This is a genomic window from Campylobacter concisus (assembly GCF_902460575.1).
Taxonomy (GTDB): Bacteria; Campylobacterota; Campylobacteria; order Campylobacterales; family Campylobacteraceae; genus Campylobacter_A; species Campylobacter_A concisus_AW.
In genome coordinates this window covers 437,512-495,182 of record NZ_CABPUY010000003.1, presented here as the reverse complement: position 1 = coordinate 495,182, position 57,671 = coordinate 437,512, and the positions used below count along the sequence as shown (strand labels likewise).

Here is a 57,671-nt window from a genome sequence, read left to right as displayed (position 1 = left end):
AACGTGATTTTAGACGTTTATGGATCGTTCGTATCAACGCAGCTTGCAGACTAAACGACATTAGCTATTCAAGATTTATCAACGGCTTAAACAAAGCTAACATAGAACTTGATAGAAAAATTTTAGCTGATCTAGCTATGAATGACGCGAAGGCATTTGCGGCACTTGCAAAACAAGCAAAAGATGCTTTAAAATAACACCTTTTCTCCGCTTCGGCGGAGATCTTCTTTTTTACACACTTTAAAATTTAATAACAAAAACTCTAAAACTCTTTGTTTTACACAAAATTTGATATGAAATTTAGCCCACTACTTTTACAAACTACTAGCCAAATTTAACTACCAGCAGCCAAAATAGCTAAATTTCAATACTCGTATCAAAGCAGTGTTTCACCGCTCCGCTAAATAAGATTTTGCCGTTTTCTAGCCTAAGACCAAGCTCTTCGCCGCTTTTTGGATAGACTTTTAGGCATTGCGCTGCGTTTAAATTTAAAGTAGCGCCGTAAAAGCAAGCCGCCATGCCAGTGCCACAAGCTAGCGTCTCGTCCTCCACGCCCCTTTCGTAGGTTCTCACCTTTAAAACTCCGCCATCAAATTTGGCTAAATTTACATTTGCATTGTATTTTTGACGAAGTGCCCTGCACTCTTTGATATCAAATTCATCTAAATTTTGTGTGAAATTTACAAGATGTGGCACGCCAGTATCGTAAAAATACCAAGTTTTGCCACCTTCATTTAGTGGCTCGCTTAAAATCTTTGGACTTGTTAGCACGACCTCGACGCACTCACCTTTCACGCTTGCCATCACCTCGCCGCTACCAGTTAGCAGGGCAAATTCGCTCGAACTTACAAGGCCGTTTAGATAGGCATATCTAGCAGCCGCGCGAGAGCCGTTGCCACACATCGCAGCGTAGCTTCCGTCGCTGTTGTAAAACTCCCATTTCACGCCCTTTTCATAAGGCAAAAGTACGATGAGCCCGTCAGCTCCCACGCCGTTTGTTCGGCTGCAAATCTGCCTTGCAAGCTCGCTTCTATCTTTGCTCAAAAATGTGTGAAATATGACAAAATCGTTGCCGCTAGCGTTATATTTTGAGACTTGCATGAGCTATCCTTTTATTTTTTGCTTGATTTTACTAAAATTTAGATAAGAGTTATTAATAAATTTAAAGGAGCCACTTTGAAGAGCTACATCTTAAATTTAGAAAAAGAGCTTTCTTTGATAGAAAATGGCTTTAAAGAGCAAGAAAGAAGGGCTTTGGCTGACTATAAAGCAAAGGGAGCTGAGTACTGCAAAGGGCTTGCATACCTAGCATACGGCTCGAAGCTCTATCAAGTGCGGATGTATGCTGTTTTTCTCTTTGGGCACCTATCAGATCGTGAAGAAATTTTGACGTTTATGAGGGATGAAGTCTCAAAAGATGAAAACTGGAGAGTTCAAGAGGTGCTGGCAAAGGCATTTGACGAGTTTTGTAAAAAAATTGGCTACGAGCAAGCACTTTTAACGATCGATGAGTGGCTAAAAAATGGCAATGCAAATGCAAGAAGAGCCGTAACAGAGGGGCTTAGGATATGGACAAATAGGCCTTATTTTAAAGATAACCCAGATGAGGCGATTAGGCGCCTAGCCAGCCTAAAAGAAGACGAAAGCGAATATCTTAGAAAGTCGGTTGGCAATGCTCTAAAGGATATAAGCAAGAAATTTCCAAATTTAGTAAAAGTCGAGCTTGATAGCTGGGATTTGGGTAGTAAAGAGGCCATGCAAACATATAAATTTGCTAGTAAATTTATCAAGAAATAGCGCAAATTTGCTTTAGAAATTTCTCTAGCTCAAGCTTTAAATTCTCCATGTCGCTGCTATTATCTATAACAAATTTTGCCATTTTTCGCTTTTTCTCGATGTCCATCTGAAGCTCTACTCTAGCTTTTGCATCCTCTAAATTTAAACCATTTCGGCTCATTAGACGGCTTAGTAAAAGCTCTTTTGGCGCATAAATCACGGCTACATTTTTAAACTCATCGTAACGCTCCTTTTTTTCAAAAAACAAAGGGATATCGACAAAATAAATCTCCCCCAAGCGCTCAAACTGCGAAGCTTTGAAAAAAATTTCAGCTTTTATCTTCGGATGTAAAATTTGCTCTAAATTTTTAAGCTTTTTTGGCTCGTTAAAGACGATGGCGCCCAGTTTTTTGCGCTCTATCTTGCCATTCTCATCTAAAATTTGCTCGCCAAAAGCTTCTATTATCTCTTGCTTGCAAATTTCAAGCTGCTCGTGCGCGATCATATCAGCGTCGATCACGCTAAAGCCTCGCTCTTTTAGTAAATTTACAACCGTGCTTTTGCCGCTGGCGATCGAGCCTGTGATGACGTAGGCGTTTGGAAATTTCTGCAAAGTCTCTCCATTTTTGAAAATTGATAACAATTTTAGCAACTTTTGGCTAAAGTTTTAAAAAATAACCAAAAGGGCGAAAATGATAAGTTATAAAGATGCCGGAGTTGATATAGATGCCGGAAATAGCTTTGTTGAGGCGATTAAGCCTTTTGTAAAATCGACACAAACACCAAACGTCATAGGCGGTATCGGATCATTTTCAGGTGCGGTCAGACTACCAAGCGGATATAAAAATCCAGCCATTTTAGGCGCGACAGACGGCGTTGGCACGAAGCTACGTCTTGCTATCGACGCTAAGAAATTTGACGGCGTGGGCGAGGATCTAGTCGCTATGTGCGTAAACGACCTCATCTGCAACTTCGCCACACCACTCTTTTTCCTCGACTACTACGCGACTGCAAAGCTTGAGATCGAAAGCGCAAAAGAGGTGGTAAAAAGCATAGCAAATGGCTGCAAAAAGGCTCAGTGCGCGCTGATAGGCGGTGAGACAGCCGAGATGCCGTCGATGTATGAAAAGGGCGACTTTGACCTTGCTGGATTTGCCGTGGGTATCGCTGAGGCTGACGAGATTGATAGGAGCAAATTTGTAAAATCTGGTGACGTTTTAGTCGCACTTCCTAGCAGTGGCCTGCACTCAAATGGCTTTTCGCTTGCAAGAAAAGTAGTAAGCGAGCTTGGGCTAAAATTTGATGAAAAAGTGGGTGAGCGCAAACTTATCGACGTTCTTCTTGAGCCAACTAGAATTTACGTGAGCGACTTTTTAAACTTAAAAGATAAGATCACCGCAATGGCGCATATAACTGGTGGCGGCATAGTTGAAAACCTGCCTCGCGTCTTTCCTGCTGGGCTTGGTGCGAAGGTGCAAAAAAGCACTATAAAAACGCCTGAAATTTTTAAAATCCTCGCACAAAAAGTAGAAGATAGCGAGATGATGAGGACATTTAACATGGGCGTTGGCATGATCCTTGTTGTGCCTAAAGAAAACGTTGATGCTGTGCTAGCAAATAGCGATGGCTACGTGATCGGCGAAGTGGTAAACGGCAAGGGTGTTGAGCTAGTTTGATACAAGAATTTAGCGAAAAACGTCTGCTAAGGACCGAAAATAAGAGCTTTTTTGATCTTAGCATTTATGAATATATAGGCTATTTTGGTGTACTAGAAAGCGATATCAAAAAACTTGATCTCTATAGTCACTGGTGCAAGGTCTCGCGCACCTCTACTATGCTTTGCGTCACGCATGATAACGGCGAGAAATTTAGCCAAATTTTTATAAATACAGGAAAGTAACTTGGCAAAGCAAAAGGCGAAAATCGCACCGATCTGGGCTAGAGTAAAGGCTTCTATCATCGATCTTTTCATCATCGGTATGCCAGTATTTTACATCAGCACATATCTCGTTCTTGGCGGTAAAGAGGCCTTTTTAAACAACCAGCTTGCTATCTTTGTGGTAAATAGCATCATCTCACTTATAATGTGCCTCTTTTTTAGCATAAAGGCACAAACTCCGGGCTACAAAGCACAAGAAATTTATCTCATAAATTTACAAACCGGTAAAAAGCTAAGCCTTCTTCACGCGATCTTGCGTCAAATTTGCTTTGCATTTGCCGGCTTTAGTATCATCGGACTTTGCCTTTGTTTCTTTAGAAAAGACAAGCTAAATTTACACGACATCATAACCCACTCAGCCGCCGTGCAAAAAACAGCTTAAATTTACTTCACTCCGTGCCAAAGTAGGCGGTTTTTGCATAGCTTTGTGTCGATACTCTCTTTTATAATGGAGCAGATATACTCTTTAAAAAACCCTATGGCTTACTTTAGGCTCTTGTCCTTTGCAGGGTAGCAAGAAAGTGCAACCAGTCCCACTCATCACAAGCGGACTAATCTATGCTCTTAATTTTTTATCTTGGCAACAGCTTTATCACAAAATAATGTGCATTTATCAATGTAAATTTAGCTGATGAATTGTTGTTTCAAATTTTTGGTCATAAATCGCCCAAACTAGCTAGATAAATAGAGAAAATCAAGGTCAAAATTGAATAAATTTAACTACAAGCTACGAAAAATTTTTGATTAAATTTGAATGAAATTTAAGCGCTTTGTGAGTAGAGTTTGACCTCGTTTATCAAAAACTCATAGACTCTTTGCTGCACTAAAATTTCCTCCTCGCAGCCACTCATCAAGCGGCGAAGGTGCGAAAAGTCTATCTTTTTAGCATATCTTTTGTGGTCTTTCATATCTTTATCTATGCTTAAAAGAAGTGTGTCAAGCGTGATCCTATCGTTTCTTTTGACCCTTGCCACGTACTCTCTAACGGTTTGGATTAAGAAGTCTTTTCTGGTCTGATCGTTTTCATAAATTTCATTTACGATGTCATTTAAAATGAAAAAATCATCCTCATCTGGGTCAAATTTAGCCGAGATAATAGCAGCAAAAATTTTGGCACGAAACTCTAAAGACTTGTGATGATAGACAAAAAAATCTCTAAAGGCCGATAAAAAACGAAGTTTGATCTTTCCTGACATTGCCCTACTTTTGGTGAAATTTATGTGAGATTATATACTCTTAAAGCTAAATTTTTAAAAATGTAACTATAAAACTAAATTTAAGTATAGTTTTTGTATGATTGCGAAGCTCCTTCTTAGACCTGTGCAATGCTTTTTATGAGCACCGCTTCAGGGTGGGAACACAGCAGAGCACTTGTATTAAGTGTGTGCCGCAGTCATCTGAGAGGGGGTCTTTCTAAACCAAAATGCTCGTTAAAATCATCGCAAATTTCTAAAAAATCCACTCCGTCGATCTTAGGTTTTTCGCTAAAAAATTTATACATATTATTAAAGCCATCAGTTAGCTCTTTTGACTTCACACCGTAGCTTATAGAAATTCCAGCTTCGATATAGGCTGAGAGTTTGTCACAGTATTTTAGCGCTTTGCCATCGATCGGGTTAAATTTATCCTCATTTACGTTCTCCATAGTCCCTTCGTGGCAGATGATCTTGCGCTCATAAGTCCTATTTTCAAACTCATCTTTTATAAATTTCTCGCCATCTTTTCTGATGCCAAGGATGTAGCTAAACTCATCTTTGATCTTTTCTGGCACAAATGGCAAAATCCTCTCATCAATAAGCCTCATCTCATACTCGCTGATGATCTCATTTAGCCCCTTTACGCCGTATTTTACAGGGCTTATGATATCCCTTGTGAGGCTCTCTGGCAGGTCGTGAAATAGTGCGCAAAAGAAGTTATTTTCTAAGCGTTTTTTACAAGCTTTTGCTTTTAGTGAGTAAAAGTAGCTAAGTATCGCAACAACTAGCATATGTCCTAAGACTGCAGTTTCAGGGATGCGAGGCGTTTGTGCCCAGCGCTTTTGAAATCTTAGCCTGCCACTTAGATCAACAAGACGGGCTAGTTTTTGATTCATAGCGATCTTTCTAACGCCAATTAACTCGTAATAATCCTCCATCTCCTCCTCAACCTTTGCCTTAAGTTCGTCGATATCGCTTAAAAACTGGCTCGTTTGATAGACGATAGAAAATTCCCACCTCGTGGCAAGATAGCTGGCTGCTTTTAGTATAAGGCGCTCTTTTTCGTGAGTTTTGTCGTTTTTATAGTGGTTTTTAAACCTCTCCAAAAACTCGCCGCCCTCGATATCTGAGATGAGCGTCTCAAGGTTGCTTAAAACCCAGCTATTTATCTGATCTTTTTTTGTCTTTTGGATGTGGTGAAAGACGTCAGGGCGTATGTCTGTGACTACAACCCTGCTTAAAAACTCAAAAATTCCAGCCTCGATGATGTAGTTCATATCGGCATTTTGTTCTTGTTTTGCTATGAAATAAGCGATGATAAATTTATGAGCCTGTTTGTCAAGCTCGACTAAATTTGTCATCTTTGGATAATCGTTCCAACGTGATATAGATGCTGCTTTAAAGATATGTTCTATAAGCTTAGCACTTATCATTATTTATCCTTTTTGACTACTTTTGGCTTCTTATCATCGGCATAGCTTATCTTTCTAAAGCCCTCTTTGTTTGAGCTTCTTCTTGGTTTGTCATCTTTTTTAAATTTATCATCTCTGCTGCCTCTGCTGCTAGCGCGATCGCTTGAGCTACGTCTCTCACGTGGCTTGTCGCTAAAGCTTCTCTCCCTACTTCTTGGAGCGTATTCTTTCTCTTCAGCTGGTTTTTTTACCACTAGATCAGAGCTGATCTCGATAACCGTATGGACATTTCCACGTGGGTTAAAGTCACCAACTATCTTCATAAATTTAGGCTCAAGTTTTTTCTCTAAAACAGAGTAAATTTCATTTATACTATCTTCGTGGCTGATGTTGCGGTTCATAAAGCTATTTATATAAAGCTTTATCGCTTTTAGCTCAACAACTAGCTTATTTGGGATATACTCAAGGTATATGGTCGCAAAGTCAGGATAACCAGAGCGAGGGCAAAGGCAGCAAAACTCAGGCAGAGTGATCTTTATGACATAGTCCCTTGTTTGCTTATTTTCCCAGACCTCAAGGTCACTCTCTACGTCAAATTCTTTTAAAATTTTCTCGCCATACTTCATCTCTTCACTCACTCTTTATCCTTTATATTTTTGCTAACCAGGTCAAATTTAAATTTGATCACCTTTTTATATATCCAAGTGTTTAACGTCTTTTGCGTGGTCTTGGATGTAGTTTCTTCTTGGCTCGACCTCATCGCCCATGAAGAGATTAAACGTATCAGAAGCGCTTATAGCGTCGTTTATATCGATCTTTAAAAGTCTTCTATTCTCAGGGTTCATCGTAGTCTCCCAAAGCTGCTCAGGGTTCATCTCACCAAGACCTTTGTAGCGCTGGATATATGCACCTTTCTTCGCATTTTTCTCAACTTCATCAAGCACATCTATAACGTCACTATGCAAGTCTAGGCCACGCTCTTTTATCTTTTGGCTGATGTAAAGTGCCTCTTCGTAGAGTGGATTTGTAAATAAATTTTCATTTACCACAAGCTCTTCTAGGCCGCTTTCAGTTTGGACATAAATTCTAACCTCATCATCGCTAACGTAGTGGTTTAGGATGTTGTGACCCTCAGCTTTTAAGAAGTCTCTTAAAATTTCAAAAATTTCATTGTAGCTTTTTGAGACGATGTCTGGATTTTCTATCATATAGCGGATCGCTGAAAGGACGTTAAAGCGTTTTTCAAGCTCTTTTAAGACGCTTCTATAAGCTGCAACGATCTTTAAAAAGTCGATCAAATCCGCACTACCAATGCCCTCTATATCAACGCCCTCGATGCCAGTTTCGATAAGAAATTCGTTTAGTGCCTTTTCATCTTTTAGATAAATTTCTTTTTTACCTTTTTTATAGCGGTAAAGTGGCGGCTGAGCTAGGTAGATGTGGCCATTTTCTACAACTTTATTTAAAAATCTAAAGAAGAAGGTTAAAAGTAGCGTCTGAATGTGGCTACCATCGACGTCAGCATCGGTCATGATGATGATCTTATGATATCTAAGCTTTTCAGCGTCAAATTCATCTCCGATGCCGCAGCCTAGAGCTGTTATCATATTTTTTATCTCATCAGATTTTAAAATTTTATCCAGTCTTGCCTTTTCAACGTTTAGAATTTTACCCTTAAGCGGCAATATCGCTTGAAAAACTCTATCACGCCCTTGCTTTGCAGAACCGCCCGCAGAGTCGCCCTCCACTAGATATAGCTCGCTAATTACTGGGTCTTTACTCTGACAATCAGCTAGTTTGCCAGGGAGTGTGCCTACGCTCATGCTCTCTTTTTTGCGAGTTAGATCCCTAGCTTTTTTAGCGGCCTCGCGACCACGAGCTGCCATTAGAGCTTTATCCATTATCGCTCTTGCTTCGATAGGGTTTTCTTCAAAATACTTTGTAAGCACGTCAAAAACCATCTTTTGAACGATAGGTTTTACGTAGCTTGAGCCTAGTTTGCCCTTTGTTTGTCCCTCAAACTGCGGCTCTGGCACCTTTACGCTTACAACTGCGATAAGTCCCTCGCGGATATCTTCGCCAGTTATCTTTGTATCTTTTTCACGTGCAGCAGCGTTTGCTTGAACGTAGTTTGTGATAACTCTTGTAAGGCCCGCTCTAAAGCCAGCTTCGTGCGTACCGCCATCTGGAGTTTTGATATTATTTACAAAGCTTAGTAAATTTTCACTATAAGTGTCATTATAAAGCAGCGCAAAATCAACCATAACATCATCTTCACCGCCGCTAAATGAGACAGCTTTGCTGACAGCGTTTGCCTTGTTCATATCAGTTACAAAGCTCTCAAGTCCGCCCTCAAAATGAAAGCTCTCGCTTCTGCCATTTCTTTGATCTTTGAAATTTATAGTTATCTTTGGGTTTAGATAGGCTAGCTCACGAAATCTTTTTACTAAAATTTCATCGTCAAATTCAGTCACTTCAAATATACTATCATCTGGCCAAAACTCAACCTGCGTACCTGTGCGGTTTGTAGTCTTTATAACTTCAAGATCGCTTTGTGGGATGCCTTTTGCAAATTCTTGTCTATGAAGCTTGCCATCACGTTTGATATTTACGATTAGCTTTTTAGAAAGGGCATTTACGACAGATACACCAACGCCGTGAAGACCACCAGAGACTTTATAAGTGTCCTTGTCAAATTTACCACCAGCGTGAAGCACAGTTAGAACAACAGTCGCAGCTGAAATTTTCTCAGTCGGGTGCATATCTACTGGGATACCACGACCATTATCACTAATGATCGCTGAGCCCTCACGTGTAAGCTCAACATCTATCGTATCGCAGTATCCTGCCATCGCTTCGTCGATAGAGTTATCAACGACTTCGTAGATCATATGGTGAAGACCGCTTATGTTAGTATCGCCTATATACATGCCTGGGCGCTTCCTGACCGCCTCAAGACCTTTTAGTACTTTAATATTTTCTGCGCCGTAATTATTTTCCATCATAAACCTTTTTTAACTTATATATTTAATGGACTTATAACCGTTAAAAGCTCTTTTGAGCTAACAACGAAAGGTAAATTTTTATCTTTAAATCCAAACTCAAATTTCTCATCTTCTATGCTTTGTAAGAAGTCTATTAAATTTCTATTTTTTACATTTATGCTGATATCTTCTTCAAGTCCAGTTTGAAACTCTATCATCGTTTTGGCTTCTGAGTTGTCCTCTATGATGCTCTCAAATGTGATGCTCTCTTTTGAAAAAGTTATCTTCATCTGATCGCTTAGCATAGAAATAGTCTTGATACCCTCAACCATCTTATCTCTGCTTAGCTCAAATCTTATAGCAATATCTTTTGGTATAACGCGCTCATAGTCAGGGAATTTGCCATTTATCAGTTTTGTGAAAAACTCAAAATTTTGGCTTTGAGCGATGAGGACGTTTTCATCATAGTAAATTTCTATCTTGTCGAAAAATAGCTTTTGAATTTCATTTATCGCCTTTTTAGGGATGATCAGTGAAAATTCATTGCTCGCTTCATTTGCAAATTTAAATACAGCTAGCCTTTTTGTATCGGTGCCTACTATATTTATATAGTTTTGTTTTATATCTAGTAAAGCGCCGTTTAGCTCAAATTTAGGGTTATTGCTATCAATGCATGGCAAAATTTTCTTTAAGCTTCTGCCTAACATTATGGCGTCTATGTTAAATTTAGCCTTGCCTTCTATCGTTGGAAACTCTGGGAAGTCTTCAAATTTATACATAGGAAGTTTGTATTTTGAGTTTTTTTGCTTGATGTAAAGATAGTTATTAACAGTTTCAAGCGTCACCTCTTCATCTTTTAGGCTTTTTATGATGTCAAGTAGCTTTTTACCATTTGCAGTTGCATAGCCCTCATCAACGATCTTTGCGTTGCTTAGTTTATATGCTAGTCCTATCTCGTGATCAGTCGCTTTTATGTTTAAAACCCCATCTTTAACTGAAATGTAGATGTGAGAAGTGATAGCACTAAGATCTCTTTTTTCGAGATATGGATTAGTGTTTGTTACTATGCTCTCAAGCATATTTTTGTTTATTAAAACCTTCATTAAATACTCCCTCTTATTTTTAATTTTCTTTTTGTTGTATTAGTTGGTAGCGTGAAAGTGTGAAAAGCATCTTTTCTCACGCCAGCATCGTTATTTAAAATGTGAAAAGAATTTTTCATTTCTTCACATTTATTCACGAATTTCATTCTGTTTTTATCCTTTTGTTAAAATTTTGTTCTTTATCTCAGTCACTCTGAGGTTGAAAATTTCGTTGCTCTCCATGAGCTCGTTTATCTTTTTTATATTGTGACTAACGGCGCTATGGTCTTTCATACCAAAATAGTTTGCGATTTGAGGCATTGAATTTGTAGTAAGCATCTTCGCAAGGTAGATGATGATACGTCTAGCCTCTACGATGTTTTGCACTCTTGACTTGCTTTTTATGTCGCTTGGCTTGATGTTTAGCTCTTTGCTAACGATCTCTATAATGGTTTCAAGATTTATATTTTCATGCTTCTCTTTGATAAGATCTTTTAGCGTGTTTTTAGCAAATTCAAGCGTTATATCAACTCTCATCAAGCTTGCGTAGGCGTTTAAATTTATGATAGCGCCCTCGATCTCACGGATATTATCGCCCATGTTTGTAGCGATGTAGTCGATCACTTCTTTGTTTAGATAAATTTTGTCAAATTCACACTTTTTGATGATGATGGCTATCTTTGTATCAAGCTCAGGTGGCGTGATATCAGCCATTATGCTTTGTTCAAACCTAGACTTTAGCCTCTCATCAAAGCCTTTTAGTATCTTTGCTGGGCGGTCTGAGGTCATGACTATCTGACCTTTTTTGGCGATGAGCTCGTTAAAGGTGTTGAAAAACTCCTCTTGAATTTTATCGGTTTTACCTAAAAACTGAACGTCGTCTATTAGTAAAACGTCGCAGTTTCGGTATTTCTCACGAAATTTAGTCATCGAGTGGCTATTTAGATGTGTGGTAAAATCAATCATAAACTGATCGCTTGTCACGCAGATAACGACCTTGCCTTGATCTAGGCAGTAGTTGCCAACTGATTGAAGCAGGTGCGTCTTACCAAGACCAGTTGTGCCATAGATAAAAAGTGGGTTGTAAAGCACGCCAGGCTTATCTGCGACTGCCTTTGCGTTTAGAAATGCAAACTGATTTGAGTCGCCGCAGACAAAATTTTCAAATGTATATCCAGGGTTTAAAATGCTGCTTTGCGCCTTGATCTGCTTTACATTTACTTGGTTTTGCTTTATGTTTTTTAGCTTTGTTTGGCTAGTTATCTCGACTTCTGGCTTTTTGCCGGTTTTTACTTCGTAAAGGTAGGCGATCTTTTCTGCATATCTAGTTTTTATAAATTTAGCCATCAATTCACTCGTGGCGTTAAAAACTATAAAATCTTCGTTTGAAGCCTTTTCGTTAAATTTTAATTGTTTGATGTAGCAGTCAAATTCATTAGCGGATATTTTTGTCTGTAAAAGCTCTAAAATCTCGTCTGCTAGCAAATTTAAACCCTTTTGAAGTAATTAATTTTATTAGCGATTTTATCTTAAATTTAATAAAACCTTTGTTAAACTCCGACAAACTTTTTCACGGCGTGAAAAAGTCGTGAAAAAGTATTGAAAAGATTGTGATGAAAATTTTAGGAATCGATCCAGGCACGAAAAATTGCGGTTACGCGATACTTGAAAAGAGTAAATTTAAAACTATACTTCTTGAAGCTGGGCTTATAAAGATAAAGCCAAACACGCTTCAATACCAAATAACAGAGCTTTGCGAGGGGCTTGATCTTATCTTTAAAAACCATAAATTTGACGAGGTCGCGATAGAGGACATCTTCTTTGCCTACAACCCAAAAACGGTTTTAAAGCTAGCTCAGTTTCGCGGGGCACTTAGTCTTAAAATTTTGCAGCTTCATGGGGACTTTGCCGAATATACGCCGCTTCAGGTAAAAAAAACTGTCACTGGCAAGGCAAAGGCTGACAAAGAGCAAGTGGCATTTATGGTAAAGAAAATTTTAGGCATAAACAAAGAGATAAAACCGCTTGATATCACCGATGCCATCGCGATCGCGCTAACTCACGCGAATAATTTAAGAATAAACTAAATTTGATAGGAAAAATATGGCAACACTAAAAGCTTTACTAATCGGTGATGTGAAAAACTACGGCTCGCAAAATGCAACTGATAAGCTAAATTTACCTTGGAGCTCAGCTATTTTTAAAGTGGCTCAAAATGGCGAAATTTTCGCAAATGAGCTTGGCTTTGAGGGCGATAGCGTCGCTGATACGAAGCATCATGGCGGCCCTGAAAAGGCAGTCTTTGCAAATTCGTTTGCAAACTACGCCGAGTGGGAGAGATTTTTAGGATTAAAAAATATGGCTTATGGTGCGATGGGGGAGAATTTATGCGTTGATGGGCTTGATGAGAGCTGCGTCTATGTGGGCGATATCCACAAGGTGGGCTCGCTTGTGCTTCAAGTCTCGCAGCCTAGAAAGCCATGCTTTAAGCTCTCAAAAAGATGGGGCAATGAAAATATGGCTACTCACATCTTTGAAACAGGCCTTACTGGCTGGTACTACCGCGTCCTTACGCCAGGATCGTGCAGGGCAGGCGACGCGATAGAGGTTGTAGAGAGTGACCCAGTTCATATGAGCATTTTAGAGATAAACAGGCTCTTTTACGCGCCAAGTGAAAATTTAAATTTACTAGAGAAATTTAACACCCTCACCACTCTTACAAATGGCTGGCATGATGATATGAAAAGACGCATCGAGGGAATTTACAGCACCGAATTTATGAGAACACTATAAACATTTATACTTTTGCTCCGATTTTGTTTTACAAATGAATTTCAAACAAAATTTAAAGGAGCATAGGTGTTTAGGTCTATCACAAATAAGATAGCACTCGCCTTGATGATCTTACTCATCATCTCGTTTTGCGCTATCTCGGCGGTTAGTTATTTTACTTCAAAGGACAAGATCGTTGAGCTTGTCAGTGGCAAAGAGGATCAGGTTCTCAAAGATATAAAGAGTGTTTCAAACACTTTTTTTGATGAAAATTTAGAGCATATCAAGAAAATTTCATCAGTCGTTGAAGGCGCTCAAAGTGGCGATGAGATAATGAACTTTGTCTTATCAGAAAAAAAGGTCGCAAACTCTGCGGTGAAATATGTCTATTACGGCGATGAGGATGGACACTTCTTCCAATCAGATGGTAAAAGAACAACCGTAGCTGACAACTACGACCCAAGAACTAGAGGCTGGTATAAGAGCACAAAAGAGAAAAATAAAGAAATTTATACCGAGCCAAGGGTCACTTCTACAAATGATCTTGTTATGAGTTTTACTGCTCCTGTTACTAAAAATGGTAAATTTGTTGGCGTTGTTGGTATAGATATAGATGTAAAAAAAGTTAGTGACAAGATCATTGAGATAGGCAACACTGGCGATGGCGGATATGCCTATATAATGAAAAAAGATGGCACTATGCTCTTTTCTGACGTAGCTTCAGAAGTTGGTACTATCTTGCCAGCTACTAAGGTCGTCTCAGAAAAATATAACAATAAAGAATTTGACGAAAATGGTCTGATCTCATATAAAAACTCTAAAGACCAAGATGTGACGGCTAAAATTTTACCTATCAACGATGATGGCTGGCTAGCAACCGTTGCCATAGGTGCGGATACTTTTTCAAAGCATACTATGCCTATCTTAAAAGCTCAGCTAACCCTTGCTGTGGTATTTATAGTAATACTTTCAGCCATTGTATTTTTCCTACTAAAACGCTCGCTTAAACCTATCAGCGTTATCCAAGAGAAGCTTTCTGATACGTTTAAATTTATCACTTATGAGAGTAGCACTGCTCCAAGCAAGCTAGACATCCACACGACTGATGAATTTGGCGTGATGAGCGAGGAGATAAACAAAAACATAGACAAAGTCATAGCTGGCATCAAAAAAGATAACACCATGCTTGAAGAGCTAAATGTGGCTGCAAATAACATGATAAGAGGAAATTTAGGCGTCAAACTAAGTGAGAATCCAAACAACCCATCACTTATCAAGTTAAAAGATCTGCTAAATACCTTCTTTAGCTCTATCAGCCAAAATTTAGGTAGCGTCATAAATATCCTAAAAGCCTACTCAAATAACGACTACACCGCTAAGATCGAGCTAAGAGATGACATAGAGGCTGATCTAAAGGCTATGATAGTTGGCATAAATAATGCAGGTGATGCTATAAGCGCTATGCTAAATAGCAACCTAAATCAAGCTCAAATTTTAGAAGAAAAGGCGACTATGCTTGCTGAGTCTATGAGAAATTTAACTGATGGTGCGAGCAAACAAGCTGACTCTATCCAAGAGAGCGCGGCTGCGGTTGAGCAGATGTCAAGCTCTATGAATGCTATCTCACAAAAGACAGGGGACGTCATAAGACAAAGTGAAGAGATCAAAAACATCATCGTCATCATCCGTGACATCGCTGATCAGACAAATCTGCTTGCTCTAAATGCCGCCATAGAAGCGGCTCGCGCAGGTGAGCATGGACGTGGCTTTGCGGTCGTGGCTGATGAGGTTAGAAAGCTAGCTGAAAGAACACAAAAATCTCTAGGCGAGATCGAGGCAAATACAAATGTCCTTGCTCAATCAATCAACGAGATGAGTGAAAGCATAAAAGAGCAAGCTGAGGGCATAAATATGATAAATAGAAGTGTTGCCCAAATAGATAACGTCACAAAAGAAAATAGAAGCGTTGTTAGTAACACAAACGACGTAACTAGCGAGATAGATGGCATGGCGAAGGTCATACTAACAGACGTTAGAAAAAATAAATTTTAATACCCAAAAATACTACTAGGCTCATGTAAATTTACGTGGGCCTTTAAATTTTTAAATCTTTTTTACGCTAAAATTACCAAAAATTTAAAGGAGAATATATGCCACTACTTGATAGTTTTTGCGTAGATCATGTAAAGATGAAAGCCCCAGGAGTTAGACTAGCAAAGAGTATGAAGACCCCAAAGGGCGATGATATCAGCGTTTTTGACTTGAGATTTTGCAAGCCAAATGAGGAAATTTTGCCAGAAAAGGGCATCCACACTTTAGAGCACCTATTTGCGGGCTTTATGAGAAACCATTTAAATGGCAACGGCGTGGAGATCATAGACATCTCGCCGATGGGCTGTAGGACTGGCTTTTATATGAGTGTGATCGGCACACCTAGCGAAGAAGCTGTAAAAAAGGCATGGCTTGCTTCTATGAAAGATATCTTAGAGGTCAAAACTCAAGATCAAATTCCAGAGCTAAATAAATTTCAATGCGGCACTTACAAGATGCACTCACTTGATGAAGCACACGCCATAGCAAACAAAATTTTAGCACAAGGTCTAGTCATCATAAATAACGATGAGATCAAGCTTGACGTTGATGCTATGGGACTAAAAAAGCACTGATTTGAAACCAGCTAGACAAGAAAATCAAGCCTATCTAAAAGAGCAAATTTTAACCTATCTTGGTAACAAACGCTCTCTTTTAGGCTTTATCGAGCGAGGCGTAAAATACGCAAAAGATGAGCTTAAAAAAGAGAAGCTTAGCTGCTGCGACCTCTTTAGTGGAAGCGGCGTGGTGGCTAGGTTTTTAAAACAAAATAGCGAATTTATAGTCGCAAACGACTTGGAGCTTTACAGCTTCATCACAAACTCATGCTACCTACAAAACGCCACAAATGAGCTAAGAGATGAGATAAATTTCTGGCAAAAAAAGCTTGAAAAAGAGATAGAAAAGAGCCTTTTTGAGGGCTTTATAACAAGGCTTTATGCCCCGCAAGATGATGAAAATATAGCTTTTGGCGAGCGGGTCTTTTACACAAGGAAAAATGCCAAATTTATTGACACCGCAAGAAGGCTCATAGATGAGATGTTACCAGCTGAAATGAGAAAATTTTTCATAGCTCCACTACTTTATAACGCAAGCGTGCATGCAAATACGAGTGGGATTTTTAAAGGTTTTCATAAAAATAAAGAGGGCATCGGTCAGTTTGGTGGCAGGGGGCAAAATGCCATCTCAAGGATCACTTCTGATATAAATTTGACTAAGCCTATTTTTTCAAATTTTAGCGTGCCATTTGAGGTCTATCAAAAGGACGCAAATTTGCTGGCAAAAGAGCTTGATGGCCTTGATCTAGTCTATCTTGATCCGCCTTATAACCAGCATCCATACGGTTCAAACTACTTCATGCTAAATCTCATCGCAAGCTATGAAGAGCCAAGTAAAATTTCTAAAGTCTCAGGCATCTCAAAGGACTGGAATAGATCAGTTTTTAATAAAAAGTCATCAGCGAGCGAGGCATTTTTCGAGCTCATAGCAAATTTAAAGGCTAAATTTGTGCTCATCTCGTTTAACTCAGAGGGCTTTATCAACCAAGATGAATTTGATAAAAACCTAAATAAAATGGGCAAAGTTCATCTACTTCGCCAAAAGTATAATGCCTACCGCGGCAGCAGAAATTTAAAAGCTAGAAACATCCATGTAGACGAACTTCTTTACGTTTTGAAAAAGTAAATTTAGCGCTCATTTCATCACTTATAAATCGCACTAATGTAAATGTTAGTTTTGCTCATCCTCTGGCAAGCACTTCTCAAAGATAAATTTATGCTCATTTGGCAAGGCGTCGTAGATAGCATTTGCTAAATTTCTTATCTCCCAAAGGGCTGACTTTGAGCTTCTAAGAGAGATGAAATTTTGCAAGCTTCTAGCGTTTATGCTCCATGTAAGCTCAGTTTTATAGCACTCTGGCAAGCAGTATTTAACGATATCAAGGCTTTTTGTGGTTGAGGCTAAAATTTCACGTAAATTTTCAAGCGCTTTTATGCTTGCGTTATCGACCATTTCGTCATTTGTTAGCACGATAAATTTAGCCGCACGTTCAAACTGCCCTACTTCAAATTTCTCCTCCTTTTTTAGCTCTTTTAGCGTGTAGCGGGTTGATTTGACGCTTAGGCTTGCTATGCGGTGACGGGCTAGCTCTTGAAGCAATGCGCGCGAGATGCCTTGGATGTAGAAGTTGTAGTAAAGATGCTCTAGCGTTGAAGCGTGTTTAAATTTATTACCCACCCTGTCTATCAGCTCGACATCTTTTTCGCCGCCATTATCGCCTTTTTCAAAGCTTTGCCAGCATGTGCGGATCGCGTGAGAGCAGATATTTAGTGGAGTGTGATTTAGAAGTGTTACTTGCATATTTTCTCTTTTTGTGAAATTTTTTAGCATTTTACAAAAAGAAGGCTGATTTTATTTGTAAATTTAAAAGGGAGCGAGCGCCCCCCCTATGATTATTGTTTTAGTTGAAGAAGTGTGTTTAGCATCTCATCACTTGTCGTGATCGTTTTTGAGTTTGCTTGAAAGCCTCTTTGGATGACGATAAGATCTGTTAGCGCACGGCTTAGATCGACGTTACTTGCTTCTAGTTTTGAAGCTGCGATCGTTCCTTTATCGCCTGTGCCTGCTGCGCCGATGACTGCTTCGCCTGAGTTTGCAGTTTGTGAAAAGACGTTTCCGCCCTCACTTTGAAGACCCTCGTTGTTTGTAAAGCTAGCAAGTGCCACTTGAGCTAGACCAAAGCTTTGTCCGTTTGTAAATGCACCGATGATCGTACCAGTTTCGTCGATCTTTAGGTCATTTAGCGTGCCACCTGTGTAGCCATCTTGTGAGATAGACTCAGTTGATGAGTCTTTATCAAAGCTTGTTAGTCCGTTAAAGTCTGTTCCCAAGCCAAAATTTAAACTAACATTTTGACCACTTTGTGAGCCGTTGTTAGCTGAAAATGTTATCGTAGCTGGGTGAAAGCTAGCTAGTGAGCCGTTTGAATTAAATCTCAATGAACCAGTTACGACGTTGTCTGGACCCTCGCCTGTGTAGTTTATCTTAGCAGGCTCTGGCACTTGGATGATCATATTCCACTCTGTACCACCATCTGTTGTAGTGCCTGTCTTTGCCCATCTGATACTAACTGTGTGTTTTGAGCCAAGTGAGTCAAAAATTTCAGCTGTTGAGCCGTGGCTTGACATCATCATCTTACCACTTGCTCTTAGAGCTTGACCTGGGCTTAGTGCGCCATCAAGTGCTTTCATGATATTTGTAAAGCGAACGTTTTCGTTTACTGCTGCGTTGTTTGTGCCTTGAGCTGGTTTTGTAAGACCAGTTGTAGTCATATAAAGGGCTTGATCAGCCATTTCGTTTGTAGGGTTTTCTAGTTGAAATTGACCTAGTTTATTTACAGTGATCTTTACGCCGTCGTTTGTATCATCTCCAGCGATTGCTTGAAGTGCTGCGATACCGGCTGCGTGTTTTTGATCAGGTGTGCCTGCTGCTGCTGCGTAAGCGTTGTTATATGCTAGTGCATAAGCTGGATTTGTTATAGCTGCGCCACCTGTACCTGGAGCTACCTTATGAGCAGCAGTTGCAAGTTTTGCTGCATCAAGTGCGTCAGAATTTGCATTGATCTGACCATCGCCGTTATAATCAACGTGGTTTCTAGCATCCTCTTGCATAGCTGCACGAAGATCTTCTGTTGTTGTTATTTGTCTTGCGATTTTGTCGTTATTTGGGTGAACAGCTGTTGTTTGTGAGCTTGTATAGACATATTGATAAGCTGTGATGATATCTTTACTAGCTAGACCGCCAACTGTGTTTCCAGCATTTACTGTTAGGTGGATGTTTTTTGTCTCTTCGGTTGTACCTGAGTTGTTTCTGTTTATAAGCGTTAGTTTGTTACCCTCTGAAATTTCAGCTCTAACGCCAGTTTTGTTGTACTGAGCGTTGATAGCAGCGGCAACGTCACTGATACTTGTCATCGTGCCAGCTTGAGTTTTGATATTTTGTCCATTTAGTGTTATATCAAGCGTAGCTGGTGGGTTGATCTGACCGATATTTTGTGCTAGAGCGCTACCTACGCTAAATTTCTCAGTCTTAGCATTTGCGTAGCTTACCCAGATACCTTGTCCATCTCTTAGTGCAAGACCGTTTCCAAGCTCGTCAAATGTAACACCAAGATCGACGCCACGCTCTGTTAAAATTTGCTCGTTTCTTGAGTTTGTATAAAATTCGTCGTTGTTTGTATCGTTTTCGTTATGAACTTCGTTTGCATTTAAAATTCCATCGTTATTGTAGTCACGTCCGCCTGCAACTGAGTCAAGTGCATATATAGGCGTGCTTCTTTGACCGATGGTGTTACCTGAGTCAAGGTTGCCTTTTATTTTAACTTCTGTTGTCGCTCTTGCTGGAGTTGTAAGACCTTCTTTAATGACGATGTTGCTTATAGGACCTGTTGAGTCGATAGTGCCAGTCTCATCATCTCTAGTCCAGCCTTGAACGATGTAGCCACTATTATTTACAAAGTTACCAGCCTTATCACGGACGAAGTCGCCGTTTCTTGTATAGTATCTTGTCGTTCCGCCATCTGGAGAGACGACAAAGAAGCCATTTCCTTGAAGAGCAAGGTCGGTTTGCTTATCAGTGGCTGTTAGTGTGCCTTGTGAGAAAATTCTTGTAGTTGAGTTTATAGTCGTTCCTAGACCTATTTGCATAGCGTTTTGACCGCCTAGCTGACCTTGTGGAGCGGTAGCAACTCTTGGAGTTTGGCTTAGTATATCAGCAAAATTTGCGCGGTTGTATTTAAAACCATAGGTATTGACGTTTGCGATATTGTTGCCTTCTACGTCCATGGCTATCTGGTGGGCTTGTAGGCCTGAAACACCAGACCAAAGTGATCTCATCATGAGCTTATCCTTTTTCTCGTTTTAAAATTTTTTATAATCTTTCTAAAGCAAAAGATGTTCCAAAATTTATATCGGCAAAAAGAGAAAAATTTGAAAATTTTTGTGTGATCGTATTTTTTAGTATGCTTTTTCTCGTGATGAAATTTCTATTATCTCAATAGTTAAAATTTCATCTTGCTTAAGCCCTATTATGCGGTAATGTATGCCAACTCTCCAACGCCAGCGATTATCATAGCCTTGCATCTTTTCTGCGTTATTTGTTGCAAAAGGATTTTCTACTTTTTCGAGCTCTTTTAGAAAGGTACGTATTTTTAAAGCTGCTCTTAGATCGCCTTTTGAAATTTTATCTAGTTGCTTGTCGGCAGAGCGCTTAATGGCTATTTTATACACTAAACACCCATTTCAGTTTTAACTTCAGCTATTAGTGCTTCCTGCTCTGCTTTTGAGAGTTTTTTAAATTCTATATCAAGTTTTTTTATGCTTGGAGACTTTAAAAGTTCATAATCTTTTGGCTCATCAAGTTTGCTTTTTATCTTTTTTTTAAGATAAAGGATTAGTTCTGATTGTTTTTTTAAAGTATCTTGCAATGAATTTAGTTTTTTTTCTTCTTTTTCAAGAGAATTAAACAATGCTTTACGTGTCATAGTCTCATATTTTGCATAGTCAATATTTGTTTGCATCGCATTTTCCTTTAAATTTTTTAATGATTTTAACACATTTATCCAAGTATCATGGCTCCTACGATGCCACCGATGATTAGCGGGATGTTGAAAAATATAAATGTAGGCACGCAAGTATCATATATGTGGTTGTGCTCACCATCAGCATTTAGACCGCTCGTTGGTCCAAGTGTGCTGTCGCTTGCTGGGCTTCCAGCGTCGCCTAGAGCCGCTGCTATACCAACTAGCAAGATGATAGCTGGCACGCCAAAGCCAAGGCTAAGACAAAGTGGCACGTAGATAGAGGCTAAAATAGGGATAGTGCCAAAACTAGTGCCTATGCCCATCGTGACTAAAAGTCCGATAAGTAGCATCAAAAATGCTCCGCCTATCTTGCCGCCAGAGACCAAACTAGCGTATTTTACAAGCTCGTCTATACCGCCACTCTCTCTTAAAATGGTGCCATATCCCGCAGCAACAAGCATGATAAATGCGATAAAGCCCATCATAGCAAGGCCATTATCCATGATCTTATCTACTTTTTTGTATTCGATGCCTCCAAAAACGACCATGACCAAAAGCCCAAGTAGTGCGCCAAGTGGCAAGAGCGAAGTGTAAATTTGCACGACAAAGGCGACAACCGCACCAGCTAAGACCGCCCACTCTTTTTTAGTCATCTCAAGGCTTTTTGCGCGCTCGATCTCATCAAGCTCGGCTTTTTCAAATTTAGATGTTTTATAAATTCTTTTTTTACTATAAAAAAGTATGGCTAAGATGAGCCCCACAAACATCGACGCACCGCCTATCCACATAACTGATGAGATGTCTGAGATGGTTGTGTTTATGCCGTTGTTGGCTAGCTCTTTTTTAAGGATATTGTGAAAAAGCAGACCAAAGCCAACGCTAATGCTCACATATGGCGCTTGAAGTCCAAATGTAAGAGCGCAAGCCACCGCGCGTCTATCTATGCCCATTTTATTCATAAGAGCAAGAAGTGGCGGGATCAAGATAGGTATAAAGGCTATATGAACTGGGATCAAATTTTGAGACAAACAAGCGATAAATGCGATGGTTAGCGTAAAAATGACCTTGTTTGAGCTAAGAAATTTACTCATTGCATTTATCAAAATGGCTGTTAAATTTGTATTTGCGATGGCAGCTGCAAGAGCACCTAGCAAGATGTAGCTAAGCGAGGTTTCAAGGTTGCCTTGCATGCCGCTTATGAGGCTTTGCGTGGTCTCTTTTAGAGCTGTAAAAAAGCTCTCAAAACCGCTTGCCAAACCACTTTCAAATCCACTAAAACCATGCTTATACATAACCCCAGCAACAAGCGCAGAAACGAGGATAGAAAGCAGGATGTTAAAACGCAGCAAACATAGCACCGTCATCACCAAAATGCTAAAAACAACAGGGTTAAAGAGAAGCATGAGTGTCCTTTTTGTATGAGTGCAAGAATTATACAAGCGCAGGGCTTATTAAATTTTAAAAAGAGTGGCTTAAGTGGGTATGTGTTAAGATTTTTGGCAAATTTTAAAAGGAAAAAGCGATGGATTTAGAGAAAATTTATAAGGATGCTGGGGCGTATTTGGAGGGACACTTTTTGCTAAGTAGCGGCAACCACTCGCAGTTTTATCTGCAAAGTGCAAAGGTGCTTGAAGACCCAGCACTTGCTGGAGAGCTAGCAGATGAGCTAGCGCGCGTGATAGAGAAATTTGGCATTAAATTTGACAGCGTTTGCTCTCCTGCACTTGGTGGGATTTTAGCTGGATATGAGCTAGCTCGCGCGGCGAAAAAGCGTTTTATATTTACTGAGCGCGTTGATAGGGTGATGAGCCTAAGGCGCGGCTTTGAAGTGAAAAAAGGCGAGAAATTTATAGTTTGTGAAGACATCATAACAACTGGTGGCTCTGCACTTGAAGCAGCCCACGTGATAGAGAGTCTTGGTGGCGAGGTGATTGGCTTTGCAGCACTTGCGAACCGCGGATTTTGCAAGGTTGCAAATTTAGGCAATGAAGCTAAAGCAAATGCAAAACTGCCAAGCGATAAGCCATTTTTTGCTTTGGGGAATTTTGAATTTGAAATTTACGAGCCAGAGCACTGTCCGCTTTGTAAGAGTGGTAGCAAGGCGATTAAGCCTGGAAGCAGAGGCAACTAAATTTTTATAAAATTTAACACTCAAAGCTTAAAATAATAATATTTGTAACTTATTCATTATTTTGGGCTTTGAGTAAAATTTCTCATCAAAATTTCTCTTTTTTCCTTAAATTTTAAAAGTTAATTTATAATTAAGATTTGAATGTATAAAATGGCACGCAATTTTTAGGAAATCCCAAAATGCAAGGATGTGTGCTATGAAAATATCTACAAAGATAATTCTCACTTTTATTTTCTCAGTTTTGCTTGTCAGCTGTTTGCTCATCTTTTTAAATAGCAAATTTTCAAGCGATCTAACTCAGTTTTTCACCCATAAGTCCTACGACGAGCTGGTAAATGCCAGAAAAGAAAATTTAAAAGATGACGTCGAGACGATCAATCAAATGATGCGTGAAATTTATAATGGCGGCAAAGAAAAAGGGCTAAGCGACGATGAGATAAAAAAAGAAATTTTTAGAGTCGTCTCAAAGCTAAAATTCTTTAGCGACAAGACCGGCTATATCTTCATTTATGACTATGACGGCGTTGTTTTGATGCACCCTGAAAAGCCATCGCTTGTGGGTAAAAATTTAATCGGACTAAAAGATCCAAAAGGGCTACTTCTTATAAAAGAGCTCATCGAAAAGGCTAAACAAGGCGGCGGGTTTGTTACATTTGGCTGGGCGAAAAAAGAGGGCGAGGAGCCAGTGGAAAAGCTTGGCTATGCTGCAAATTTTGAGCCATATAAGTGGATGCTAGGAAGTGGCGTATATGTCGATGACTTAGCGGACGAGACAGAAAAGACAAAGGCCGTGCTAAACGAGCAAAATAGCCAAAATACAAAGACATTTATCATCGCTTGTGCCCTGATCACGGTTGTTTTGATAGCTATCGTGCTATTTATCTTAAGTAGAGCGATCATCAAACCTATAAAAAATATCGTTGCAAATTTAACAGAGATGTCAGATGAGATAAAAGGTGGCAGAGGCGATCTTACTAAAAAGCTTGAAGTTAGTGGCAAAGATGAAATTTCAAACATCAAAAGCTCTATAAATGACCTAACAAGCGAGCTAAGATCTGTGATAGAGAGCGTTAAAGGCTTGGCGCATGAGAACTCTTCTATTGCCGAGCAACTCTCTTCAACATCAGCTCAAACTACAAATTTAACCAACAAATCTTCGCTAATCGTCACAGATACGACAAATATGGCAAAAAATATGTCAGAAGAGATAAAGAGCTCATTTGAAGAGGCTAAGAAGAGCAAAGAAAATCTTGAAAGAACCTGTCTATATATAAATGAAGTTTCAAACGATGTTTTGGGGCTTAGCAAAAATGTAGATGAGGCTGCAAATAGCGAAATTTCACTCGCTAGCTCGATGAAAAGCCTAGCTGATCAAGCTAAAAATGTAAAAGATGTCTTAAATATCATCGACGACATCGCTGATCAGACAAATTTACTTGCTCTAAATGCCGCCATAGAAGCTGCTCGCGCAGGAGAGCATGGACGTGGCTTTGCAGTCGTGGCCGATGAGGTTAGACAGCTGGCTGAACGCACGCAAAATAGCCTAAGCGAGATAAATGCGACTATAAATTTAATCGTTGAAGCGATATCAAACTCAAGCCAAACCATCGGCGATAACGCTAAAAAAGCTGGCGAACTTTGCAAAAAATCAGCCCAAATCAATGAAAAAATAGAAAATATGAATCAGCTAATGAACGAGAGCGTTAGCTTAAATGAGACCTCTACGAAGGACTATCTAGAGACTGGACATAAGGTCGAAGAGCTGATAAAAGGCATCGTAAATATCGATGAAATTTCAAAACAAAACTCAAAAAGCATGGATGAAATCTCACTTGCAGCCGCTCATCTTTCAAAGATGACTGATAATCTAAACACTAGCCTTTCAAAATTTAGAACCTGATAAATTTAGCCAAATATTTGGCTAAATTTAACTTTATCTTTTAAATTTATCACTTAAGTAGCGAGCCGATTTTTTACTTTAAGCTTACGATCATGATGTAAATTTATGAAATAATTTTTATTTTGTGTTATTTAAGTCGGCATTTTGGCTTAAGAGATGAGATGACGTATGCAAGAGTATGATATTTTAGATGTTTTATCAAACAAAAAGGTCCTTTGCTTAGAGGATGAAGAGGCGATATTAAAAAACATTTGCGCCTCGCTGGAGCTATTTTTCGCAGAGGTTAAAGGCGTCACAGATGGCTTTGATGCGCTTGAGCTTGCTATGAGCGGGGCGTATGACGCTTTAGTGCTTGATATCAGCGTGCCAAATATCGACGGTCTTGAGATCGCTAAAAAAGTAAGAGCTATCAATCAAAAAATCCCTATCGTGATCTTATCAAGCCACGTCGAGCAAGAGTATCTGTGGCGCGCGGTTGAGCTAAAGATCACAAGATATCTTGCAAAACCATACGATAAAAAATCTTTTGTTAAAGCGCTTGAAGATGTGGCTTTTGAGCTAGTTGGGCGAACGCCAACCATCAGGCTAAATGACGAGCTTGAGTATGATTTTGGCAAAAAAGCGCTTTACGTAAATGGTCAAATTTCTCATCTAAGCAAGAGCGAGAGCAAGCTTTTGGAGTACTTTTTAAACAACAAAAACCAAACTATCACTTATGAGCAAATTTTTGACTATATCTGGGACTACGAGCAGCCAACAAAAGAGGCGATAAAGACCATCGTAAAAGAGCTTAGAAGAAAGCTTGGCAAAGATGTGATAAAAAATTTATACGGCGTGGGCTACCTTTGTGAGATATAAATTTCAGCTAATAGTCGGTGCTTTTATCTTTGTCTATCTACTAGTTTCGGCACTTGTTTTAAATTTTTATAACGATCTTGCGATGAAGGATGCCAAAAAAGAGGCGTATTATGTTTTAGAGGGCATAAATTCTGTAAGAGAGTATATCGCTGGAGTTCAGCGCCCACTAATCGAGCAGTTAAAAGAGCAGGGCATCTTAAAAGAGGACTTTTTTGACGAGAGACTTCTATCATCTTCATATATAAGCCGTGAAATTTACAACATCCAAAAGAAAAAATACAACCTTGAATTTGACTACAAGCTAGTTGCTATCGCTCCGCTAAATAAAGCTCACCAGCCAAATGAATTTGAAGCCGGCGTCTTGCACGGCTTTAAAGAGAATAAATTTCAAGAATTTGTAAAGATAATAAAAGATGAAAATGGCTCACAGCTCTTTGTGGGTCTGCCTATAAAAAACCAAAGTCCAAGCTGTCTAGCCTGTCATAGCAGTGCAAATGCCCCACAACAAATGCTAGAAAAATACGGCATGGAGGGCATAGAGATCCCAGATGTGAACGAAACGGTCGCGATGATCTCTTTTAAGATACCAATCCGCGCCATTTTTACCTACCACTTGCAAGAGGTCATCGTCATAATGAGCGCCATAACGCTTATATTTGGGCTATTTTTACTACTTGTTTATAAGATGCATAAGCGTGGCGAGGAGAGTAAAAGGCAGACTGAGCAGCTGATGATACATCAAAGCCGCCTAGCCTCTATGGGCGAGATGATAGGCAATATCTCGCACCAGTGGAAGCAGCCACTAGCTCAGATAAGCTCAGCTTTGATAAATTTAGAGCTTTATCAGGAGAGAAAAAAGCTTGATGAGACAAAAATTTATGAGTTTATAGAAGAGACAAGCAAGCAGATAAATTTCATGTCAGAAACCGTTGATGACTTTAAAAATTTCTTTAGTCCAAATACCTTGAGAAAAGAGTTTAAGGTGCTTGAAGTGATAAATCAAACGATAAAAATTTTAAACGCAACTCTTAAAAAGTATCAGATCGAAGTGCAGTTAGACGTGAGAGAAAATTTTGAGGTATTTGCAAATTTTAATGAGATAATCCAAATTTTAATAAACATCATAAACAACGCCAAAGACGCATTTAAGCAGAGCTACACAAAGCCAAGAGTGATAAAGATAAGCGCCTTTTTAAAAGATGATCGTAAGAATTTATGCGTGCAAAATAACGCAGGAGCGATAAAAAATTCATTTTTAAAGGTCATCTTTGAGCCACACTTTAGCACAAAAGAGAGCGGTAGCGGGCTTGGGCTATATATGAGCCGCCTTATCGCTCGCAAAAACAACGCCCTAATCTTTGCTAAAAATGTGGATGAAAACCACGTTGCATTTACAATTAGTTTCGAAAATTTATAATTTGTTAATTTTCCCCCTTTTCTGCCCTTTTTTGGTGTTAAGATTATCAGTATGAAATCATTTTGATTTTAGGATAAAAATTCAAAGGAGGAGACGTGAGAAACTTACACAAAGCCTTAGCAGGCTTACTCATGGGTGTTAGTATCTTTGCTTCACAAGCCTGTTGCGAAGAGCATAATATGCAGATGTCCGATAAAGCACGTGATGTTATCGCAAATCCTAAAGGCACACTGCAAAGTAGAGGTGTTGTCTCCTTGCAAGACTACGTCGTAGAAGAGCAAGAGATGTATAACTGGCTATTTAAAAACCACCCTATTTTTACAAAGTATGGTGGTAAAACCGTCGGCAAAATGGTCGTTCACGACCGTGGCTTAGAGTGGCTTGCTGAGGGACATGGCTTTGATATGTCAAAGCTTAGTAAAAGAGATGGTGGTAAGGGCTATAGTTCTATGATGTATAGAATTCCAGCCACCTCATCACTTCAGTTTCCTAATAAATTTGTAGGTCCAGAAAAGTGCGGTGAGTGTCACCCAGCTCAGTATGAGGTCTGGAGCAGATCTCGCCACGCAACTACTATGCGCTTCCCTGGCGAGCACCCAGAGGTTAATAACAACCTAACTGAGCCAGTATTTGACAAAGATACCGCTTCTATCCTTCCAAAAGGTATCACTCCAGATGTCATCTACGCAACCGTTGGTCACTTAAGAACTAAGATGGGCTACGTCGATGCATGGCTACTTCGTGGTACTTACTACGTTGAGGGTGGTTTGCTAAGAGATGGCACAGGTCAGATCGTAGCTGGCGGTAACCAATGGCAAAGAACATGGGCGTTAAATTTAGACGACGCAACTGTTAAAAAGATAAAAGAGCTTGTCCCAGAATTTCCTGGCACGCTTGAAGAGTATGGCGATAATGGCGGATATGTCAGAGGTCTTGCCTCATACGCCGCAAAACATAAAAAATCGATGTTTTTCCAAGCAAACTCATCATATTGTGAGGTTTGCCACCCAGTTAAATTTGACTTTAAGTCAAAAGCAGAATTTTACGCAGCACTTGGTAATGCCAAAGAGCTTCAAAAACACACTATCTCAAAAGGCGTAAGCTGTGAGGAGTGCCACGGAGCTGGCGGTCACCTTGATGGAGCTACAAATTTTAGAACATCAAACTGCGAACGCTGTCACCAAAGATTTAACTTTAGCCCAGATCTAATGCGAGCTAACCCACTTAATAACGGCAAGCTTGACCTATCACTAAGCTCTAAATTTAAATCAATGGGACCAGGATGTGGCTCAGAAGGCTCTCAATCATACTTTACCGCTCACTACGATAAAGGCATGAGATGCGTCACTTGCCACGATCCACACGACAACACAGGTAACGTTGTAGGCGATAAGAGCGTAACTGGCATGAACTACAACCCAGATCAAGGCTATCTAAGTGCGTTCTACACTAAACCAAAGATCAAAAAAGATTGTAAAGATTGTCACGAGACTCAAGCATATATCGCATCAAAAGCAGATACACACAAAAACAACACTTGTGCATCTTGTCACATGCCATTTATGATGAGCTGTGAGAATTTCTACGCTGTTCAGTTCCAAGACAACGCTGGCTTTGATACTCAAAGACGCTCTCACATCTGGAAGATCATGGTCGATCCAAAAGAGAAATCTCTAGTCCCAGGCGACGCTGCTAAAGGTCCAAGAGATGCTAAAGATTGGCACTTTGAGAGAGATAAAAATGGCCACAACTATGTTGATTTGATGTGGGCATGCGCTAGAACATCTTGGGCTGATAAAGATATGAAAGATAATAAAGGCTGCCATAGCCCAGTGCTATCTGAGCTAAAACCAACACTTCATTTTAAAAACCAAAAACAAGTTTATGATGAGGTTATGGGATGGCAAACTCCAGTTAAGAATGAATTCTCAGAGGTCAAAATAGGCATCGAGGGAATTTACTCACTACTAGAGACTAAAAAGCTAGATCCAAGTGATAAAGCAAGAGTTTATGAGCTTGTCCAAAACGCTCAAGAGATCATCGATATGGTCGAAAAAGATGGTTCGTGGGGTATGCACGGATTTAAATTTACTAAACAAAGACTAGATGCATCTAAAGAGTATATAAAAGAAGCTCAGAGAATTCTAAACAAAAATTTATAGCATTTAGGGGCTAGTTTTAGCCCCTTTAATCTTAAGGGTTTGAAATGAAAAATGGGTTTTTAAAATGTTCGCTACTTCTTAGCCTAAGTGTGGCTAGCCTCTTGGCAAATGTCGATACAAACGACTCTTACGCCATAGGCGCAACAAGCGGTGGATATGTTTTAAAAGGACTGCTAGATCAAAAGCAACTAGGTGTTGGCTATGACGCTGATGCAGTGATAAAAGGCTTTAGTGATGCGCTAAAGAGCGAGCTAAAACTAAGTGATGATGAGATAGCAAAGCTACTAAACAAAAGGGCTGAAAGCTTAGATAAGATAGTAAAAGAAAAAGAGGCTGCCAAGCTAAAAGAGAATTTAGCTCAAGGCAAAGCCTATATGGAAAAAAATGCAAAAAACAAAAATGTAAAAACAACAAAATCAAATTTACAATATGAGATCATAAAAAGTAGCTCAAAAGGGGCTACTCCAAAACCTGAGAGCATCATCATAGTAAATTATAAAGCAAGTTTTATCGATGGCAAAGTCTTTGACGAGACAAAAGAGGCTCCAGCTCATCTTTCGATGCTAAATTTGATCCCTGGACTTGAAGAGGGACTTATGCTTATGAAAGAGGGCGAGAAGTTTAAATTTGTCATCCCGCCTGAGCTTGCATACGGCGATAGCGGCATGGAGGGGATACCTGGTGGCGAGACTATCGTTTTTGAGATAGAGCTTATTAAGGTCTTAAAGCCTGGCGAACTAGCTGAGGCAGCAAGAAAAATTCATGAAAAAGAGCAAAATGAGGGCATTAAAAAGCCTCATTAAGGCATAAATGGAGTTAAAAATGCAAAATCAAAATAGCAGAAGAGCCTTTTTTAAACGCATGGCAGTTGTGGCTGCTGGTGCTAGCGTGGCAAGTAGTGGTTTTGCTTTTAAGAGTGAAGAGAGTGCGAAAAAACCACATTTTGGCATGATATTTGACCAAAACAAATGCGTCGGCTGCACGGACTGCGAAGTGGCATGTAGAAAGGTAAATTTAGTCCCAAAAGGACAGATGAGACTTTTTGTAGAGGATAAGACTGATCCAAAGAATTTGCTCGATAAAAGATATGTAAGAGTATCTTGTCAGCAGTGCGAGGATGCGCCTTGCGTGGCTGTTTGCCCAACAAAAGCCTGTCACAAGGACATAAAAACTGGCATCCAAACCACAAACATAGATGACTGCATCGCCTGTAAATACTGCATCGTAGCCTGTCCTTACGACGTGAGATATATCGATAAAGTCAATCACTCAGCCCAAAGCTGTAACTTCTGCATAGATACAAATTTAAAGGATAAAAAAGATCCAGCCTGCGTCGAGGCGTGCAGATATGAGGCTTTGGTATTTGGCGATTTAAACGATGAGAGCTCGCACATTAGCCAGTTACTAGCTGTCAAAGATAGCATAAGGCTAAGAGCAGAACTTGGCACAAAACCAAGCCTTAGATATATTCCTAAAGTAAAAGCGGGGGTGTAAGATGGATGGTGCATTAAATTTCACTGCGACATTTTCGCATGGAGTTGAGTGGGGCTGGCCGATCGCTGTTTATCTTCTGCTAGCTGGCATGAGTGGCGGAGCGATAATAGCTGCCATACTTCTAAAGCGCTACAAAAGACAAGAGAGCTTTAGTCCATTTTTCAAGGCCGCTTCGCTTTTGTCGTTTGTTAGCATCATGCTTGGTATGGTTTGCTTGATAGCTGACCTTGAAAAGCCACTTTTGTTTTGGAAAATTTTGATTAATTACAACTTCACGTCAGTTATGTCTATCGGTGTAGCCGCGCTTTGCGTGTTTATACCGCTTAGCTTTTTGATGTGTCTATACGCCTTTAATGCGGAGCTAAAGTCATTTTGTGGCTTTTTTGATGGCGTGATGAAAATTTTATCGCCACTTTATCCGCTCTTAAGCGCGCTTTGCCTGATTTTTGCGGTTATCATTTGCGCATATACAGGCTTTTTGATCTCGGTGCTTATTAGATTTCCACTTTTAAACACCGCCGTTTTACCAGCGCTTTTCATAGCTTCAGGGCTTAGTGCTGGCATAAGTGGTAGCAGCTTGATAGCGGCACTATTTTTTAAAGAAGATCCACACTCAAGCGACCTTAGCTCGCTTCATGGCGTGGAGTTTTACGTCTTATGCGCTGAAATTTTACTCATTTTAATGCTTTTTGTATCGCTTTTGCTTGGCTCAAGCTATCAACAAGTTGCAGCAGTTGCATTTTATAGTGGCGTTTGGGCTAAATTCTTTTGGCTTGGGGTTGTTTTAGTTGGCTTTGTCTTGCCTCTTGTTTTAAATTTCGCACTTGGCAAGATGAAATTTAGCTTCTACCTTGGCTCGTTTGCAGCAGTCGTTGGCGTTTTATTGCTTAGGGTTTTTATACTTTATGCAGGACAGACTTATAGCATTTAAGGCTTAAGGGCAAGTGATGAAAATTTTAAACATTTATCGCTTGTCTTTAATATTATTATTTATCCTTGCTTTTGGTGCAGGGGTGGCGACCTTTTTGGAAAATTTTTATGACACACAGACGGCTAGAGTGCTTGTTTATGAAGCGCTCTGGTACGAGTGCGTCATGGCAGCTTGTGCTATTTGTTTAGCTATTAGCACCCTAAAAACCAAGATGTATAAGAAATTTGGCGCATTTTTGATACATCTTGCTTTTATTCTGATATTCATCGGTGCTGCGCTTACAAGATACTTTGGCGAAGAGGGTGTATTGCATCTTAGAGTGGGCGAGAGCGGCAACTATATGCAAAGTACAAAGCCTTTTTTAAGAGTGCAAATTTCAAATGAGAGCTTTGAATATCCACTAAAACTTAGCCTACTTGGCAAAAACGACTTTCGCTTCAAAAAAGATATAAACGGCAAAGAATTTATTATAAAGATAGTTGGCTACAAAAAAGATGAGAAAAACGCTCCAGCCACGCTTAGCATAGAGGCTGGCTTTGCTAATGAAAAGAGCAAAAGCGCCAAGCTAAAAGGTGGCGCTGGATACGATCTTGAGCCAAGCATTTTGAGCTTTGACGGGCAAGAGACGAAATTTTACTTTAGCTCAAGGGCGATAAATTTACCATTTTCACTAAGGCTTGATAAATTTATCCTAGAGCGCTACGCAGGGCTAAATAGCCCATCATCTTACACGAGCAGGGTAAATATCGCAGGCAGCGAGCATGAAATTTCGCTAAATCACCCACTAAGCATCATGGGCTATAAAATTTTTCAATCATCATACGACGCTGACGAGCTTGGAAGCGCCTTTGAGATCAGCTTTGATCCTGGTAAAGTGCCAACTTATATCGGATATTTTCTACTTTGCCTTGGCTTTGTGGGAAATTTATTTAGCAAAAAGAGCCGATTTTTTAGACTTTGTAACTTCATAAAAGGCACGCAGTTTGCGTTTTTGGCTCTACTTTTACTAAATGCCACGCCAAATTTCGCAAGCGATGAAGCCATAAATTTTAAAGCTCACGCAGATAAATTTGCCAAAATTTTAGTTCAAACTGATAGCAGGATCGCCCCAGCTAGCTCTTACACAAGGGCGGTAATAAGCAAAATTTCAACCAAAACGACGCTCTTTGGGCTTAGTAGCGATGAGCTCATGCTCTCTTTTGCCATCTCGCCACAAGAGTGGATGGATAAAAGGATGGTAAAGATCACAAGCGATCGTGTGGGCGAGCTTCTTGGCGTTAGTGAGAAATTTGCTAGCTTTAAGGACGTTTTTAACGAAAATGGCGAGTATAAGCTGGCTAAATTTGTAGAGGCTGCAAATGAAAAATCCGCCTCAAAAAGAGATAAATTTGATAGCGACGTCATTAAATTTGATGAGAGGCTAAATGTCTTATACCTTGCACTAAAGGGAGAAATTTTAAAATTTATCCCCGCTAAAAATGGTGATACTATCACGTGGCTATCAGTCAATGAAGCCTTTGGCTCAAATGAAATTTCAAACGAGTTTAAGAGCGTTTTAGGCGCTTATATAGAAAATTTAAGCCCTTGCGTAAAAAGTGGCGAGTGCAAAGAGGCTGATAAGAGTTTGGAGCAAATTTCAAACTATCAAAGAAGCACTCTAGGCTCTCTTGCGCCAAGCGAGGCAAAAGTCGGCCTTGAAGTGCTTTACAACCAAATGGAGATATTTAAATTTCTTATCTATTTTTACATGATCCTAGCTCTTGCTTCGCTCGCTCTTGGCTTTTATAGGCTCTTTTTTGGAAGGAAATTTAGGTTTGAAAAGGCTTTGAGCCTTGCGTTTTTTACCGCATTTATAGTGCATGCTCTAAATTTAGCCCTACGTGCCTACATCTCAGGTCACGCACCTTGGAGCGATGCTTATGAGAGTTTAGTCTATATCTCGCTTATAAGCGTGCTAGCTGGAGTGCTATTTTTCAAGCATCAAAGCTTCGCACTTGGCGCTGCTTCGCTCTTTGCAAGTGTTAGCTTGCTGGTTGCTCATCTAAATTTCATAAACCCACAAATAACAAATTTAGTCCCAGTTTTAAAGTCATTTTGGCTTAGTGTGCACGTAAGCGTCATCACAGCAAGCTACGGCTTTTTGGGCTTTGGTTTTGTGCTGGGGCTTGTGGGACTTATCTTGATGGCTCTAAAAAATGACAAAAACGAGCAAAAGCTTAGCGAGCAGATAAGATACCTCGCCGCAACCGACGAGCTAAGCCTTATTATTGGACTTAGCTTGCTAACTATAGGGAATTTCTTAGGCGGCGTCTGGGCAAATGAGAGCTGGGGCAGATACTGGGGCTGGGACAGCAAAGAGAGCTGGTCATACATCACGATCATCGTCTATGCCATAGTGCTTCATCTAAGGTTTATACCAAAGCTAAGGGGCGTTTTTACCTTTTTAACAGCTAGCGTGCTATCATTTGCTTCGGTGCTTTTTACATATTTTGGTGTAAATTTCTACCTTAGCGGGCTTCACTCATACGCAAATGGCGAGAGCTTTGGCGTTTCTTGGCTAATATACTTGATCTTGGCGGCTCTTGCCTTGCTGATCGCCCTAGCCTACCGCGGCAGAGATATAAAAGTAGTTTAGGAGATATGATGAAGAAGAGTTTGGTTTTATTGGCTGCTAGTTTGTGCGTTTTAAATGCTGGCTACATCAAAGAGGCTTTAAGCGCAAAAGATGATCACAACAAACTAGCGCAAATTTATGAAGATGCTTGCGATAAAGAGAAAAAGGCATCAGGCTGCTACAACCTAGCTGTGCTTTACAGCAGGGGTGATGGCAACGTCAAAAAGGACGAGGCAAAGGCGGCTATGCTTTATGAAAAGGCTTGCGATCAAAATTTCTCTATGGCTTGCAGCAACCTTGGCTATGTATATGAAAAGGGCAAAGGCGTAGAAAAAGACCTAACAAAAGCGGTCAAACTATATGAAAAGGCATGCAGCGACAACGAGGGCTGCACCGAGCTTGGCTTGCTTTATGCAAACGGCACTGGCGTGGAAAAAGACCTAAAAAAGGCAAAAGAGCTCTATGAAAAGGCTTGCAAAGCAGGTGATGGCATAGGATGTAGCAACCTTGGCTACTTGTATGCTCAAGGCGAAGGCGCCGAGAAAGACTACGCAAAAGCCAAAACATACTACGAGATGGCCTGCGCAAACGAAGCTGGCATAGGATGTGATAATCTTGGCTTTTTATATGTTTATGGGCAAGGCGTTGATCAAAACCTTACAAAAGCGACAAAACTTTACGAGCAAGCGTGCAAATACGCCTATGAAAAGGGCTGCAACAACTACGCTATTATGCTAGCTGAGGGCAAAGGCGTGAAAGAGGACGTGGAAAAAGCACGTGAAATTTTCACTAAAAGCTGCAAAAATGGCTTAAAAGAGGCGTGCGAGAATTTAGAAATTTTAGGAAAGAATTGATGAGTTTTAAAAACTGGGGCAATAAAGAGGCAAGCCTAGAGGCGCTATATGCGCTTGATAGTGCTTTTTTGGAGCCAGATGAAGAGTATCTACGGCTCATTTCAAAAAGAGAGGATGAAAATAGCCTAAGATACGTGGTAGATAACGGGCAGGGCGATCTACTCGATGTGATATTTACGCGTGAGGCGGTGCTTGTTAGAGGGTTTGATCATGAAAATGAGTTAAATTCGCTTAGAATGGCAGACAAAAGCGTGATAGAGCAAATTTATGGTGGCGAAGCTGCTAAATTTCGCTCTTACTTCTTGCCAGATGAGATAGAGCAAACGACCTTTTTTATCTGGTATGACGGGACGGAGCATCAAAATTTAGTCGGTGGCAATAACGGTGGACGCTGGCTGCTTGGGTATGCCTTTGATGAGTTTGATAAATTTAGCGAGTTTGTAAAGGGCTACTACGAGATAGACTTTGATGATGAGATGTTAAAAAAGCTCTATGAAAAGGGCGAGTTAGAAAAAGAGAAACTAAAGGAGATAAGATGAAATTTATAGCTTTGTTGCTTAGTGCGGTTTTTGCCTTGTGGGCTGGAAATTTGACGAGTGAGGCAAACATAAACGCCTATAAAGGGGCAAAAGAGCGCATCGAGCTACCAAAGGATGCAAGATGTGCGGTGTGTGGCATGCCTATAAAAAACAAGCAGTGGGCGACGCTTATCAAAGCTGGTGGCAAGGACTATTACTTTGACGGCGTAAAAGATATGGCGCACTTTTACTTTGCTGATGAGATGGCAAAAGAGGCCTATGTGAGTGATTATTACACGCTTGAAAAGCTTGATGCAAAAGAGGCGTTTTACGTTCATGGCTCAAACGTTTTTGGACCGATGGGCGAGGAGTTTATCCCGTTTAAAGACGAAGCAAAGGCAAATAGCTTTATGAAAGATCACGCTGGCAAAGGTGTCATAAAATTTGACGAGATAAAGACATTTATCGGTAAATAAAGTGAAATTTCTAGCATTTTTGGCGTTATTTTTTGGGCTCTCTTACACGCTTTTAGCGGCGCACTACCTTAGCTTTGACCACAAAGCAAAGCAAGATGAGCTAAGAGAAATTTCAAAGATAACAAGGGCAAATTTAGCTTCTAGCTTTAGCCTAAAAGAGCAAAAGGGCTTTGTCTATGATAAGTAGAAATTTCATAAACTACGCCGTGATCTTGCTTTTTAAAGACAAAAAGGATCATCTCTTTAGCTTTTGCCTCTTTGCGCTCATTATCTTTGTGCTAAGCTCGGTGCTTTTCATCTCTGGCTCGATCCAGCATGATCTCATAAGATTAGTAAAAGATAGATCAAGTATCGTAGTTAGTGCCTTTCGTGCTGGTAAAAACGACCTCATGCACCCTGGCTACATCTATGACATCTCAAAGATCGATGGCGTGGCTGACGTTAGAGGCGTGGTTGATGGGGAGTACTACTTCGTGCAAAAGCGCGTTTGGTTTCATCTATATGAGGATGATAGCCTAAAAGAGGACGAGATGATCGTGGGCGAGGGCGTAAAAGCTGCTATTAACGAGCTTTACTACGACGAGAGCTTTAACTTCTTAACAGAAGAGCGCATGATACCAGTGAAAATAGTAAAAACCATGCCAAAACAAAGCGGACTTATCACAAATAACGCCATATTTTTGCATCCAAAAACGCTAAGAGCTATCTTAAATTTAAAAGATGAAGAATACACAAAGCTCTATGTCGATGTGCCAAATAGCGAAGAGATCAGCCAAGTGGCTTTAAAGATAGAAAATTTATATCCAAATTCATTTGCCGTTAGCATAGAAGACGAGGTGGCAAACATCAGGCATCTTTACTACTATAAGGGTGGAATTTTTATGAGCATTTATGTTAGCGTTATGCTAATATTTTTTGTGCTACTAAAAAACCAAATTTCGCTGGCTTACGGCAGTAAAAAGCGTGAGATAGCCATTTTGCGAAGCATCGGCTTTAGTATAAAAGAGATCATATTTTTAAAATTTATACAAAATTTCATCGTTAGCGTTAGCGCCTTTTTGCTTGGCGTTATGTTAGCTTATCTCTTTGTATTTGTTTTTAATGCTCCTTTTTTAAAGGGGATATTTTTAGGCGATGAGCTTTTAAATTTTACAAATTTCACGCCTATTTTGGAGTTTGATAAGCTTTTTTTGATCTTTGTCTTTGGCGTCATACCATTTTTGGCATTTGTCCTTATCCCGTCGTGGCGTGTAGCGTGTGGCGACATAAATGAGGGGCTAAAATGATAAATATAAGAGGAGTTAGCCTAGTTTATAACCAAGGCAAGCAAAACGAGTTTTGCGCTCTAAAAAATATAAATTTAGACGTTAATAACGGCGAGTTAGTGATACTAAAAGGCGTTAGCGGAAGTGGTAAAAGCACCCTGCTCTCGCTCATAGCCCTACTTCAAAAGCCAACTAGCGGAGAAATTTTGATAGACGGCACTAACATAGCAAAGCTGCCTGACGCATTTTGCTCTGAGTTTAGACACAAAAGACTTGGACTTGTCTTTCAAAATTTTAACCTCATCGAGGGCTTAAGCGTCTATGAAAATTTGTTAGCTCCGTTTGCTCTAACAAATTTCAAAGCAAACGTGCGTGAAGAGATGATAAAAAAGGCTCTTGAGCTTGCAAACATCACACACAAAAGAGATGAAAACGTATCAAATTTAAGCGGTGGCGAGCGTCAAAGATGTGCGGTGGCTAGGGCTTTGTCAATGGACGCTGATATCATTTTGGCTGATGAGCCAACGGCAAATTTAGATAGGCAAAATGCACGTGCATTTTTAGGATTGCTAGAGTCATTTAAGGCGCTTAAAAAAAGCGTCATCGTCGCCACTCACGATAGCATTTTTGACGAGCTAAGCGCCACAGATAGAGTTGTTAGCTTGCAAAACGGAGAGATAGTATGAGCGTATTTTTATCAAACGCCGTTATCGCCTTTTTGTTAGCGGAGTTTGTGCTGTTAGTTTTGATGAGTATTTCGCTATTTTATGTCGTGAGGATCGTTAGATCGTGGGACTATAACGCGCTAACATCGCTTCAATACTCACTTGAAAAGCAAAACTACCTTGTAAATACGATCTTGCTCTTTAGTGTCTGCACAAAGATCGTTTTGTTTATATTTTTCGCACTTTGTCTAAACGAGCTCTCTGACATCGTGCCAGGGGCTATGTGCTCAGCTGGCGTGATCGGCTCAAATAAATTTGGCGGCATCTTGATGCTCACTAAAATTTTGCTCATCTTTGGGCTTGGTATCTGGCTGGTTATAAACAAACTTGACTTGCAGGCTCTAAATTTCCCATATCTAAAGAAAAAATATGCCATTTTCATCTGCCTTTTTGTGATGATACTAATAGAGCTTGGCATAGAAATTTCGTTTTTTTATAACATCCCACTAAAAGTGCCAGTCTTTTGCTGCTCGGTCACTTTTCAAGCTCCAAAGCTGCCATTTGGCTATACAAATTTTGGCTTAATAAGCGCCTTTTTCGTGCTATTTTTTGTCATTTTGGCACTAAATTTCTTAAAGCAAAGTATGGCAAGCTTTGTGGCAAATTTGCTATTTTTGGTGCTTAGCTACTACGCTATCACCTATTTTTTTGGGCTTTACGTTTATGAGCAGCCAAATCACAAATGCCCATACTGCATGCTAAGAAGCGACTATTTTTACGTTGGCTACCTCATCTGGGGCACTCTGTTTTTGGGCATTTTTTATGGTCTTATGCCATACCTTGTGGAGATCATCACAAAGACAAACTACTCGCACAAGCTTAAATTTTCATCGATCTGGCTAAGTGTTTGCGTGCTGATATGCTCGCTTTACGTGCTCAAATACTATTTGTTAAGAGGATTTTTATTTTGATAAAGCAAATTTTTTCTCTTTGTTTGCTAGCTCTAGTTTTAGCCGTGCTCGCCTATAATGCCGACATAAGCGATGATAAAATTTTAGTCCTAAATAACGGTAAATTTGAGCCCATAGAGCAGCTAACGCCAAATAAATTTATATGTTATGAGAGCAGGACGCTCATCGCTGATAACAACGACACAGCTCAGGCGATCATGCCAAATGGCGACATCTACTTTTTTAACGACATCACAAATTCTTTCATCTGGTATATGGCGCAAAAGAGCAAAGATAAGATCAAGTTATATGTCTATTCAAGAGATACAAACCGCTACATCCTAGCGCAAGATGCATGGTACTCAAGGGTCGATATCACGCCGATGGGATACGGCATAGGGGCGTATGAGTTTCACACTTACGGCATAAACGACAACTACTTTAAAGAGGTCTTGCTCTACGCAGCACGCGGCGAAACGCTGCTAAATCCATATATAAACATCCTACTTTCAGAAAATAAGATATAAATTTATGAAGCTCTAAATTTGCTAGAACCCTGTTGGATTATTTTTAGTATTAAAGGCCTTTTTCGTTTAACTTTTTATAAACGTCACACCCTGGTTGAAGCCCTAATTCGCAAGCTTTATAAAAATATTCTTTTGCTATGTGGTAGTCTTGTTTTGCGCCTTTGCCTTTTAGATAAAAAGCTCCTAAATTAAAACAACCGCGATTGTATCCATTATTGCAAGCTTTTTCATATAATTCTAGGGACTTACTGTAGTCTTGCTCTACACCTTGACCGTTTTCATATAAAATTCCTAAATTAGAACAGCTATCACTAACTCCATCGTCACAAGCTTGTTTGTATAGATCAGCCGCTCTATAATAGTCTTGTTTCACACCTTGGCCATTATTGTATGAAATTCCTAAGTTGTAACAACTCATACTGTATCTGTCATTGCAAGCTTTTTGCCATAATTGAGCTGCCTTATAATAGTCTTGCTCTACACCCAGACCATTTACATATAAAACTCCCAAATTGTGGTAGGCTTGGGCGATATTGCCATCGCAAGCTTTTTCGTATAGTTTGATAGCTTTGGTATAGTCCTGCTCTACCCCTTGTCCTCTTTCATAAAAATTACCTAGATTATAGCAGCCATTAGCATATCCGCCATCACAAGCTTGTTTATATAGATTGGCCGCTTTATAGTAGTCCTGCTTTAGATATTTGCCTTCTTCGTATAAATTTCCTAAATTAAAACAACCTATAGCATTTTTACCGTCACAAGATTTATTGTATAGCTCTATGGCTTTGTTATAGTTTTGTTCTACACCTTGGTTTTTTATATATAAAACACCTAGATTAGAACAGCTTAGTGCATGTCCATTATTGCAAGCTTCTTCGTATAATCTAGCCGCCTTATTGTAGTCTTGCTCTACACCTTGACCATCCTCATATAAAAGCCCTAAATTATAACAACCAATACTATATTTGGCATCACAAACTTTTTGCCACAATTGAGCAGTTTTATAGTAGTCTTGTGTAGTGCCTTGACCGTTATAGTATAAAAATCCTAAGTTATAACAAGCTTGAATAATTTCACCATTACAAGCCTTTTCATATAATTTAGCTGCTTTATTGTAGTCTTGTTTTACACCCTGGCCATTTATATACAAAAGTCCTAAATTATAGCAATTGCCATTATTTCCATCATTGCAAGTTTTAGTAAATATCTCGACTGCTTTGTTGTAGTCACCTTTGCTGTAAGCCTCAAGTCCAAGTTCTACTAGATCCTTGGAGAATCCAATAGTTAGTAAGATTGTGTATAAAAAAACAGCCTTTTTCATTATTTTCTCCATTTTACAAATTCGTAGTTATTGTGGTCTGGCCTGTCTCTTTGTTATAGAAACAAGCCTAATGTTAGTATCTAACGTTATTAACTTTTAAAAAGTCTCTTAGGTCTTCGTATTCGCTATTTTCGAAGTAGCGCCATTTGCCAGGCTTTAGCATATCAAGGCTAACACGCCCAAAACTAACACGTTTTAGATCCATCACTTCAAGATCAAAGTAGCCAAAGAAGCGACGAAGCTCCCTATTTTGACCCTCATTGATGATGACCTTTAGTTTTGTGTAACCACCGCTTGAGCCAAAGACTTTATAAGCTAGAAATGGCTTAAATTCCATTGATTTTATAGTTGTTTTTGCGTGAGCGCCCTTGGTGGCGTCCTTGGCGAAAAAGCCATTTGTCATCGCCTCTATCACCTCTTTTGTTACCTCGCCTTTTACCTTTAGGTAGTATTCGCGCTCTAAGTCGCTATTCATTAGCGCTGTGGCGATCGCTGGGGCGTCAGTTAGTAAAAGTAGCCCCTCGCTTGCATAGTCTAAGCGCCCTACGCTAACAAATTTGGCAAATTTCTTATCTAACGTGTCATATATCGTCTTTCGTCCGCGGTCATCTTTCTTGCTAACGAGCTCACCCTTTTGTTTGTGATAAACGATAACGGTAAATTCTTTTTTTAGCTTTATCAAACGACCATTTATACGCACTTTGTCATCTTCATCCACGCTTGTGGCAAGGTCGCTAACCACACGTCCTGCTATGCTAACCTTGCCAGCTTTTATCAGCTCATCTGCCTCACGGCGTGAGTAGTTTGTGTTATGTGAGATAAATTTATTTAGTCTTGTTTTTTCCATTTTATAGTCCTAAATTTGCAAGGTCGTGGATATGTAAAACGCCCACGGGTACGCCATTTTCTACAACGGCTAGAAGCTGAATTTTATACTTTTCTATGAGGGCTAACGCATCTACGGCTAACATCTCTTTGTTATCTATCTCTTTTGGATGCAGTGTTGCAAATTTCATCGCTGGCTCTTCTAGGTCAAAGTCCTCTCTCATAAGCGCACGCCTAAGATCGCCGTCACTTAAAAGGGCGTCTAACACGCCATCTTTATCGACTATTAAAACCGTGCCAAGCTTGCCATGCGTCATCGTATCGATCGCACTTTTTAGGGTTGCATTCCAGCGGACTATTGGTAAATTTTCGCTTCTCATCACATCTTTGACCTTTAAAAATAACCTCTTGCCAAGGCTGCCACCTGGGTGAAAATTTGCAAAGTCTTCTTTCTTAAAGCCTCTCTTTTGCATCAAACAAACAGCTAACGCATCGCCAAGAGCTAACGTTAGTGTGGTTGATGCCGTTGGAGCGGCATTTAGTGGGCACGCCTCTTTTTCTACATTTATATCTATAAAAGCGTCGCTAAATTTACCAAGCGAGCTTGTTTTGCTCCTTGCCATGGCGACGATTTTTACGCCAAAGCGCTTTACGTGAGGCAAAATTTTGACAAGCTCATCGCTCTCGCCACTAAAGCTAATGGCTAACAAGACATCGTCCTTTTCTATCATGCCAAGGTCGCCGTGCATAGCCTCTGTCGGGTGTAAGAAAAAGCTTGGCGTGCCGGTGCTTGCAAGCGTGGCAGCGATCTTTGCGCCCACGTGACCGCTCTTACCCACGCCTGTTACTATAACTTTGCCCTTTGCGTTATATATCAAATTTACAGCATCTTCTATCTCTACGCTTTTAGCGTGTCTTAAAAGCTCGTTTGCCTCTATCTCTAAGACTTCAGCGGCGATTTGGTTGGCTTTTTGCATAAATTTTCCTTACATTAGATAGATGATCGGCACGATAGTTGGGTACTTTTTGACCTTTCTAAATATGTGCTTTCTGATCACTTGGCGCACTTGTGACTCGAGTAGTCTGCTATCTTTTAAAAGCTCCTCTTTGACGTTACTTAGATACTGCTCTAGCACGCCCTCCATCTCTTTTCTAAACTCGGCGTCTTGCTTGTCGCCCACAAGGCCGTAGCTGATGACGCGAGGCTTGTTGATGAGTTTTGCGCCGTGACGTGAAATTTGAGCGATTATCATGACGACGCCTGCTTCAGCGAGGTTTTGTCTGTCGATGACGACGTCGTCTGCGATTTGTTTATTTATTTGATTGTCTATGAAGACTTTGCCAGTTTTTACCGTTTTTACACGTTTTAGGTACTTTTGACAAACCTCCATCTGATCGCCGTCGCTCATTAGATAGATATTTCTCTCATCCACACCACAGCTGATGGCCGTCTCTTTGTGCTTTGCGATGTGGTTGTACTCGCCATGCACTGGCAAGAAAAATTTTGGTTTTATGAGGCGAAGCATCAGCTTTTGCTCTTCTTGCGCTGCGTGACCGCTGACGTGGATCTCACTAAAGTCTTGATAAGCGACATTTGCGCCTGATTTTAGTAAGAAATTTAGCACCGTTGAGACGCTGTTTTCATTGCCTGGGATCGCTTTTGAGCTGATTATGATCTGATCGGTCGGCTTTATCTTTATATATTTGTGCTCGTCTGTCGCCATGCGGTAAAGTGCGCTCATAGTCTCGCCCTGAGAGCCAGTAGTGACGATAAGCACCTCGTCATCTTTAAATTTACCAACCTCGTTTGCATCGATAAAAATTTTCTTATCAAGTTTGATGTAGCCAAGCTCCATAGCAGTGTATAAATTTCTCTCCATTGATCTGCCGATGACACAGACTTTGCGGTTGTATTTTAGACCCCACTCGATCGCTTGATAGACGCGGTGGATGTTTGAGCTAAATGTGCTCATTATGACGCGGCCTTTTGCCTTTGAAAATATCGCGTCAAAGGTCTTGCCAACGCTGCTTTCGCTCTTCGTAAAGCCCTCTTTGTAGCTGTTTGTGCTGTCGCTTAATAGACAAAGCACGCCACGCTCGCCATAATACGCTAGTCTGCCAAGGTCAGTTGGGTAGCCATCTATCGGTGTGTGGTCTATCTTAAAGTCGCCTGTGTGGATGATTGTGCCAGCTTTTGTCGTGATCGCAAGTGCTGAAGCGTCGATGATAGAGTGGGTTATATGTATCCACTCGACCTCAAAGTCACCTATGAGATATGGTTTTCTTTTTTCGACCGATCTAAAGAGTGAGCGCTCTTGCTTTAGTCCGTGCTCTTCAAATTTATTATTTATCATGCCAAGTGGAAGCGGTGTGGCGTAGATAGGAAATTTAAACTCTTTGTAAAAGTAAGGCACCGCACCGATGTGATCTTCATGCGCGTGAGTGATGATGACGCCTTTTATCTTATCTTTTATCTTGCGAACGTAGTCAAAGTCTGGGATGAGGATATCCACGCCGTGCATGCTCTCGCTTGGAAAGCTCATGCCGATATCAACGATTATAGCGCTAGTTTCAGTTTCAAAGACCGTCATATTGCCGCCGATCTCGCCAAGACCGCCAAGTGGAGTTATGCGAATTTTATGCTCGCTTGAATTTAGATATTTTAGTGGCTCAAGTCTTAGCTCGTGAGTGGCTTTGTTTGCCTCCATCGCGCTTGCGATGTCTTGCTGCCACTGCTCGTTGCCATTTAGCTTTGCGGGTAAATTTTTCTTTGGTTTTTTAGCTTTTTTGGGTTTTTCTTTTTGCTCTTTTGTCTCGTTTTTAACTTCAGTTTTTTGCTCTTGTTTTGGTTTTTCTTTTTGCTCTTTTGGCTTATTATTTTCGCCATTTTTGTTTTGATTTTTATTATTTCTTTGCTTTTTTGGGCGAGGATTTTGACTCTTTGGCTCGGCATGCGCTTCAGCCTGCTCTGCTGCAAAGAAGTTATCTATCACACTTTTGCTTGCTAGTGATGTTTGCTCGGTAGTTTCGCCCTCTTGTTTTGGCTTATTTTTTGGTCTAAATCTTCGTCTTTTGTTGTTTTTACTTTGGTTAGTTACAACTTTCTCTTCGTTTTTGTCGTTCATTATCTTCCTTTAATCTTTCAAATACTTTTAGATAAGAATCGACATCTAGCTCATGTGGACGTAAATTTTGAGCTAAGCTTAGGTCTTCAAAAATTTCTTCTAACGCCTTTTTGTCAAAATTTGTGGATAAATTTTTCAAAAGCGTCTTTCTTGGCGAAGCAAACGCAGCTCTTAAAAATGCTTTAAAAGCCTCGTATTGTTTTGCATCTTTGAATATCCCGTCTTTGCCAAAAATCTTTTTTGTTTTTTGTAGTTTGATGACTGAAGATGTGACCTTTGGAGGTGGATTAAAAAGCTTTGCATCCACGTCAAACAAAAGCTCACACCTGCCTTGCAGTGATGCGAGGATCGATAAAGCGCTAAATTCTTTATCCTTGCTCTTTGCACTAAATTTAAGAGCAACCTCTTTTTGTATCATCACAATAAGCCCAAGGCATTTTTCGTCATCTATCGCATTTAGTATCATCTTCGTAGCAACGTAATAGGGCAAATTTGCGACCAAAAAGTAGTTCTGGCTACTTAGTCCGCCCTTTTCTTGCCACTGCTCTAAAGCATCTTTACAAAAAAGTTTTAATTGTCCATTTTGGATCTCATTTGCAAATTTGACCTTTAAAATTTGAAACAGCTCACAATCTATCTCAAAAGAGGTCGTCTTATAAATTTGCAAAAGTCTAAATGTCAAATCACCTAAGCCAGGCCCAATCTCAACGACGTTTGCTACGTCCTTGGGTATCGCTTGGATGATCTTATCTAGTGTCGCTTTGTCTTGTAAAAAATTCTGTCCAAAGTGCTTTTTTGCCTTTATCATAGCCGCGATATTAGCCAAAAATTACTTATACAATGATTACAAGTTTAGTTTAATCATATATAAAATGGACTATAATCACTAAATAACAACAAAATAAGGCGCAAATTTGAGTAGGGCAAATACCTTAAAATACTTTTTATTATCACAATATTTAGAGCCAAAAACCTTAGACGAACCAAAAAAGACAAATAGCAAATTTAAAAAATCAATGGACCTTGAGATCGCAAATTTCGATGAGAAATTTCTACAAATTTTAAGAGCATTTGACAGGTCGCTTTTAAAAAATGGTGTAGAAATTTCAATTTATGGCGGCATTTTTGAGACTGACTTGCTCGCCCTTGCGATATCAAAGCTAGCAAAGGTGAAATTTGAAAAAGAGCAAATTTTAGAGGAGCTACGCTCTGAGCAAACGAGCTTTGAAAAGGCATTTTGTTATAAGCTTAAGCTCTCTGGCGATCTAGTCTTTTGCAAGAATGAGCAAAATTTTGCTTTAAAAGATGCAAATTTAGATGATGAACTAAGCCCATTTTTTACGCCAAACTCCTCAAATGAGCTCTTTATCCCAACAGCTCCTTGGGCGATGGTGCGCCTAAATCACCTAAAAGAGATCAGTCAAAACGACTTTAACAAAGAGTGCGAGCACATCAAGGATAAAATTTCTATCCATAAAGAGAAAATGAGGCTTAGTGACTATGTAAAAGCGGTCCATGAGGAGCTAAAAAGCTCGCTAAAGACGCCATTTTGCAAAGACGTGATCAGGCTTGAAGTAAGGATCGCTGACCCAAATTTTAAAGAAAATGACGCCCTTTTAAATAGCTTTTTTATAGATGATATAAATTTGCTTATCAAATTTTACGAGTCAGGCAGGACGCACGAGCTGACGGATCAGTTTTTAGACGAGGGCAGTGAGAATAAATTTGAGAGGCTTGATGTTAGAGATGAGCTAAATCAAAGGGCAGTGAGGGACTTTTTTAAAGCTGAGCGCTACCCAAGATCGGCTTTTGCGAGTGATTTTGCCCTAAATTTCTCACAGCAAATGGCGCTAAATAACATCATAGAGAAATTTAAAGAAGGTAACGGCGGGATTTATAGCGTAAATGGCGCTCCAGGCACTGGGAAAACGACACTTTTAAAGGATGTGATGGCTGAAGTGGTGACACTTAGGGCGATGAAGCTCGCGCAAATGAGCAGGCACGATATCTTTGAACCAGTTTATGACAGCGACGAAAAGGCGCTTTATTTTAGACTAAATGACGAGCTGCAAGGCTACGAGATGGTCGTTAGCTCTTGTAATAACGGCGCAGTTGAAATTTTGAGCAAAGAGCTAAGTCAGCTAAAGAGCATAGGGGATTATAAGGGCGAGATTGATTATTTTAAATTTATAGCCACAAGACTGCTCTCGGCTGACGAAAAGAGCAAATTTGGCGAGAAGTCCTTTATCTCAAAGCCAGCTTGGGGGCTTTTTTGCGTGGCGCTTGGCTCAAAGCAAAACAAGTCAAATTTCGTTTTTAATGCAATTAACGGCGTAAAGATCGAGGCTACTCATAGCCAGTATGACAAGATCACAAAAGAGTATGGCGAATTTTTGGAGCAAGATGGCTTTTTGATGGGGCTTGGCAAATATCTGGCAGTTGGTGAAGGGGTCGATGATTTTGACGTGGCGAAGGAGAAATTTAACCTCGCGCTTCACGAGGTAAATTTACTTTTTAGTGAGATCAGGATCAAAGAAGAGGAGCTAAAGAGCCTTAAAACAGAGCTAGCTGACGTCGATAGAAGGCTAGAGAGCTATAACTCAGCCAAGCAGATAGATGAGCTTTTATCTCCGCTTGAGAGCGAGTTTGCTAGCGTTAGTGGCGAGCTTGAGGATAAAAAGGCTGAATTTAGCGAGCTAACAAGAGTTGTTAGTCAAAATGAAGCTTTGCAGGAGTATCTAAGCACACCAGAAAAGCCGCCATTTTTTCTATTTCAGCAGATTTTTAAGACAGAGGCCTTTGAAAAGTATAACGACGAGGCGTTAAAGGTTGGTGAGATAAACCGCCAGATAGCCGAGCAAAATTTAAAAGCTAGCAAGCAAAATGGCGAGAGTAAAGAGAAAAATGAGGCAAGGCTAAATGAGCTAAAAGACGAGATAGTAGGGCTTGAGAGCAGGGCAGCAGAGCTAAATACTAAGATAAATCTCTACAAAAGGCTACAAAGCGACTTTGCTAGACGCCAAAGGATACTTGGCAGGAGCGAGGAGCTAGATAGCTATCTAAATGGCAGCTTTAGCGAGAGCAACGAAGAGATGCAAAAGAGTATGCCATTTATGATGGAATTTGGCATAGATCAGAAATTTCACAAGACAAAGCTTTTTAAGGCTAGGATAGAGCTTTTTAAAGAGGCGCTAAATTTGCACAAAGCTGCCATTTTTGCCTGCAAAGAGGCTGTTAGGACAAATTTACGTGCCATTAGCGTTATCTTTAACGATGAAAAGATGGCTGAGAAAAACGGTTTAGAGGCAAAGCATAGACGTGAGATCATTAAGGGGCTCTTCTTGCTAACGCCAGTTGTTAGCTCGACTTTTGCTTCGTTTAATAACACCTTTAAAGAGCTTTTAAATGGCGATATAGGCATGCTTTTGATAGATGAAGCAGGGCAGGCAAATTTAACTAACGCGTTAGGTGCCTTGCTTCGCTCAAAGATGGCCGTGGTGGTTGGCGACCCACTTCAGCTTGAACCAGTCGTAACGCTACCTGTTAGTTTAAATAACGCGATCCTTAGCTACTGCGAGGCAAAAGAGGAGTTTAACTTGCTTAAATCCTCTGTGCAACTAAGAGCCGACAAGGCTCAAAATATCGGCACATATATAAAAGGTAGCGGCGAGAGTATCTGGGTCGGCTCACCACTGATCGTGCATAGAAGGTGTGCTAACCCTATGTTTGAGATATCAAACGAGACTACCTACGATGATATGATGATACTTGGCAGAAGTGCAGCTAGTAAATTTGCAAACACTAACGTGCAAACAAAGTGGATAGATGTTAGAAGCGAGGAGTGGATAGGCAACTACAACAAAGCCGAGGGCGAGGTGGTTAAAGAGCTCTTGGCAGGCGAGCTAGCTAGCCAAAATTATAACATCAGGATAATAACGCCATTTAAAGATGTTTGTAGAAATTTAAAAGGTGCAGGCACTATCCATACTATGCAAGGTAAAGAGGCCGATGTTATCGTGTTTGTGTTAGGTGGAGCTACAAAGGGCGCTAGAGCATGGGCTGCTAGCAAGCCAAACCTGCTAAACGTGGCGCTAACAAGAGCAAAAGAGGTTATTTATATAGTTGGAAACCGAGAAAATTGGGCTAGTTTGCCATATTTTGAGGTGGCAGCTAGAAAGATAGACAAAGGATAAATTTGAATCATTTTGCAAAACGCATAATCCCATGCCTCGACGTAAAAGATGGCAGGGTCGTAAAAGGTGTAAATTTTGTTGGACTTGTCGATGCTGGTGACCCAGTCGAGATAGCTAAAAGATACAACGATGAGGGCGCTGATGAGCTTTGCTTTTTGGATATAACAGCCTCTCACCTTGGCCGTGATACGATAGTTGATGTAGTAAAAAAGGTCGCAAGCAAGCTTTTTATACCCCTAACCGTTGGCGGAGGCATACGCACGATCGATGATATCTCTCGCCTTTTAAATGCGGGCTGTGACAAGGTGAGCCTAAACTCATCGGCGATAAAAGATCCAAATTTGATCGACGAAGCGGCTAAGAAATTTGGCTCGCAATGTGTCGTTGTGGCTATCGATGCCAAAAAGATCGAAAATGGTTATAGTGTTTTTATAAATGGCGGCAGGATCGATACCAAAAAAGATGCCTTTGCTTGGGCAAAAGAGGTTGAGTCGCGAGGAGCAGGGGAGATATTGCTAACGTCTATGGATAACGACGGTGTCAAGCAGGGCTTTAGTCTGGAGCTGACAAAGATATTTAGCGTGCTTTCTATACCGACTATCGCAAGTGGCGGAGCAGGGAAAATGGAGCATTTTAAGGATGCTTTTGAAGCCGGAGCCGATGCGTGTCTTGCTGCTTCGATATTTCACTTCGGCGAGATCGAGATAAAAAAGCTAAAAGAGTATCTCAAGGCAAATGGCGTTGAGGTTAGGCTTTGATGTTAGTTATCTCAGCTGGAAAAAATGAAATTTTTGACTTTGCCTTGCCGATGGGGGTGGGGCTAGTCGATATGGCGATAAATTTGACAAAGTTTTTGCAAAAAAGATCGTGCGTGGGAGCAGATGAAAAGAGCATAAATTTAAAAAATATTGACCCGCACTACCTCGCAAAGATCGAGGCTAAATTTGCAAACTCATCAAACCCAGAGCTGCAAAATCTAAGCCAAAATTTGACAAAAAATCCTGAGCGAAATTTATATCAAATGCCAGAAAAGATAGTTTTTGTTGGCTCTGCAGGTCTATATAAAGATGGTGAAATTTTGCAAATTTATGAAAGCTCGGTTGGGGCAAATGTTGAAATTTCTAGCATAGAAAATAGATCTTATTCGCCCATTGAGTGTGAAATTTCTTCTATCGTTTCACGTGGAACTATCAAAACAAATTCATCAAATTTCATAACGACAGACAAAAATTTGGCTCATAAGATGTTTGAAAATGGATATTTTTTAGAAAATATGGAGTTTTTTTCTGTTCTAAAAGTGGCTCAAATTTTTAAAATTCCAGCTTACGGAATTTTTATAGCGACAAATTTTTGTGATGAAAATGCGCATGCTGATTTTATAAAAAATCACTCTGCGGCCAAAGAGCTACTAACAAAATATGTAAAGGAAAATATGTGAAAAATTTGCTTGATCTTAGCATCGAAGAGTTAAAAGAGTTGGTCTCTCCCTCTTTTAGAGCGACGCAAATTTATGAGTGGGTATATAAAAAAAATGCTACTGAATTTAGCCAAATGCTAAATTTGCCAAAGGATATGCGTCAGGATCTGACTGAGAAATTTTATTTTGATCCTTTAAAATGTGTGAAATTTGAGCAAAGTAGTGATGGCTCGATCAAGTATCTTTTTGAGCTAAAAGATGGTCTAAAGATAGAGAGCGTTTTGCTACCGATGAAAGAGGAGATTAGCGACGAAGATGGTAAGATTAGTCGTCATGCTCGTTACACTGTTTGTGTTAGTTCGCAGGTTGGCTGCAAAATGGGCTGTGCTTTTTGCCTAACAGCAAAGGGTGGGCTTGTTAGAAATTTGACTGCTGGCGAGATCGTAGGGCAAATTTTATGGATAAAAAGGGAAAATAACATACCATACGAGAGACGCATAAATGTCGTTTATATGGGTATGGGCGAGCCGCTTGATAACCTTGCTAACGTTAGTAAAGCGATCAAAATTTTAGCTCTAAATGAGGGTCTAGCCATATCGCCACGCCGCCAAACCGTTTCAACTAGCGGCCTTGGTAGTCAGATAAAAAAGCTTGGCGAAATGGACCTTGGTGTCTTGCTGGCTATATCGCTACATGCTGTTACTAACGAGCTTAGAAGCCGCCTGATGCCGATAAATAAGGCGTATAATATCGAGGCCGTTATGGATGCTGTTAGGGGATTTCCTATCGATATGCGAAAGCGTGTGATGTTTGAATATCTTGTTATCAAGGACTTAAACGACAGCGTTAGTGATGCGAAAAAGCTGGTTAAACTGCTGCATGGTATCAAGGCAAAGGTAAATTTGATCTATTTTAACCCGCATGAAGGTAGTGAATTTGGACGACCTGAGTTTGCTAGCATGCTAAAATTTCAAGAATATCTAAGGGATCATGGCGTCACTTGCACGATCAGACAGAGCAAAGGCCTTGATATAAGTGCAGCTTGCGGACAGCTAAAACAGCGAAATGAAAATCCAAAATTCAGAGCTAACGTTAGCGATAAGAGTGCAGCTAAAGCAGAAGAAAAACCGACTAACGATAAAACTAACGTGAGTAAAAAATGACAGCTCTTGATATCGCTGAGATAATTTTTATAGTGTTGGTTGCTGGTGTTGGACTTGGGCTGATCATAAAAGTTTTGAAAGAGGAAAATAAAACTTCAAAATAAAATCTGAAAAATTTGGCATGAAATTTTGTGGATGAAAAACAAAAACACAAAGTTGATTGCCAAAATTTAATTCACAATGTGGCGACACTAAAAATCTAATTCTATCTTTTAACAGAAATTCTATTTCAAATTTAAAAGCAAAATTACGAAAAATTTTTGTAGATTATTTTTACTAGAAAGACTTTTTAAAATTTAAATATTTTGATTATTTGCTTCTTTTGCAAATTTATAAAACTCACTTTTGGCGTCAAATTTGCTTTTTATGGTGTAAAAAATTTCATTAAATTTAAATGAAATTTCATCCGAGTGAAGCAAGAGTCTTTTCGCTCCAGTTAAATTTATCCGTTCACGCTCGCCCATCTCTTTGTCTAAAATTTTCTCGATCTGCGGACGAGACAAACCATAAAGTGGTTCGCCAAGGATCTTGTGTTTCACATGAAACAAATGCAACCGAATTTGATGCTGCCTGCCAGTGAGTGGGATAGCGCGAATTAAAGTAGTATCGATATCATCAAAATACTTTATAGGCAAAATTTTAGTCACAGCACTTTTGCCGTTCTCACAAATTTGCATTCGCATTTTCACATCGTCGTAGTTGTTTGCTAGATCCATCTTAGCGTCGATCGTAAATTCTCGCTCGATCTTGCCTTGCACCATCGCAACGTAGCTTTTAGAAACCTCTCTGTTTTCAAAGATTTTCTTTAGCTTTATCGTAGAATTTCTATCTTTGCCAACAACTATCACGCCACTTGTTTCGCAGTCCAGCCTATGTGCTACGCTCGCATCTCGCCCAAAAAGTGTGTAAATTTCATCGTTTAGCGAGTAGTCGCAGTGCCTGCCATTTGGGTGGCTCAGCACCCCACTTGGCTTGTCAAATACCGCAAAGCTCTCGCACTCAAAGATCGGCTTTAGCCCCTTTGGTTTGGCCTCATAGTCGATCAAAAAGACATCGCCGCACAAAATGGCATTTTTCTCACTCACGATACTGCCGCCACAGATCAGCCTGCCTTTATCGATGAGGCGCTGGGTTTGGCTCATGCTAAAGCCATTTTGCAGTAAAATTTCGTAAGCTTTTTGATGATCTGCAGTGGCGATAAATTTATTTACGTATGGCAAAAATGATCCTTTGAAAAAACGAGTGAGCTATCTTAAGCCCAAATTTATAAGCGTATAACCGACATTTCAGCCCGGATTTTATATAATCAAAACTTAAATTTAGAGAAATTGCACGACGTGATTTCTGGCTCAAAAAGCCAAATTTATACTTTCAGGACAAAAGCAAACTAACACAAAAGGTTCAACAATGGTCGAAAGATACTCACGCAAAGAGATGGCTGAAAAGTGGAGCATACAGGCAAAATACGACGCTTGGCTCAAGGTAGAAAAAGCTGCTGTTAAAGCTTGGAATAAGCTTGGCTTTATAAGCGACGGCGACTGCGAGAAAATTTGTAAAAATGCTAAATTTGAGGTAGCTCGTATCGACGAGATAGAAAAGACGACAAAGCACGATGTTATCGCGTTTTTGACAAGCGTCAGCGAGAGCCTTGGCGAGGAGAGCAGGTTCGTGCACTACGGCATGACCTCAAGCGACTGTATCGACACAGCCGTCGCACTTCAGATGAAAGAGAGCCTAGAGCTCATCATCAGCGACGTTGAGGAGTTTATGCAGGCAGTCAAAAACAGAGCAAACGAGCACAAGCACACGCTTATGGTCGGCAGAAGTCACGGCATCCACGGCGAGCCGATAACCTTTGGCCTTGTGCTTGCCATCTGGTACGACGAGATCGCAAGGGCGCTAAAGCTCATCAAAGACGCAAAAGATACGATCAGCTACGGCAAGCTTTCAGGTGCTATGGGAAATTTAGCCCACGCTCCGATGGAATTTGAAGAGCTGACATGCGAGGAGCTAGGTCTTAAAGCTGCCCCGGCGTCAAACCAGGTGATCCAGCGTGACCGCTACGCCCACGTGGTAAGCGCTATCGCAGTGCTTGCTTCTACTTGTGAGAAGATCGCAGTTGCTATTAGACACTACCAAAGGACCGAGGTTTATGAGGCGGAAGAGTATTTTAGCCCAGGACAAAAGGGTTCAAGCGCCATGCCACACAAGCGCAACCCAGTCCTTAGCGAAAACATCACCGGTCTTTGCAGGGTGCTACGCTCATACGTCACGCCAGCGCTTGAAAACGTCGCCCTTTGGCACGAGCGCGATATCAGCCACAGCTCGGTTGAGAGATTTATCCTGCCAGATATGTTTATCACGGCTGATTTTATGCTAGTTCGCATCAAAAATTTGATAGCAAATTTAGTCGTATATCCAGAAAATATGATGAAAAATTTAAATTTAACAGGCGGCCTAGTCTTTTCACAGCGTGTGCTTTTACAATTGCCACAACGTGGGATTTCTAGAGAGGACGCCTACAAGATCGTTCAGCGCAATGCCATGAAGGTCTGGGCGGACTTACAAGAGGGCAAAAAAGCGATCGACGAGCAAGGCCATAGCCTATTTTTACAAAATTTACTAAACGACGAGGACCTAACTAAGAGCCTTAGCAAAGACGAGATCAAAGAGTGTTTTGACTACAACTACTACACTAAAAACGTAGATAAAATTTTCGCCAGAGTTTTTGGCAAATAAATTTAAACGCAAGGGGTAAATTTAGCCCCTTGCAAATACCCTAACACAAAATCCACCTTAAATTTAGCTCGCAAAATTTATCAGCCAAGGGCAGCACTTTTCAAGTAGCTTTTACAAGCGCCAGTAAAATTTATCGGTAATGTTGGCGCATTTAATCTTTGGTAGCCAAAGCTAACCCAAAAGCTCGCCACGTTTAACGTTTTTTATCACCCTCGCGCTAGAAAAATAAGAGTTTTTGGCAAGCCTTTCTCTTTCTCATTTTGGTGGTAAATTTTATATTTATTGAGTAGTTTTTGGCAAAGAGAGTTTTTATCTCTTTTTGGATAAAATCTCAAATTAAAATTTAACACGGAGAGATATTTTTGAAAGTTATAAAACGTAATGGCAGAACAGAAGAGCTTGATATCAGCAAGATCAAAAAATACACAAACGAAGCGGTCCTAGGGCTTAGCAACGTAAGTCTTAGCGAGCTTGAGGTAGATGCAAAAATCCAGTTTAGAGATATGATAACGACTGAGGAAATTCAGCAAACTCTTATAAAAACAGCAGTTGATAAGATCGACATCGACCGCCCAAACTGGACATTTGTCGCTGCGAGGCTATTTTTGTTCGACCTTTATCACAAAGTGACTGGCTTTAACGGCTACAACCACCTAAAAGACTACCTTGCAAAGGGCGAAAAGGTAGGCCGCATCATCCCTGGGCTAAAAGAGAAGTACGACCTTGAGGATCTAAACGCTTACATCAAGCCTGAGCGCGACTTGCAGTTTGCATACCTTGGTATCAAGACGCTTTATGATCGCTATCTTATCAAAGATAAGAGCGGTATGCCCATCGAGCTGCCACAGCACATGTTTATGGCGATCGCGATGTTTCTTGCGCAAAACGAGCTAGATAGCCAAGGCTGGGCTAAGAAATTTTACGACCTCATCTCTAAATTTGAAGTAATGCTAGCCACGCCAACGCTCTCAAACGCAAGGACTACACGCCACCAGCTAAGTAGCTGTTACGTAGGCAGTACGCCTGATAATATCGAAGGCATTTTTGATAGCTACAAAGAGATGGCGCTACTTTCAAAATTTGGCGGTGGTATCGGCTGGGACTGGAGCAAGGTGCGTGCGATGGGTGGCAGTATCGACGGACACAAAAACGCAGCTGGCGGTATCATACCATTTTTAAAAGTGACAAACGACATCGCAGTAGCGGTCGATCAGCTAGGCACTAGAAAGGGCGCGATCGCTGTTTATATCGAGCCTTGGCATATGGACGTGAGCGATTTTCTCGATCTTCGTAAAAACTCAGGCGAAGAGAGACGTCGCGCACACGAGCTTTTCCCTGCGCTTTGGATAAACGACCTATTTATGAAGCGTGTCAAAGAAAATGGCCGCTGGAGCCTCTTTGACCCAGCTCAAGTAAGCGACCTTTGCGACCTTTATGGCGAGGAGTTTGAGAAGAGATATTTGGAGTATGAAAACGATGAAAATATCCAGAAAAACACCATTCTCGCAAAAGAGCTTTGGAAGAAAATTTTAACTAGCTATTTTGAAACGGGCATGCCATTTTTGTGCTTCAAAGACAATGCCAACAAAGCAAATCCAAACGACCACGAGGGCATCATCAGAAGCTCAAATTTATGCACCGAAATTTTCCAAAACACAGCGCCAAACTACTATAAGATCAAGATCACTTATGAAGACGGCGGCGAGGAGCTATTTGACGAAGAAGAAGACGTCACGGTCGATAGCGGCATAACTAAAAAAGCCAAAAAGCTTAGCGCGCTTGATAGCCTAAAAGGCAAGCAAATTTTCATCGTAGAAAAAGAGAGTATCGAGGGTAAAACGGCAGTTTGCAACCTTGCAAGTATAAATTTAAGCAAGATAAACAGCAAAGAGGACATCGAGCGTGTCGTGCCGATAGCTATTAGGATGCTTGATAACGTTATAGATCTAAATTTCTATCCGCACAAAAAGGTAAAACACACAAACCTAGCCTCTCGCTCGATCGGCCTTGGCGTCATGGGCGAAGCGCAAATGCTAGCTGAGAAGAACGTAAAATGGGGCAGCTATGAGCATTTGGCGCTCATTGATAGCATAATGGAAAACATAAGCTACAACGCCATCTACGCTAGCTCAAATTTAGCCGTAGAAAAGGGCATCTATCCAAAATTTGAAGGCTCAAAATGGAGCAAAGGCATCATGCCGATAGACACCGCAAACGAGAACGCAAAAGCGCTTTTAAACGACAAAGGCGGGCTATTTGACGAAAATGTCTGCGACTGGGACAAGCTAAGAGAAAAAGTCAAGCGCGACGGCATGAGAAACGGCTACCTAATGGCGATCGCTCCAACTAGCTCGATCTCGATCCTTGTTGGCACCACTCAGACCATCGAGCCAGTCTATAAACGCAAGTGGTTTGAGCACAACCTAAGCGGTATGATCCCAAATGTCGTGCCAAATTTAAGCCCTGATACTTGGCAGTTTTACACGCCAGCTTACGAGCTTGATCAAAGAATTCTTATAAAAGCAGGCGCGATCCGCCAAAAATGGATCGATCAAGGTCAAAGCTTAAATATTTTCATGAGCTTAGATAAAGCAAGTGGCGGATATCTAAGTGAAATTTACACGCTTGCATGGGAGCTTGGACTAAAATCAACCTACTATCTACGCTCTGAAAGCCCTGACAGCGAAAAGCTAAACGACGTAGCAGACCGTTCGATCGAGTGTGAGGGTTGTCAGTAGTTAAATTTAAGAGAGAAATTTCTCTCTTAAATTTTTTAAATTGTCTATTAAATTTATAAATTTACGGAAGTGTCACAAAACTTAATTTTATACCAAGCTCATCTGCTAGCTTGCTTAGCTTCTCGCTCTTTTCTATTCCTGCTGATATACAAAACTGCATACCATTTACGTTACGCTCTTTTAGTCTCGTAAAGACATTTGACATGAGTGACTCCGTTTTCATCCCACTTTCGCCGTAGATGACAAAGGCATCCACACCTTCTTGTATTTTATCCGTTAGATTGTTGTAAAAACCTCCGTCGTTGTTTGAAACACTAGTTGTTGCGCTAGCTATTGCGTCAGCAAGAAAGCCACGACTTGGTACTAGCATAATGACTGTGCTATCTGATTTTAGGGCGCATTTTGCAAAGCTTTTCATCATGCCATCTTCGGGTGATTTTACACCGTTGGATGATGCACAGCCAGCTAAAAGTAGACCTAGGACGAGCGTTGTGATTTTTTTCATTGAAACTCCTTTTTTTGAAAATCGACTAATATTAACATAAATTAAATAAAGAT

General features: G+C 40.3%; 52 protein-coding genes, 1 other RNA gene and 3 pseudogenes (1 of these 56 running past the window's edge). 36 read left to right on the top strand and 20 right to left on the bottom strand.

The window, feature by feature from the left end; all coding sequences use genetic code 11:
• Positions 1 to 197 carry the 3' portion of a 50S ribosomal protein L20 gene (rplT, locus tag F3G76_RS08890; protein WP_009295119.1) on the top strand. 160 nt of this gene lie to the left of the window's left edge, so the window shows 197 of its 357 coding nt (coding positions 161-357); its start codon lies beyond the left edge, outside the window; it ends in the stop codon at positions 195 to 197.
• Between the two features lie 160 nt (positions 198 to 357).
• On the opposite strand, the gene dapF is transcribed toward rplT, so the two are convergent.
• Complete coding sequence (gene dapF, locus F3G76_RS08885; protein ID WP_149706482.1) at positions 358 to 1,101, bottom strand: diaminopimelate epimerase; 744 nt, start codon at positions 1,099 to 1,101, stop codon at positions 358 to 360.
• Between the two features lie 75 nt (positions 1,102 to 1,176).
• On the opposite strand from dapF, the gene F3G76_RS08880 reads away from it, so the two are divergent.
• Positions 1,177 to 1,797: a DNA alkylation repair protein gene (locus tag F3G76_RS08880; RefSeq protein WP_149706481.1), complete on the top strand. Its 621-nt coding sequence runs from the start codon at positions 1,177 to 1,179 to the stop codon at positions 1,795 to 1,797.
• On the opposite strand, the gene coaE is transcribed toward F3G76_RS08880, so the two are convergent.
• Complete coding sequence (gene coaE / locus F3G76_RS08875) at positions 1,787 to 2,389, bottom strand: dephospho-CoA kinase (protein WP_149706480.1); 603 nt, start codon at positions 2,387 to 2,389, stop codon at positions 1,787 to 1,789. The two genes, F3G76_RS08880 and coaE, sit on opposite strands and share 11 nt — an antisense overlap.
• A 79-nt stretch (positions 2,390 to 2,468) precedes the next feature.
• On the opposite strand from coaE, the gene purM reads away from it, so the two are divergent.
• The 3 genes from purM to F3G76_RS08860 are packed head-to-tail and all read left to right on the top strand — an operon-like array spanning position 2,469 to position 4,097.
• A complete protein-coding gene (gene purM, locus F3G76_RS08870; RefSeq protein ID WP_149706479.1) occupies positions 2,469 to 3,452 on the top strand; it encodes a phosphoribosylformylglycinamidine cyclo-ligase in 984 nt (327 codons plus the stop codon).
• Positions 3,449 to 3,676: a hypothetical protein gene (locus tag F3G76_RS08865; protein WP_149706478.1), complete on the top strand. Its 228-nt coding sequence runs from the start codon at positions 3,449 to 3,451 to the stop codon at positions 3,674 to 3,676. Before purM ends, F3G76_RS08865 begins: the two co-directional genes overlap by 4 nt.
• A gap of 1 nt (position 3,677) precedes the next feature.
• Positions 3,678 to 4,097, top strand: coding sequence for an RDD family protein (locus F3G76_RS08860; protein WP_149706477.1), 420 nt, complete (start codon positions 3,678 to 3,680; stop codon positions 4,095 to 4,097).
• Positions 4,098 to 4,476: 379 nt separating this feature from the next.
• Here F3G76_RS08860 and F3G76_RS08850 read toward each other — a convergent pair whose 3' ends face one another.
• Positions 4,477 to 4,911, bottom strand: a complete 435-nt coding sequence (locus tag F3G76_RS08850) for a hypothetical protein (RefSeq protein WP_009295127.1) — start codon at positions 4,909 to 4,911, stop codon at positions 4,477 to 4,479.
• Between the two features lie 113 nt (positions 4,912 to 5,024).
• Between F3G76_RS08850 and ffs the strand changes: the two genes are divergently transcribed.
• Positions 5,025 to 5,122, top strand: an RNA gene (ffs, locus tag F3G76_RS08845) — signal recognition particle sRNA small type.
• Here ffs and F3G76_RS08840 read toward each other — a convergent pair.
• From F3G76_RS08840 to dnaA, 5 genes are all read right to left on the bottom strand, one after another.
• Positions 5,109 to 6,344, bottom strand: coding sequence for an HD domain-containing protein (locus F3G76_RS08840; RefSeq protein WP_103607235.1), 1,236 nt, complete (start codon positions 6,342 to 6,344; stop codon positions 5,109 to 5,111). The genes ffs and F3G76_RS08840 overlap by 14 nt on opposite strands.
• Positions 6,344 to 6,961, bottom strand: coding sequence for a preQ(1) synthase (gene queF, locus F3G76_RS08835; protein WP_223227452.1), 618 nt, complete (start codon positions 6,959 to 6,961; stop codon positions 6,344 to 6,346). The genes F3G76_RS08840 and queF overlap by 1 nt, the downstream gene beginning before the upstream one ends.
• Before the next feature lie 54 nt (positions 6,962 to 7,015).
• Positions 7,016 to 9,325, bottom strand: a complete 2,310-nt coding sequence (gene gyrB / locus F3G76_RS08830) for a DNA topoisomerase (ATP-hydrolyzing) subunit B (RefSeq protein WP_103568670.1) — start codon at positions 9,323 to 9,325, stop codon at positions 7,016 to 7,018.
• A 17-nt stretch (positions 9,326 to 9,342) separates the two neighbouring features.
• Complete coding sequence (gene dnaN / locus F3G76_RS08825; RefSeq protein ID WP_107850074.1) at positions 9,343 to 10,410, bottom strand: DNA polymerase III subunit beta; 1,068 nt, start codon at positions 10,408 to 10,410, stop codon at positions 9,343 to 9,345.
• Between the two features lie 153 nt (positions 10,411 to 10,563).
• Entirely contained in the window at positions 10,564 to 11,874 is a 1,311-nt protein-coding gene (dnaA, locus tag F3G76_RS08820; RefSeq protein WP_103614207.1) for a chromosomal replication initiator protein DnaA, read from the bottom strand.
• 122 nt (positions 11,875 to 11,996) lie between these two features.
• Here dnaA and ruvC point away from each other — a divergent pair, with 122 nt between their 5' ends.
• The 6 genes and pseudogenes from ruvC to F3G76_RS08795 all read left to right on the top strand — a co-directional run bounded on the left by ruvC (position 11,997) and on the right by F3G76_RS08795 (position 16,935).
• Positions 11,997 to 12,476 carry a crossover junction endodeoxyribonuclease RuvC gene (gene ruvC, locus F3G76_RS08815; protein ID WP_087583362.1) on the top strand — a complete coding sequence of 160 codons (480 nt, stop codon included), beginning with the start codon at positions 11,997 to 11,999 and terminating at the stop codon, positions 12,474 to 12,476.
• A gap of 16 nt (positions 12,477 to 12,492) precedes the next feature.
• Positions 12,493 to 13,182 (top strand): MOSC domain-containing protein, encoded by a 690-nt coding sequence (locus tag F3G76_RS08810; protein WP_021092626.1) that lies wholly within the window; start codon positions 12,493 to 12,495, stop codon positions 13,180 to 13,182.
• Positions 13,183 to 13,287: 105 nt separating this feature from the next.
• Positions 13,288 to 14,037 (top strand): annotated as a pseudogene (locus F3G76_RS11175) (cache domain-containing protein); the annotation flags it as partial.
• Positions 14,038 to 14,076: 39 nt separating this feature from the next.
• Positions 14,077 to 15,213, top strand: coding sequence for a methyl-accepting chemotaxis protein (locus F3G76_RS11170; RefSeq protein WP_411160717.1), 1,137 nt, complete (start codon positions 14,077 to 14,079; stop codon positions 15,211 to 15,213).
• Positions 15,214 to 15,311: 98 nt separating this feature from the next.
• A complete protein-coding gene (gene luxS / locus F3G76_RS08800) occupies positions 15,312 to 15,827 on the top strand; it encodes an S-ribosylhomocysteine lyase (RefSeq protein ID WP_149706475.1) in 516 nt (171 codons plus the stop codon).
• 1 nt (position 15,828) lies between these two features.
• Positions 15,829 to 16,935 (top strand): DNA adenine methylase, encoded by a 1,107-nt coding sequence (locus F3G76_RS08795; RefSeq protein ID WP_149706474.1) that lies wholly within the window; start codon positions 15,829 to 15,831, stop codon positions 16,933 to 16,935.
• 45 nt (positions 16,936 to 16,980) lie between these two features.
• Here the strand turns inward: F3G76_RS08795 and thyX are convergent, their stop codons facing one another.
• The 5 genes from thyX to F3G76_RS08770 form a co-directional block, all read right to left on the bottom strand.
• The gene (gene thyX / locus F3G76_RS08790) at positions 16,981 to 17,610 is read right to left on the bottom strand and encodes an FAD-dependent thymidylate synthase (protein ID WP_035169738.1); all 630 of its coding nucleotides are present in this window, start codon (positions 17,608 to 17,610) and stop codon (positions 16,981 to 16,983) included.
• Positions 17,611 to 17,702: 92 nt separating this feature from the next.
• Complete coding sequence (flgE, locus tag F3G76_RS08785; protein WP_107804629.1) at positions 17,703 to 20,147, bottom strand: flagellar hook protein FlgE; 2,445 nt, start codon at positions 20,145 to 20,147, stop codon at positions 17,703 to 17,705.
• A 117-nt stretch (positions 20,148 to 20,264) separates the two neighbouring features.
• A complete protein-coding gene (locus tag F3G76_RS08780; RefSeq protein ID WP_148824097.1) occupies positions 20,265 to 20,537 on the bottom strand; it encodes a type II toxin-antitoxin system RelE family toxin in 273 nt (90 codons plus the stop codon).
• Entirely contained in the window at positions 20,537 to 20,827 is a 291-nt protein-coding gene (locus F3G76_RS08775; RefSeq protein WP_021088839.1) for a hypothetical protein, read from the bottom strand. Before F3G76_RS08775 ends, F3G76_RS08780 begins: the two co-directional genes overlap by 1 nt.
• 38 nt (positions 20,828 to 20,865) lie before the next feature.
• Positions 20,866 to 22,233, bottom strand: coding sequence for a Na+/H+ antiporter NhaC family protein (locus tag F3G76_RS08770; protein ID WP_002940689.1), 1,368 nt, complete (start codon positions 22,231 to 22,233; stop codon positions 20,866 to 20,868).
• Between the two features lie 119 nt (positions 22,234 to 22,352).
• Between F3G76_RS08770 and pyrE the strand changes: the two genes are divergently transcribed.
• The 18 genes and pseudogenes from pyrE (at position 22,353) to F3G76_RS08685 (ending at position 39,592) form a co-directional block, all read left to right on the top strand.
• Positions 22,353 to 22,961 (top strand): orotate phosphoribosyltransferase, encoded by a 609-nt coding sequence (gene pyrE, locus F3G76_RS08765; protein ID WP_149706473.1) that lies wholly within the window; start codon positions 22,353 to 22,355, stop codon positions 22,959 to 22,961.
• Between the two features lie 187 nt (positions 22,962 to 23,148).
• Positions 23,149 to 24,003: pseudogene (locus F3G76_RS11165) on the top strand (cache domain-containing protein); the annotation flags it as partial.
• A 351-nt stretch (positions 24,004 to 24,354) separates the two neighbouring features.
• Positions 24,355 to 24,544 (top strand): annotated as a pseudogene (locus F3G76_RS11160) (methyl-accepting chemotaxis protein); the annotation flags it as partial.
• 485 nt (positions 24,545 to 25,029) lie between these two features.
• Positions 25,030 to 25,719, top strand: coding sequence for a response regulator transcription factor (locus F3G76_RS08755; protein ID WP_149706471.1), 690 nt, complete (start codon positions 25,030 to 25,032; stop codon positions 25,717 to 25,719).
• Positions 25,709 to 27,136 (top strand): ATP-binding protein, encoded by a 1,428-nt coding sequence (locus tag F3G76_RS08750; RefSeq protein ID WP_149706470.1) that lies wholly within the window; start codon positions 25,709 to 25,711, stop codon positions 27,134 to 27,136. The genes F3G76_RS08755 and F3G76_RS08750 overlap by 11 nt, the downstream gene beginning before the upstream one ends.
• 95 nt (positions 27,137 to 27,231) lie before the next feature.
• Positions 27,232 to 29,298, top strand: a complete 2,067-nt coding sequence (locus F3G76_RS08745) for a cytochrome c (RefSeq protein ID WP_009295151.1) — start codon at positions 27,232 to 27,234, stop codon at positions 29,296 to 29,298.
• Positions 29,299 to 29,342: 44 nt separating this feature from the next.
• Positions 29,343 to 30,101 carry an FKBP-type peptidyl-prolyl cis-trans isomerase gene (locus F3G76_RS08740; protein ID WP_149706469.1) on the top strand — a complete coding sequence of 253 codons (759 nt, stop codon included), beginning with the start codon at positions 29,343 to 29,345 and terminating at the stop codon, positions 30,099 to 30,101.
• A gap of 19 nt (positions 30,102 to 30,120) precedes the next feature.
• Positions 30,121 to 30,792 (top strand): 4Fe-4S dicluster domain-containing protein, encoded by a 672-nt coding sequence (locus tag F3G76_RS08735; protein WP_009295155.1) that lies wholly within the window; start codon positions 30,121 to 30,123, stop codon positions 30,790 to 30,792.
• Position 30,793: 1 nt separating this feature from the next.
• On the top strand, positions 30,794 to 31,723 hold the full coding sequence (gene nrfD / locus F3G76_RS08730; protein ID WP_149706468.1) for an NrfD/PsrC family molybdoenzyme membrane anchor subunit: 930 nt from the start codon (positions 30,794 to 30,796) through the stop codon (positions 31,721 to 31,723).
• A 16-nt stretch (positions 31,724 to 31,739) separates the two neighbouring features.
• The gene (locus F3G76_RS08725; protein ID WP_149706467.1) at positions 31,740 to 34,358 is read left to right on the top strand and encodes a cytochrome c biogenesis protein; all 2,619 of its coding nucleotides are present in this window, start codon (positions 31,740 to 31,742) and stop codon (positions 34,356 to 34,358) included.
• A 5-nt stretch (positions 34,359 to 34,363) separates the two neighbouring features.
• Positions 34,364 to 35,191: an SEL1-like repeat protein gene (locus F3G76_RS08720; RefSeq protein ID WP_149706612.1), complete on the top strand. Its 828-nt coding sequence runs from the start codon at positions 34,364 to 34,366 to the stop codon at positions 35,189 to 35,191.
• The gene (locus F3G76_RS08715) at positions 35,191 to 35,730 is read left to right on the top strand and encodes a hypothetical protein (protein ID WP_149706466.1); all 540 of its coding nucleotides are present in this window, start codon (positions 35,191 to 35,193) and stop codon (positions 35,728 to 35,730) included. Before F3G76_RS08720 ends, F3G76_RS08715 begins: the two co-directional genes overlap by 1 nt.
• The gene (locus tag F3G76_RS08710) at positions 35,727 to 36,185 is read left to right on the top strand and encodes a nitrous oxide reductase accessory protein NosL (protein ID WP_107915156.1); all 459 of its coding nucleotides are present in this window, start codon (positions 35,727 to 35,729) and stop codon (positions 36,183 to 36,185) included. The genes F3G76_RS08715 and F3G76_RS08710 overlap by 4 nt, the downstream gene beginning before the upstream one ends.
• Position 36,186: 1 nt before the next feature.
• Positions 36,187 to 36,372 carry a hypothetical protein gene (locus F3G76_RS08705; RefSeq protein WP_021084005.1) on the top strand — a complete coding sequence of 62 codons (186 nt, stop codon included), beginning with the start codon at positions 36,187 to 36,189 and terminating at the stop codon, positions 36,370 to 36,372.
• Positions 36,362 to 37,471: an ABC transporter permease gene (locus F3G76_RS08700; protein ID WP_149706465.1), complete on the top strand. Its 1,110-nt coding sequence runs from the start codon at positions 36,362 to 36,364 to the stop codon at positions 37,469 to 37,471. Before F3G76_RS08705 ends, F3G76_RS08700 begins: the two co-directional genes overlap by 11 nt.
• A complete protein-coding gene (locus tag F3G76_RS08695; protein ID WP_149706464.1) occupies positions 37,468 to 38,136 on the top strand; it encodes an ABC transporter ATP-binding protein in 669 nt (222 codons plus the stop codon). The genes F3G76_RS08700 and F3G76_RS08695 overlap by 4 nt, the downstream gene beginning before the upstream one ends.
• On the top strand, positions 38,133 to 39,086 hold the full coding sequence (locus F3G76_RS08690; protein WP_149706463.1) for a hypothetical protein: 954 nt from the start codon (positions 38,133 to 38,135) through the stop codon (positions 39,084 to 39,086). Before F3G76_RS08695 ends, F3G76_RS08690 begins: the two co-directional genes overlap by 4 nt.
• Positions 39,083 to 39,592: a hypothetical protein gene (locus F3G76_RS08685; RefSeq protein ID WP_021086990.1), complete on the top strand. Its 510-nt coding sequence runs from the start codon at positions 39,083 to 39,085 to the stop codon at positions 39,590 to 39,592. Before F3G76_RS08690 ends, F3G76_RS08685 begins: the two co-directional genes overlap by 4 nt.
• A 49-nt stretch (positions 39,593 to 39,641) precedes the next feature.
• Here the strand turns inward: F3G76_RS08685 and F3G76_RS10540 are convergent, their stop codons facing one another.
• The 5 genes from F3G76_RS10540 to rsmA form a co-directional block, all read right to left on the bottom strand.
• Positions 39,642 to 40,913: a tetratricopeptide repeat protein gene (locus F3G76_RS10540; RefSeq protein ID WP_188116282.1), complete on the bottom strand. Its 1,272-nt coding sequence runs from the start codon at positions 40,911 to 40,913 to the stop codon at positions 39,642 to 39,644.
• A gap of 73 nt (positions 40,914 to 40,986) precedes the next feature.
• Positions 40,987 to 41,760 (bottom strand): pseudouridine synthase, encoded by a 774-nt coding sequence (locus F3G76_RS08675; protein WP_009295179.1) that lies wholly within the window; start codon positions 41,758 to 41,760, stop codon positions 40,987 to 40,989.
• 1 nt (position 41,761) lies between these two features.
• A complete protein-coding gene (locus F3G76_RS08670) occupies positions 41,762 to 42,715 on the bottom strand; it encodes a KpsF/GutQ family sugar-phosphate isomerase (RefSeq protein ID WP_149706462.1) in 954 nt (317 codons plus the stop codon).
• Positions 42,716 to 42,724: 9 nt separating this feature from the next.
• On the bottom strand, positions 42,725 to 44,863 hold the full coding sequence (locus tag F3G76_RS08665) for a ribonuclease J (RefSeq protein ID WP_188116281.1): 2,139 nt from the start codon (positions 44,861 to 44,863) through the stop codon (positions 42,725 to 42,727).
• Positions 44,829 to 45,671, bottom strand: coding sequence for a 16S rRNA (adenine(1518)-N(6)/adenine(1519)-N(6))-dimethyltransferase RsmA (gene rsmA / locus F3G76_RS08660; RefSeq protein WP_149706611.1), 843 nt, complete (start codon positions 45,669 to 45,671; stop codon positions 44,829 to 44,831). Before rsmA ends, F3G76_RS08665 begins: the two co-directional genes overlap by 35 nt.
• Positions 45,672 to 45,777: 106 nt before the next feature.
• Here rsmA and F3G76_RS08655 point away from each other — a divergent pair, with 106 nt between their 5' ends.
• From F3G76_RS08655 to rlmN, 4 genes are read left to right on the top strand one after another with little or no spacing between them, the layout of a single operon-like run.
• Positions 45,778 to 49,056 carry a DEAD/DEAH box helicase gene (locus tag F3G76_RS08655; protein ID WP_149706461.1) on the top strand — a complete coding sequence of 1,093 codons (3,279 nt, stop codon included), beginning with the start codon at positions 45,778 to 45,780 and terminating at the stop codon, positions 49,054 to 49,056.
• A 2-nt stretch (positions 49,057 to 49,058) separates the two neighbouring features.
• The gene (gene hisF, locus F3G76_RS08650; protein WP_149706460.1) at positions 49,059 to 49,814 is read left to right on the top strand and encodes an imidazole glycerol phosphate synthase subunit HisF; all 756 of its coding nucleotides are present in this window, start codon (positions 49,059 to 49,061) and stop codon (positions 49,812 to 49,814) included.
• Complete coding sequence (locus F3G76_RS08645; protein ID WP_109146695.1) at positions 49,814 to 50,494, top strand: purine-nucleoside phosphorylase; 681 nt, start codon at positions 49,814 to 49,816, stop codon at positions 50,492 to 50,494. Before hisF ends, F3G76_RS08645 begins: the two co-directional genes overlap by 1 nt.
• Complete coding sequence (gene rlmN / locus F3G76_RS08640; RefSeq protein WP_109146694.1) at positions 50,491 to 51,636, top strand: dual-specificity RNA methyltransferase RlmN; 1,146 nt, start codon at positions 50,491 to 50,493, stop codon at positions 51,634 to 51,636. Before F3G76_RS08645 ends, rlmN begins: the two co-directional genes overlap by 4 nt.
• A 296-nt stretch (positions 51,637 to 51,932) precedes the next feature.
• On the opposite strand, the gene F3G76_RS08635 is transcribed toward rlmN, so the two are convergent.
• Positions 51,933 to 52,856 (bottom strand): pseudouridine synthase family protein, encoded by a 924-nt coding sequence (locus tag F3G76_RS08635; RefSeq protein ID WP_149706459.1) that lies wholly within the window; start codon positions 52,854 to 52,856, stop codon positions 51,933 to 51,935.
• A gap of 187 nt (positions 52,857 to 53,043) precedes the next feature.
• On the opposite strand from F3G76_RS08635, the gene purB reads away from it, so the two are divergent.
• Positions 53,044 to 54,375, top strand: a complete 1,332-nt coding sequence (gene purB, locus F3G76_RS08630) for an adenylosuccinate lyase (protein WP_149706458.1) — start codon at positions 53,044 to 53,046, stop codon at positions 54,373 to 54,375.
• Between the two features lie 362 nt (positions 54,376 to 54,737).
• Positions 54,738 to 57,113: a ribonucleoside-diphosphate reductase subunit alpha gene (locus F3G76_RS08625; protein ID WP_009295196.1), complete on the top strand. Its 2,376-nt coding sequence runs from the start codon at positions 54,738 to 54,740 to the stop codon at positions 57,111 to 57,113.
• A gap of 61 nt (positions 57,114 to 57,174) precedes the next feature.
• Here the strand turns inward: F3G76_RS08625 and F3G76_RS08620 are convergent, their stop codons facing one another.
• Complete coding sequence (locus F3G76_RS08620) at positions 57,175 to 57,618, bottom strand: hypothetical protein (RefSeq protein WP_103616658.1); 444 nt, start codon at positions 57,616 to 57,618, stop codon at positions 57,175 to 57,177.
• Between the last annotated feature and the right edge of the window lie 53 nt (positions 57,619 to 57,671).

Coding starts and splice junctions, on each gene's coding strand:
- dapF (WP_149706482.1), bottom strand. CDS start 1,101: ATGCAAGTCTCAAAATATAACGCTAGCGGCAACGATTTTGTCATATTT.
- purM (WP_149706479.1), top strand. CDS start 2,469: ATGATAAGTTATAAAGATGCCGGAGTTGATATAGATGCCGGAAATAGC.
- F3G76_RS08850 (WP_009295127.1), bottom strand. CDS start 4,911: ATGTCAGGAAAGATCAAACTTCGTTTTTTATCGGCCTTTAGAGATTTT.
- F3G76_RS08840 (WP_103607235.1), bottom strand. CDS start 6,344: ATGATAAGTGCTAAGCTTATAGAACATATCTTTAAAGCAGCATCTATA.
- gyrB (WP_103568670.1), bottom strand. CDS start 9,325: ATGGAAAATAATTACGGCGCAGAAAATATTAAAGTACTAAAAGGTCTT.
- dnaN (WP_107850074.1), bottom strand. CDS start 10,410: ATGAAGGTTTTAATAAACAAAAATATGCTTGAGAGCATAGTAACAAAC.
- F3G76_RS08810 (WP_021092626.1), top strand. CDS start 12,493: ATGGCAACACTAAAAGCTTTACTAATCGGTGATGTGAAAAACTACGGC.
- F3G76_RS11170 (WP_411160717.1), top strand. CDS start 14,077: ATGCCTATCTTAAAAGCTCAGCTAACCCTTGCTGTGGTATTTATAGTA.
- luxS (WP_149706475.1), top strand. CDS start 15,312: ATGCCACTACTTGATAGTTTTTGCGTAGATCATGTAAAGATGAAAGCC.
- thyX (WP_035169738.1), bottom strand. CDS start 17,610: ATGCAAGTAACACTTCTAAATCACACTCCACTAAATATCTGCTCTCAC.
- flgE (WP_107804629.1), bottom strand. CDS start 20,147: ATGATGAGATCACTTTGGTCTGGTGTTTCAGGCCTACAAGCCCACCAG.
- F3G76_RS08775 (WP_021088839.1), bottom strand. CDS start 20,827: ATGCAAACAAATATTGACTATGCAAAATATGAGACTATGACACGTAAA.
- F3G76_RS08770 (WP_002940689.1), bottom strand. CDS start 22,233: ATGCTTCTCTTTAACCCTGTTGTTTTTAGCATTTTGGTGATGACGGTG.
- pyrE (WP_149706473.1), top strand. CDS start 22,353: ATGGATTTAGAGAAAATTTATAAGGATGCTGGGGCGTATTTGGAGGGA.
- F3G76_RS08755 (WP_149706471.1), top strand. CDS start 25,030: ATGCAAGAGTATGATATTTTAGATGTTTTATCAAACAAAAAGGTCCTT.
- F3G76_RS08740 (WP_149706469.1), top strand. CDS start 29,343: ATGAAAAATGGGTTTTTAAAATGTTCGCTACTTCTTAGCCTAAGTGTG.
- F3G76_RS08735 (WP_009295155.1), top strand. CDS start 30,121: ATGCAAAATCAAAATAGCAGAAGAGCCTTTTTTAAACGCATGGCAGTT.
- nrfD (WP_149706468.1), top strand. CDS start 30,794: ATGGATGGTGCATTAAATTTCACTGCGACATTTTCGCATGGAGTTGAG.
- F3G76_RS08725 (WP_149706467.1), top strand. CDS start 31,740: ATGAAAATTTTAAACATTTATCGCTTGTCTTTAATATTATTATTTATC.
- F3G76_RS08720 (WP_149706612.1), top strand. CDS start 34,364: ATGATGAAGAAGAGTTTGGTTTTATTGGCTGCTAGTTTGTGCGTTTTA.
- F3G76_RS08715 (WP_149706466.1), top strand. CDS start 35,191: ATGAGTTTTAAAAACTGGGGCAATAAAGAGGCAAGCCTAGAGGCGCTA.
- F3G76_RS08710 (WP_107915156.1), top strand. CDS start 35,727: ATGAAATTTATAGCTTTGTTGCTTAGTGCGGTTTTTGCCTTGTGGGCT.
- F3G76_RS08700 (WP_149706465.1), top strand. CDS start 36,362: ATGATAAGTAGAAATTTCATAAACTACGCCGTGATCTTGCTTTTTAAA.
- F3G76_RS08695 (WP_149706464.1), top strand. CDS start 37,468: ATGATAAATATAAGAGGAGTTAGCCTAGTTTATAACCAAGGCAAGCAA.
- F3G76_RS08690 (WP_149706463.1), top strand. CDS start 38,133: ATGAGCGTATTTTTATCAAACGCCGTTATCGCCTTTTTGTTAGCGGAG.
- F3G76_RS10540 (WP_188116282.1), bottom strand. CDS start 40,913: ATGAAAAAGGCTGTTTTTTTATACACAATCTTACTAACTATTGGATTC.
- F3G76_RS08675 (WP_009295179.1), bottom strand. CDS start 41,760: ATGGAAAAAACAAGACTAAATAAATTTATCTCACATAACACAAACTAC.
- F3G76_RS08670 (WP_149706462.1), bottom strand. CDS start 42,715: ATGCAAAAAGCCAACCAAATCGCCGCTGAAGTCTTAGAGATAGAGGCA.
- F3G76_RS08665 (WP_188116281.1), bottom strand. CDS start 44,863: ATGAACGACAAAAACGAAGAGAAAGTTGTAACTAACCAAAGTAAAAAC.
- rsmA (WP_149706611.1), bottom strand. CDS start 45,671: ATGATAAAGGCAAAAAAGCACTTTGGACAGAATTTTTTACAAGACAAA.
- F3G76_RS08645 (WP_109146695.1), top strand. CDS start 49,814: ATGTTAGTTATCTCAGCTGGAAAAAATGAAATTTTTGACTTTGCCTTG.
- purB (WP_149706458.1), top strand. CDS start 53,044: ATGGTCGAAAGATACTCACGCAAAGAGATGGCTGAAAAGTGGAGCATA.
- F3G76_RS08620 (WP_103616658.1), bottom strand. CDS start 57,618: ATGAAAAAAATCACAACGCTCGTCCTAGGTCTACTTTTAGCTGGCTGT.